Genomic DNA, 44,857 nt, shown 5'->3' on the forward strand with positions numbered 1-44,857 from the left:
CGGCCCACCAGGCCCGCGCGGCGCCGCCCCTCCGTCGCGTCGTCCCGCCCGCCGAGCCAACCGCGCCGTCCAGGGCCGGTCCGGTGGATCAGGGGCGGATGGGCCCTAGCCGAACATCTCCGGTTCGTGCCGCGCGATCTGCTGGTACAGCGGCTGGTAGTTGATCCACGCGACCAGGTCGCTGCCCAGTTGTTCCCGGGTGTGCACCGCGTCCTGATGGGCGATCGGCACCGGCTTGCCGGCCGCCTTCGCCGCCAGTTGCACCTGGCAGCAGCGCTCCATCGTGAGGAACCACCAGGCCGCCGCGTCGACCGAGTCGCCGACCGTCAGCAGCCCGTGGTTGCGCAGGATCACGGCCTTGTGCGGGCCGAGCGCGGCGGCGATCCGGCGCCCCTCCTCCTCGTCCACCACCACGCCCGTATAGGCGTCGTAGAGGGCGTGGTCCTCGTAGAACGCGCAGACGTCCTGGGTGATCGGGTCCAGCAGTTCCCCGAGGGCGGCGAGCGCGCGGCCGTAGGTGGAGTGGCTGTGGGCGGCGGCGACGACGTCCGGGCGGGCCCGGTGGATCTGCGCGTGGATGGTGAACGCGGCCTGGTTGACGTGGTGGTGGCCCTCGACGACCTTCCCCTCGGCGTTGACCAGGATCAGATCGCCGACGGTCATCAGCGCGAACGACACCCCGAAGGGATTGACCCAGAAGCAGTCGGTGAACTCCGGGTCCCGCACGGTGATGTGGCCCGAAACACCCTCTTCGAACCCGTACCGCCCGAAGAGCCGCAACGCCGCCACCAGGCGCTCCTTGCGGTAACGCCGCTCCTCTTCGACACCGGTGTGCATCGGCGGCATCGCGAACTGCAACTGCTCGGTGGGTATCGGCGTCGGCTCGGGCATCGCGGTTCTCCTCCTGGCGCGTACGGCTCACGGCGCTCGGGCGGAAGTTACCCTCCGCTTCCTTCGGAGGCCAGGCCCGCGCCGTCACAAACCGCGCGGCGGCATCGTCCCAGGGGCATGACCGTACAGAACACGAGGGAAATGCCCCACCACGGGCGAACCGCCGCGGCCCGCGCCGTCCCCACCCGCGCGCTCTCCGTCACCCGGGAGTTGGCGGCCTCTCCGCAGCGGATCTTCGCCGTCCTACGGGACCCGGCCCGGCACGCCGCGCTGGACGGCTCGGGCATGCTGCGCGGCCGCCCCGACGGGCCGGTCCTGCTGGGGCCGGGCGACCGGTTCGGCATGGCGATGGCGCAGGCGGGGATCGCCTACCGCTCGGTGAACGTGGTGGTCGAGTACGAGGTGGACCGGCTGATCGCCTGGGAGACCTGGGGCGAGTTCCGCGGCCGCCGGCTGATCGGCGGCCAGCGCTGGCGGTACGAGCTGCACCGGCCGCCCGCCGCGGACGGCTCCGGGCCGGCCCGGACCCGCGTCACGCACACCTACGACTGGTCGCGCGCCCGACTCCCCCGGCTGGTCGTCGAACTCCCCGGCTATCCGCGGCGGATGGGCCCGGCGATGACCACGACGCTGGCGCGACTGGCGGCGGCCGTACGGGACTGACCGGCCGTACGGGACTGACCGGCCGACCGGCCGGTCGCGGCCCCGCCGTACGGTGCGGCGGGGCCGACGGTGCGGGCGGGTCGGGCCTACTGCTCGGGCCCGTAGCCGCTGAGCAGTTCGACACCGCGGAGCAGCGCCGAGTGGTCGAGCGCGCCGTCGCCCCGGGCCACCGCGGACGCGATGAGCTGGGCCGCGGTGGCGCCGACCGGGAGGGGGGCGCCGACGGTGCGGGCGGCGTCGGTGACGATGCCCATGTCCTTGTGGTGGAGTTCGAGCTTGAAGCCCGGGGCGTACGCGCGCTGGAGGAAGTTGTCCTTCTTGCGCGCCAGGACGGTGGAGCCGGCCAGGCCGCCGCCCAGGACGTCGAGGGCCGCGGCGAGGTCGACGCCGGACTTCTCCAGGAAGACCACGGCCTCGGCGATCGCCTGGAGGTTGACCGCGACGATCAGCTGGTTGGCGGCCTTGACGGTCTGACCGGAGCCGTGCGGGCCGCAGTGCACGAGGGTCTTGCCGACGGCCTCCAGGACGGGCCGGGCGGCGTCGAAGTCGGCCCGCTCACCGCCGACCATGATCGACAGCACCCCTTCGATGGCGCCGGCCTCGCCACCGGAGACCGGGGCGTCCAGGACGTGGACGCCCTTCTCGGCGGCGTTCGCCGCCAGGGCGATGGAGGTCTGCGGGGTGATCGAGGACATGTCGATCAGCAGGGTGCCGGGCCTGGCGTGGGCCAGGATCCCGTCGGGACCGTAGGCGAGGGCCTCGACCTGCGGGGACGCCGGGACCATGGTGATGACGACGTCCGCGTCCCGGACCGCGTCGGCGACCGACGTCGCCTCCCGGCCGCCCGCGGCGACCAGTGCGTCCGCCTTGCCGGGGCTGCGGTTCCAACCGAGCACGGCGTGCCCGGCCTTCGCGAGGTTCACCGCCATGGGGCTGCCCATGATGCCGAGGCCGAGGAAACCGATGGTGCTCATAGCGCGCGACCCACTCACTTCCACATCGCGGAGATCCATTACCGTAATACGGAAACCATCTTCCCCTCCCGCCCGCCGGCCGTCAACCACCACCACCGGCGCGCTCCCGCCTGCCGGCCCGCCTGCCCCGCCCTCAGAAAACGGCAACGCCGCCACCCCCGAGCGGGGGCGGCGGCGTTGTCGTCAGGCGCCGGGCGTCAGCGGGAGGTCACTCCCACTCGATCGTGCCCGGCGGCTTGCTGGTGACGTCCAGGACGACGCGGTTGACGTCCGCGACCTCGTTGGTGATCCGGGTGGAGATACGGGCCAGGGCCTCGTACGGCATGCGCGTCCAGTCCGCGGTCATGGCGTCCTCGGAGGAGACCGGACGGAGCACGATCGGGTGGCCGTAGGTGCGGCCGTCGCCCTGGACGCCGACCGAGCGGACGTCGGCGAGCAGGACCACCGGGCACTGCCAGATCTCGCGGTCCAGACCGGCCGCGGTCAGCTCCTCGCGGGCGATGGCGTCGGCCTCGCGCAGCAGGTCCAGGCGCTCCTGGGTGACCTCGCCGACGATGCGGATGCCCAGGCCGGGGCCGGGGAAAGGCTGGCGCTGGACGATCGCGTCCGGCAGGCCCAGCTCGGTGCCGACCATCCGGACCTCGTCCTTGAACAGCTGGCGCAGCGGCTCGACGAGCTCGAACTCGATGTCGTCGGGCAGGCCGCCGACGTTGTGGTGCGACTTGATGTTCGCGGTGCCGGTGCCGCCGCCGGACTCGACGATGTCCGGGTAGAGCGTGCCCTGGACCAGGAAGGCCACTTCCTCGCCCTCGGCGCCGGCCTCGGCGACCAGCTCGGCCTGGGCCTGCTCGAAGACCCGGATGAACTCCCGGCCGATGATCTTCCGCTTCTGCTCGGGGTCGGAGACCCCCTTGAGCGCGTTCAGGAAGCGCTCGGCGGCGTCGACGACCTTGAGCTGCACGCCCGTCGCCGCCACGAAGTCCTTCTCGACCTGCTCGGTCTCGCCCTTGCGCATCAGGCCGTGGTCGACGTAGACGCAGGTCAGCTGGTCGCCGATGGCCTTCTGGACCAGGGCGGCGGCCACCGCGGAGTCCACGCCGCCGGACAGCCCGCAGATCGCCCGCTTGCTGCCGACCTGCTCGCGGATCGCGGCGACCTGCTCCTCGACCACGCTGGTGGTCGTCCAGGTCGGCTCGATGCCCGCGCCGCGGTAGAGGAAGTGCTCCAGGACCTGCTGGCCGTGCGTGGAGTGCAGCACCTCGGGGTGGTACTGGACGCCGTAGAGCTTCTTCTCGTCGTTCTCGAAGGCGGCGACCGGGACGACGTCGGTGGACGCGGTGACCGTGAAGCCCTCGGGGGCGGCGGAGCAGGCGTCGCCGTGCGACATCCACACGGACTGCTCGGCCGGGGTGCCCTCGAAGAGGGTGGAGCCGGGCTTGCTGACGGCCAGGCCGGTGCGGCCGTACTCACGGGCACCGGTGTTGTCGACCGTGCCGCCGAGGGTGGTGGCCATCAGCTGGAAGCCGTAGCACATGCCGAAGACCGGGACACCGGCTTCGAACAGCGCACGGTCAAGGCTGGGGGCGTCTTCGGCGTAGACCGACGACGGACCGCCGGAGAGGATGATCGCCTTGGGGTTCTTGGCGAGCATGTCCGCCACCGGCATGGTGGACGGCACGATCTCGCTGTAAACCCGGGCCTCGCGGACCCGGCGGGCGATGAGCTGGGCGTACTGTGCGCCGAAGTCGACAACGAGGACGACGTCTGGTGCGGCGGCAGGGGGCGCTGATGGCACTTCGGCGGCCTTCCGGCGGTGTGGAGCGGGGTTGGACTTTCGATTCTAACGGGCTCATACTGAAGCCCATGTTCCAGCAGCTGACCTTCGTCTTTACCTATGGCACCGGCCCGTCCGGCTGCCATGGTCGCGCTGCTTGATCGACTGACACGCGACTTCCCAGGCGCCCCGGGCCGACCACGGTCCGGGGCGCCTGTGTCTGTCCGGGACCGTCAGCGGCTTCCAGGGCTCCCGGGGCCCCACCCACCCCCAGGAGAAACGGAAAAGGCCATGACCAACAACACCGCACAGACGACGATGTCGACCGCTCCCGCCACCGCGCCGGACACCGGCGCGCACACCCCGGAGGCGGCCGACACGATCCGGGACGCACGGAGCCGGATCGATGATCTCGACGGCCGGATCATCGGCCTCGTCCAAGAACGGATGGCCGTCTCGGCGGTCATCCAACGCGAGCGGATCGCCTCCGGCGGGCGCCGGGTGAACCTCTCCCGCGAGATGGAGATCCTGGCCCACTACCGCAATCAGCTCGGCCGCCCCGGCACCGCGCTGGCCATGACCTTGCTGGAACTGTCCCGAGGCCGGGTCTGAGGCTGGGCAGACCCCCGCCCGCGGCCGGAATTGATCGGCCGCGCAACCAGATCCGCGCGGGGGCCCGGCTGGAACTGCGTTCGGGTGCCGACTCACCCGTACGGCGCGTGACCGGGCCCGGAGAGGGGTCGTTGTTCCCGGTGCCACGCCAGCCAGGCGCGGCCTGCAGGACTACGCGTAGACGCCGCCCCACGGGCGGAAAGCCGGAGCGATGAGACGCCGGCCGCTGGCAGCGGTCCGCGTCGTGGGACCTCGTTCCGGTCCGTGACCGGTCAGCAGGGGACAGCAGCCCGGTCACACCGATGGGGTGGTCGGTCCTGGGGACGCCCGGGACCGACCGCATCCGTCGAAACGGTTGCGCCACGTGAGGCGCATCCAGGACGATGCTTGACGAACCGCCGACCGCTTTCGGTACGGACCTTTACCGTGCGTGCCATTGGTCCATACCGGCAGTGCGAGCGGCGCACCGCGCACCACCTCGCACCATCTTCCTGATACCGATCCGCACCACCCTGATGAGCCAGCGGCGCTACCCCCCCCCCCAGCGCCGCGCGTCGGTGCCGGCGCTGCCCTGACGTCGGCACCGAAAGCCAAGGGCCCCGTGGCCTCCGCGTTCCCCCCCTCGCGGAGGATTTCCCGGGGCCCTTCGCTGTGCGCCGGCCATGTGGTGCCTGTGAGTCGGCTGTGAAGAGTGTGAGCGGGATCACTGCGAGCCCTTTGGTTGAGTGAACAACTTTTTTCAGCCACTGACGGTCTCGTACCTGACATCACACGGCCCTACCGCGCCCCGCCGCGACGGCCAGCACCACGATGTGCCGCGCTGCGGCACTTTGGACCCCGAGAGGTCTTCTGGATGAAGCTCCGCCGTGCCCTGACAGCCGTTGCCGCGACGGCCGTCATAGCCCCCGCCGCCCTCGTCGCGGCCCCTGCCGCGTACGCGACCGGTCCCGACACCGAGGCCACCGCGAGCGCCACTCCGACACCGGTCGCCCCCGGCTCGGAGCAGAGCGAAAGCGCCACCCCGACCGCCGAGCCCTCCGCCACCGGCGGCGAGCAGACGTCGGGCGGCGAGACCCGGCCCGGTACCGGTACCGGGGGCAGCGCCAGCCCGACGGCTCCGGCCACCCCTGGCGGGACCGTCAAACCCACGACCAGTGCCGAGCCCGCCGCGTCGGCGACCCCGACGACCGCGCCCGGCACCCCGACGCCCGGCCCGTCGGACGACGCCGAGTGCACCCTCGACGACGCGTCGCTCGACGTCGGCGTGGCCAACCTGCCCTCGAAGCTGGTCGCCGGCGCCGACTGGTCGCCCTTCGCCATCAAGCTGACCAACACCACCGGCAAGAAGCTGGACGAGGTCTACCCGTTCATCCTCGCGGTGCCGCTGGAGGGCGACGCCCGCCCCGGCTCCCAGCTGCACCTGGAGTACCAGGACCCCGGCACCGGCAAGTGGACCGCGTTCGGTGAGTGGTCCGACGGCGACTACTTCGGCTGGTTCGAGCTGGACGCGCACCAGACCGCCGAGCTGAAGATGCGGATCCGCGCCGACCGGGGCGCCACGCCCGGTGACGGGTTCGCGCTGGTCGCGGGCGACTACTACAACGAAGACGGGTCCTGCGGCTCGTCCGTGGAGCAGTGGTACGACTTCGCGATCCTGTCCGCCGGCAGCAAGCCGGGCGAGGTCCCGCCGGCCAAGCCCGGTAAGCCAGGCAACAAGCCGGGTCCGCAGGGCACCGCCAAGCCGGTCGCCTCCGGCAGGCCCAAGGGGGGCCTGGACAAGCTGCCGGTGACCGGCAACCTCGCCGCCACCGGTGCCTCGTCCGCCCTGCCGACCATCGGCCTGGTGGGCGGCGTGGCGATGGCCGTCGGCGCCGGGGCGGTCTTCGTCGTCCGGCGGCGCAGGACCACCGGCGGCGCCGCCGCGTGACGCGGACGCACGGGTGACACCGGTGAGACGGTGAGGAGGGCCGCTCCCTCAGGGGGCGGCCCTCCTGCGCATCCGTGGCCTACCGGTTGTTTCCTCGGCCCACCGGCTACTCCTTCGGCGGGACCGGAGGGACGGCCAGGAACGGCAGTGTGAGGGCGCCGAACGCCGAGGCGGGGACGGTCGGGCGGACCGGCTCGACCGGCGCCACCCGCGCGTACGGCCGCCCGGGGGCCGGGCGCGGGTCCGCCTCGCCCTTGTTGGGCCACAGGGACATCGCGCGCTCGGCCTGGGCGGTGATCGTCAGGGACGGGTTGACGCCGAGGTTGGCGGAGACGGCGGCCCCGTCGACGACCGAGATGCCGGGGTGGCCGTAGAGCCGGTGGTAGGGGTCGATGACGCCGTGGTCGGCGTCCGCGCCGATCGGGCAGCCGCCGAGGAAGTGCGCGGTGAGCGGAGTGCCCATCAGCTCACCGACGTTGCTGCCCGCGAAGCCGTTGATCTCCTGGGCGAGCAGGGTCGCCGCCTCGGTGGCCTCGGGTATCTGGGTGGGGTTGGGGGCGCCGTGGCCCTGCCGGGCGGTGAGCAGGCCCTTCCCCAGGCCGCCCGGTTTGCGGTAGGTGGTCAGGGAGTTGTCCAGGGACTGCATCACCAGGCCGATGATGGTGCGCTCGGACCAGCGGCGGTTGGAGAGCGAGCGGAGCGCCAGCACCGGGTGGCGGACCATGTTGCCGGCCCAGCCCAGGACCCGGCCGGCCGGGCGGTACGGGACCTGAAGGAGCGTCAGGCTGCCCATGGAGTTGGAGCCCTTGCCGTAGCGGACCGGCTCGATGTGGGTGTTCTCGTCGGGGTGGATGGACGAGGTGATCGCGACGCCCTTGGTGAAGTCGACCCGGTCGGAGCCGTGCCGTTGGCGGTAGCGCCGGCTGGTGGTCTGGGCGCCCACCAGCGCCTCGGAGTTGGTGCGGGTCAGCGAGCCGAGGCGGGCGGAGAGGTACGGCAGCAGTCCGCTGTCCTTCATACGGTGCAGCAGGGTCTGGGTGCCGTAGGTGCCGGCGGCGAGGACCACCCGGCGGGCGGTGAAGGTCCTGCCCGCGCCCTTCTTCTTGTTGTCGGTGGGCAGCGTCCTGACCGCGAAACCGCCGCGGGAGTCCTCCGTGACGGCGACGACCGAGGTCATCGGGTGGATCACCGCGCCCGCCCGCTCGGCGAGGTGGAGGTAGTTCTCGTTGAGGGTGTTCTTGGCGCCGTGCCGGCAGCCGGTCATGCACTCGCCGCATTCGGTGCACGCCCGGCGGGACGGGCCCGCACCGCCGAAGTACGGGTCGGGGACCTCCCCGCCCGGTGGGGCCTTCGCCGCCCCGTCGGCCCCGTGCGCACCGGCGGCGTCCTCGGCGACCGCGTCCTTGCCGTCCCCGAAGAACACCCCGACCGGCGCCATGTGGAAGGAGTCGCCGACGCCCATGGCCTGTGCGGCCGCCTTCAGGTGGACGTCGGACGGGGTCATCGTCGGGTTGAGCCGGACCCCGAGCATCCGCCGGGCCTGGTCGTAGTACGGCTTCAACTCCTGCTGCCAGTCGGTGATCTCCCGCCACTGGGGGTCGTCGAAGAACGCCTTGGGCGGGACGTAGAGGGTGTTGGCGTAGTTGAGCGAGCCGCCGCCGACGCCGGCGCCGGCCAGCACCATCACGTTGCCCAGCAGGTGGATGCGCTGGATGCCGTAGAGGCCGAGCGCCGGGGCCCACAGGTAGTTCTTGAGGTCCCAGGAGTTCTTCGGCAGGGTCTCTCGGGTGAACCGCCGGCCGGCTTCGAGGACGCCGACGCGGTAGCCCTTCTCGGTCAGGCGGAGGGCGGAGACGGAGCCGCCGAAGCCGGAGCCGATGACGAGGACGTCGTAGTCGTGGGTGGCGTCGTCGCGGCCGGCGTCGTCGAACTCCGCGGCCGGGGCGTGGGTTTGGGCAGGATGCTCCTGTGACACCGGTACCTCCGTATCCGTATTCGGGGCTCCGCCCCGGACCCCGCTCCTCAATCGCCGGAGGGGCTGAAATTCTCCGCCGGAGGGCCGGAGCTTCTCCGGCGGAGGGGCTGGGGCGTTCGGCTCAGCGCAGGCGGAACGCCTTCATCGCGCGCAGACTGCGGGTCATGAAGGCCGCGTACTTCTCGTCGTCCATGCCGAACGACGGCGCCAGCGGCATCACTCGCTGTTGGGCGACGGTCTGCGCCTCGGTGTACTTGAGGATGCCCTCGGAGCCGTGGCGGCGGCCCAGGCCCGAGTCGCCCATGCCGCCCATCGGGGACTGCACGCTGCCGTAGCCGGCCGCGTACGCCTCGTTGACGTTGACCGTGCCGGTTCGCAGGCGGGCGGCGACGGCCCGGCCGCGCCGGCCGTCCTTCGTCCAGACGCTGGAATTCAGGCCGTACGGCGTGGCGTTGGCGCGGGCCACCGCCTCGTCCTCGTCGCGGAAGCGGTAGATCGAGACGACCGGGCCGAAGGTCTCCTCGCCGCAGACCGCCATCGGCGCCTCGACGCCGTCCAGGATGGTCGGCTCGTAGAAGAGCGGGCCGATGTCGGGGCGGGGGCGGCCGCCGGCGACCACCCGGGCACCCTTGGACACCGCCTCCTCGACGTGGCGGGTGACGGTCTCCAACTGACGCGCGCCGACCAGCGAGCCCATGTCGGCGCCGTAGGCGAGGGCGTTGCCCAGGCGCATCGCCTTCGTCCGGGCGGCGAACCGCTCGACGAACGCGTCGGCGATCGACTCGTGGACGTAGAGCCGCTCGATGGAGATGCACAGCTGGCCCGCGGAGGAGAAACAGCCGCGGACGGCGCCGGCGGCGGCCTTCTCCACGTCGGCGTCGTGCAGCACCAACATGGCGTTCTTGCCGCCGAGTTCGAGGGAGACGCCGACGAGCCGGGCCGCGGCGCCCTGGGCGACCTCGCGGCCGGTACGGGTGGAGCCGGTGAACGAGACGTAGTCGGCGTGCCGGACGACCTCCGGGCCGATGATCGGGCCCTCGCCGATCACGATCTGCCAGACGTCCTCCGGGAGCCCGGCCTCGATCAGCTGCTCGCGCGCCCACAGGGCGGTCAGTGCGGTTTCCGTGTCGGGCTTCATGACCACGGCGTTGCCGGCGACGAAGGCCGGCAGGGCATCGCCGACGGTCAGCTCGAAGGGGTAGTTCCAGGGGGCGATCTGCCCCACCACGCCGCGCGGCTGGCGGAGTTCGGTGACCTTGGTCAGGGTCGGCACGACACCGGTGTGGCTCTTGGGGCGGAGGTAGGCGGGGGCCTTGCGGCCGTAGTGGCGGGCGGCGACGGCGACCGCCTGGACTTCCTCGTGGGCGTGCAGCCGGGCCTTGCCGGTCTCCAGCTGGATCAGGTCGAGCACCTCGGCCTGGCGGCGCAGGACCAGGTCGTGGAAGCGGAGCAGGACCGCGGCGCGCTGCCGGACCGGGACCTTGGCCCAGCGCTCCTGCGCGGCCCGGGCCCGCTCGAAGGCGGTGGCGACGTCCTCGGGGGTGGACTCGGGCAGGTCCGCCAGCTTCTCCCCGGTGAGCGGGGTGTGGTTGGCGGTGCTTCCTCCCCCGGCCACCACGCACCGGGTGAGGCGGGCGGCCACCTCCGGGGTGACCACGTCCGCGGCGGTACGGGTGCCGGGCGCGGCGCGCACGACCGGGTTGCCTCCCCCGCCCTCGGAGGTGCCCCCGGTGGGTGCCTCGGGGGCGGCCGGGGACGCCGGGGCGTCCTGGGGGGCCTCGTCGGTGGCGGAGGCGGTGCCGGTGTCCTGCGAGTCCGTCATGCGGGCGAGCGTATTCGCCCGGGACGGCTTTGTGTACCCGGGAGTAACAGGTTTTCGCAGGCCGGACACAATCGCGCCAGTATGTGCTGGCCACAACGGGGCTGGTCTGGGGGATGACCTGGGCGACGGCCTGGGGAGATGGCCTCGGGGATGGTCCGCGCCGGCGGGCCCCGTACACCGCGCCGGGCCCGTCACACCGCCGGGCCCGTCACGTCGGCGTACGGCCCTGCCGCCGCCCGCTCGCCGCCGCTCACCGCCCGGACAGCCGGAAGGACTCGACCGCGGTGTCGAACTGCCGCTCGGCCTCGATCCGGGAGGCGACCGGGGAGGAGATCCAGATGTCCATCATCCGGCCGCCCTCGTTCCAGCTCAGGTCGTAGGTGTAACGCGCGCCGGCGTCCTGGGCGCTGCCGTCCCAGACGAACTCCCAGCGGCCGGCCCGGAAACCGTTGTGGGTGGTCTCGATGACCTGCCCGTCGCGGTAACCGGGGTAGGTGGTGGGCCCCTTGGCGTCCGCCGCGCGCATCGCGCCGATCGGTCCCTCGGGCACCGGCTGCTGGAGCTGCACGCCGATCCGGAAGCGTCGGCCCTCGGAGGAGTAGTAGACCCGTGAGTGCTCGTAGGAGCGGGTGAAGCCGGTCGGGACGGCCATGCCGAAGCCGGCCGGGTCCCGGACGATCTGGTAGCCGGGCGGGGCGGGGCCGTCGCCCGGCCCGGCGGACCTGGTGACCGTGACCGTGGGCCCGGGGCCGTCCGGGGCGCTGCCCTGCGGGTCCGACGGGCCCTGGGGGCCGCGCTGCCCCTTCTTCCCCTTGTGGGCGGTGGCCTGCGCGGAGGTGCCGGGGTGCGGGGCGGCCAGGTCCTCGGTGGCGCCGCCCCCGCCGCCGTTCGCCAGGAAGGCGGCGATGCCCGCCGCGGCGCCACCGAGGACGACCACGGCGGCGGCGATCGTCAGGGCGAGGCGGGTACGGCGGACCTGCGGGCGGGCGGCACCGGGCGCGGCGTCCCGGTGGCCGGCGGCCGCGACCCGCCCCACCGGGGTCGGTGCCGGGTCGGCCGCGCCGGGGCCCGCCGGGTCGCCCGTAGTGGGCAGCACCGGGGTACGCCCGGGCCGGAAGGGGTCGCCGTCCGGGGAGCGGGCCGCCCCCAGGGGTCCGGCCCCGGCCGCCGGAGTGGACCCGCCCACGGGCCGGAACGGGTCCCCGTGCGGCGGCTGCGCACCGGGGTGGACACCGCCGGCCCCCGCGCCGAACGGATCGCGCACCGGCTCCGCCCCGGGCTCCGCACTCCGGCCGGGGCCCGACTCCGCCGGCCGCCGCGGCCCCGCACCGCCGCCCAGCAACCGCTCCGTCGCGTCGATGTCCAGCCGCCGCTCCGGATCGCGTTCCAGCAGCCCCTGGACCACCTCCGCCAACGGGCCGACCGCCGGCGGGAGTTCGACCTCCTCGTAGACCACGGCGTGCAGCACCCCCGCCATCGAGTCCCGGCGGAACGGCGTCACCCCGCTGAGGGCGGCACACAGCAGCACCCCCAGCGACCACAGGTCGGCCTCCGGGCCGGCGCCGCGCCCGACCACCCGCTCCGGCGCGGTGTACTCGGGCGAGCCGACGAAGCCGCCGGCGTCGGTCAGCGTCGTCACACCGGGCACCTGGGCGATCCCGAAGTCGGTCAGCACCACCCGTTCACTGCCCTGCTCCAGCAGTACGTTGGCCGGTTTGATGTCGCGGTGCAGCACGCCCCGGGTGTGCGCGGCCCGCAGCGCGCCCAGCAGCGCCAGGCCGATCCGGGCCGCCCCGTCCGGCGCGAGCGGCCCGCCGGACGCCAGCCGGTCGGCCAGCGACGGACCCTCCACCAGTTCCATCACGATCCACGGCCGCCCGTCCTGCTCGACCACGTCGTGCACCACGATCACGTGCGGATGCTTGACCTGGGCGACCGTCCGCGCCTCCCGCATCGCCCGGTCGCGCTGCACGCGCGCCTCGGGTTCGGCCGCGAGGTCGTCCACATTCAGCTCTTTTACGGCCACTTGGCGGCCCAGCAGTTCGTCCGTGGCCCGCCAGACCGTTCCCATGCCACCGCGGCCCAGCCGGATGTCCAGCCGGTACCGGTCACCGATCAGTCGGCCTTCTCCCCCGAAGATCCCCATGGCGATATCTTGCCGCACGGCCGCCCGGCGAACCGGGGCGGCTCCCACCTCGGCGATACCCCAACACCGCCCCGATCACCGCCAGTTACCGCCAGTAGGGCAAAGGAGCCGGCGCCACCTGCACCAGGGGGAAAACGGCCGGGAACCTCCCGCCCATGTGGTCCACTGCCTGTCATGGAGGCAGTCATAGCGAGCATCGTCGCCGTCTTCGGGACCCTGCTGGGTTCCGCGGTCACCCACCACTTCCAGAGCCGGTCCGCCGACCGCAGCGAACGGTTCGCCCGCGCGCAGCAGCTCCGACAGGAACGGATAGATGCGTACTGCGCCTATGCGGGCGCCCTCCTGGACTACCGCCGGCTCCTCGTCCACCACTGGTTCGTGCGGCACGAGGGGGAACGTTGCGGCGAGGACACCCCGGAGCTGCGCGAGGAGGTCTACCGGGCCCGGGCCGCGGCCCAAGAGGCGATGTTCCGGGCCCAGATGGTGTCCGACGACCCGGACGTCCTCGACCGCAGCGAACAGATCATGGCGGAGGTGACCGCAATCCACGGGGCCCCGGACCTCGCCGCCTTCAGCGACCTGCGGGACACCACCCGCCGGAGCATCCGCGACTTCGTGGCCGTCACCGGCCGCCGCGTACGGTGAACCGGCCGGAACCGGACGCGGCCCGGGCCCGCGCCCGACCCCGGTTCCGGCCGCGTACGGTGAGCTCCGCCGCATCTTGATCAACTCGCGACACACGGAACGGAACCTCCCCCGCCCCTCCACCCGTCCTTGACACAGTGAGGCGGCGGTAGCGGCGACACCGGCGACGACTCCGCCACGGCAACGACCAGCACGGAAACGGGGCTCGGCCATGGTGATGCGGGACGGCGACGCGCTGGACGTCCGTCCGGGCGGCGACCCGCCCCGCGCCGCTCCCGAGCACCACGGCGCGTACCACACCGCCGCGTTCTTCCTCACCCTCTACGCGTCCGCGCTCACCGCCTGGACGGTGTACGGCATCGTGCAAGGGGACGGGTCCCTCTGGGACTTCGTCGAAGGGCTCTTCAACCCCGGCGCCTCCTCCGCCTCCCAACTGGTCGGCCCCTACGAGTGGGCCTTCGCCGCCGCCTTCCTCGCGACCGCCGGGCTCGCCGTCGCCCACCGGCGGCCGGCCCGCAGCGCCGCGCTCTTCTCGGGGTTCTTCCTCCTGGCCGTCTCGCTGCGCGAGGCGGTCGGCCTCTGCGACGCGGCCTACCGCTACCAGTACGCCACCGACCCGCTCGGCGGATGGGCGCTGGCCACCCGGGTGCTGGGCCTGGTGGTGGCGGTGGTCGTGCTGACCACGATGCTCCCGGCGACGGAGCACCGCCGGCGGCGCCGCGCGGACGCCACCCCGCCCGCCCCGCGCCCCGCCCCCCGGGCCCGCGACCGGCGCCTCTCCCGCATCTGCGGCGTCCTCTTCCTCGTCATGGGCCTGAGTCGACTCGCCTGGACCGTCCGCGACCTGACGACCGCCGGGATGGACACCGCCCGGTACCTCCGCGGCGCGGTGGACGGCTCGGTCCTGGGCACCCTCAACCTGGCCGCCTCCGCCGAGTTCACCACCCTCGGCTCGGTGCTGGGCTTCCTGCTGCTGGGCGGGCTGGCCCTCCGGGCCCGCCGCGACCTCCGCGGCGCGCTCCTGGTCTTCGCCTCGGTCCAGCTCTACCTCACCGTCCGCACGGTGGTCTGGCTGACCGTCACCGACTTCTTCAACCAGTCCTTCGAGACGCCGGAGGGCGCGCTCTCCATGGCCACCACCGCGTACGGCCTGGCGGCGATGACGTCGGTGGTGGTGTTGGTGATGGGGGCGGGGGTAGGGCGGGACCGGGAGGCCGGGCCCTCCCCCGACGACTCCGCTCCGTGACGCGACGCCCCGGCGCCCGCAGGCGTAGCGTGGTCGATACGTCCGTCTCGCGGGGGTGGCCATGGAGTTGTTCCACGAGGAACCCGGTATCGGGGAGCGCATCGCCCGGCTGCGCGCACGACGCAAGTTGACGCAGGAAGGGCTCGCCGAACGCGCCGGGTTGTCCGTCGACGTCGTGCGCAAACTCGAACAGGGCGTGCGCCGGACGGCCCGCCTGAGCACGCTCAACGCGCTGGCCGCGGCGCTGGACGTCGAGACGTCGGCGCTGGTCGGCAAGCCCACCACCTTCGAGGTGCGCGGCGACGGCGAACAGCCGTCGGTACTGGCCCTCCGTCGGGCCGTCTCTCCGGTGTCCGAACTCCTCGGGGAGGACCCGGACCCCGAGGACCCACCGGACATTGCGGCGTTGCGGACCGCGCTGCACTCGACGGAACGCATCCGTCGGGAAGGGCGCATGGCCGAAATCGGCGCGCTGCTCCCGCAGTTGATCAGCGACGCCAAGGCGGTGGCGCACGTCTCCACCGGGAGCGCGGCCGCCGCCGCCCAGTCCGTGCTGGCCGAGGCGTATCAGATCGCCGCGACGACGCTGGCTGCGCTGGGTAAGGAGGATGCCGCGTTCACCGCGCTCGAACGGTCGAGGACGGCGGCGGCCAAAGGGGACGACCCCCACTTGGAGGCCGTGGGGTTCTCCAGCCTCGCCTGGGTCCTGACCAAGCAGGGGCGATTGGCGGACGCCGAACACGTCGCGCTCAGCACCGCCGAGCGCATCGAGCCCGGCTTCCGCTCCCCGCCGGTCGAGTTGGCGCTATGGGGAATCCTGCTGCTCCGGGCGGCAACGGCGGCCGTCCGCCGGGAACGCCGGGACACCGTGCGCGAATTGCTCACGCTGACGGGCGCGGCGGCGGCCAGGCTCGGTGCGGACCGGATCGACTACGCGACCCCGTTCGGCCCCACCAACGTGGGTGTGGCGAAGGTCAACTTCCTGGTGGAGATGGAAGACAGCGCGGAAGCCCTGCGCACCGCGCGCACCGTACCGGAACTGCGGGCGCTGCCGCCCACGTGGCGTGCGCGGTTCCACGTCGATCGCGCCCTGGCCCACGCGGAACTGAACCAGGACGACGGGGCGGTGGCGGCCCTGCTCGCCGCCGAGCGCACCGCGCCGGAGTGGATGCGCTACCACTCCACCAGCCTGCGCCTGGTGTCCGAACTCCGCGGTCGGGAAAGGCGTCGGACCTCCCCGCTGATGGAGCTGGCCGACCGGCTCGACCTCGACGCGTAGCCGACACCCGGCCCGGACGGGTGGGGGTGGGACACGGCGTCCCACCCCCGGTGCGAAGTGGCACAGGACGTCCCTGTCCGCGCGGTGCGCAGCCGCCTAGCGTTGCTGCCCCGTCAGGTCGACGGCCCCTTGGCCACCCACCGGCCCAGGCCCCACCCACTCCCCCAGAAGGCAGGCTGACGTGCCGCACCCTTCCGATCGTCCCGTTGCCCGGCTGCTGCCGTGGGACGGGCCCGATGGCCAGAGTTGCTACCTGCTCACCGACCGTGCGGGCGCCGGCCGGGTCTCCCGGTATGCCGACCAGGTGGAGGAGGTACACCTGTCGATGAGCCTCGGGCTGCTGGAGCACGCCGAGCCGCTGATCGACGATCCGGCGGCCGATGCGGGGCAGTTGCGGTTCCTGTCGGCGCAGTTGAGCACGGCGCTGCGGGACGCCGTACGGGTCGCGGAGAGCCGTGGGGACCTGCTGGCGGAGTACCGGCGGCGCGGCGGCACGGAGGGGGCGGAGCACGCCGACGAGCCGGCGGCGTCGGCGGAGAGGCAGTGGGCGGGCGCACCGGACGGCATGGGCGCACCGGACGAGAACGGCGGCGAGGGCGGCAGCGGCAGGGCCTCGTAGGCCCCCGCGACCGGGTGGGAGAGGTCTCCTCCGGGCCGCCCCCGCGCGCCGGGGACGTCCGCCGCGTGTGGGGGCCGCGGCGGCCGTCGATGTGAGCTGCAACGCGTCCTGGGCTTGTGGCCTCTTCAGTGGTGCAGCATGAGAACCACTCTGCCCGCGGGGCCCGCTCCGCACCATCGTCCGCAGGTCGGGCGAGGACCCCCGCCGCTCGGCGGGGGTGCGGGGCCCTCCGAAGGAGGACCCGACGGCAGGGGACGGAGCCGCGCAGTGCCGGGCGGTTCCGGGGCTTGGACAGGTGTGTGGAAGAAAGGGGCGGCCGGTGATCCGTGTCGCTGTGGTGGATGACGAGCGGCTCGTCAGGTCCGGACTGCGGATGATCCTGGGGACCGCCCCGGACATCGAAATGGTGGCGGACTGCGGCGGCGGGGAGGCCGTGGAGACCGTGCTGGGATGCGCGGCCGAGGTCGTCCTCCTCGACATCCGGATGCCGGACGTGGACGGGTTGACCGTGCTGCGCGGGCTGCGCGCCGCCCCGGAGCCGCCGGCCGTGGCGATGCTCACCACCTTCGACGCCCAGGAATACCTGACGGCGGCGCTACGGGAGGGCGCGGCGGGCTTCCTGCTCAAGGACTCCGACCCGGAGCAACTGGTGCGGGCGGTGCGGACGCTGGCGGCGGGCGGCAGCGTGCTGGATCCCGGGGTGACCCGGGCGGTGATCGGGGGCTATCTGACGGCCGAGGACCAGGCCGCCGCGGCCCGGGCGGTGAGCGGGCTGACGCCGCGCGAGTCGCAGGTGCTGGCGCTGCTGGGCGAGGGCCTGGGCAATGCGCCCATAGCGGAGCGGATGGGGCTGGCGCCCAGCACCGTGAAGGACCATGTACGGGCGCTCCTGGCCAAATTGGGCGGAATCAATCGGGTGCAGGCGGCCATCGTCGCCGACCGGGCCGGCCTGGTGGCAGGGGCTCCGCGGGGGGCCTGGTGATATCCGGCGGGCCGGGCGGCACGCGCCGGGAAGCGGGAACACGCGGCGCGGCGCGGGACGTACGGGACCGCGGCCGGGCCACCATCCTCCGGGCGCGCGCCCGCCGGGCCGTCCGCCGGCTCCTGCGCGGGCCGCTGGCGGACCGACTGCACCGGATCGGCCCGGTGCTGGTCCCGGTGCTGCTCTCGATCGCCGACGCCCTCCTGGTCAACGGCCTGGAGATGGCGCTGGAGCTGGGCGTCTCGGTGGTCGCGGCGGCCGCCCTGCTGTTGCGGCGCCGCTGGCCGCTGCTGGTGTTCCTGGTGACCCTCCCGGGGCTCTACATCGGCTACATCTGGTTCGCGCCGATGATCGCCCTGTACACCCTCGCCGCCACCCCCCTCCCCGGTTCCGCTCGAACGGGAGGCACCCCCGCCCGCGTCCACGCCCGGCTCGTCCTCTGTGCGCTGTTGCTGGTCGCCGCGCACTTCCTGCCGTATCCGATCTCCGACTTCGAGCCGACCGCGTACCGCGAGAACACCCTGGTCCTGATCGACGCCTGCGTCACCTCCGCGGCCCCGATAGCGCTCGGCCTGCTGGTCCGGACCCGCCGCGAACTCGCCTCCCGCGTCGAGGACCTGACCCGCAGCCTGCGCCGCGAGGACCGGCTGCTGGCGGAGCGCGTGAAGGCCACCGAACGGGCCCGGCTGGCGCGCGAGATGCACGACGTGGTGGCCCATCAGGTCAGCCTGATCAGCCTCCAGGCCGGCGCCGTACAGGTCAGCACGGCGGACGAGACGGCGCGGAACGGGGCCCGGACCATCCGCGAACTGTCCGTCCGCACGCTGGAGGAGCTGCGGCACATGGTCGGCGTCCTACGGGCGGCCGGCGGCGACGCCCAGGGGGCCGGCGAACTGGCCCCACAGCCGGACCTGGACGAGCTGCCCCGGTTGATCGAGATGAGCGCACTGGACGTGACGTACGAGGGGCTGGACGCGGCACAGGACGGCGGTGCGGGGGCCGGCGCGGAGGCCGGTCCGGGGCGTCCGCGCGGCGCCAGGACGGTGGAGCGGGCCGCCTTCCGCACCGTCCAGGAGGCGCTCACCAACGTCCGCAAGCACGCGCCGGGCGCGCGGGTGCGGGTCCGGGTCGACGCGGTGGAGCTGGGCGCGTCGGCCGGCACGGGCACGGACCCGGCGGAGCGGGTCCGGGAGGGGCTGCGGGTGGAGATCCACAACGGGCCGCCGGACGCGACGGCGTCGGTCCCCGTGCTCCCCGGGGGCGGGCACGGACTGGTGGGGCTGCGCGAACGCGCGCAGAGCCTCGGCGGGACGCTGGAGGCACGCCCTACGTCCGAGGGGGGCTTCGTCGTACGGGCCGAGTTCCCGTACGGGGCGGGCTGAGGGGCGGGTTTCCGCTGCGGGGGGCCGGGTGGGCCCGCGCGCCGCGCGGCCGGCCGCCACGGGCCGCCTCAGGCCGACAGGGGTGCGGCCGCCTCGTCCACCGCGGTGGACAGGTCCGGGTAGACCTCGAAGAGCCGGCGGACGCCGAGAGCCGCGAGGACGCGGTTGACGTGCGAGCCGTCGACGGCACCCTGCGCGGGCAGGATCAACCGCAGCCGCCCCTGACAGGAACGCATCAGGCGGCGGGCGGCGATCAGTACGCCCACGCCACTGGAATCACAGAACCGGACCTCGGAGAGATCGAGGACCAGGGACCGCCGGCCGTCGGCCACCGCGTCGTGCACGTGCTGGCGCACCGCGGGCGATGTGACCAGGTCCATTTCCCCGGAAACCTGGAGTACGGCCCAAGGGCCCTTTTCGTCCTCTGCCACCTTCAACGACACGCGCTCGAAGCCTTTCGCTCGCTTTCGGACCGGATGTGCCCCGGTTGCAATGCGGAACCCACCCTTCCCGGCTCGACTGCCCGGCCTCTCCCCCGTGAAACGCTTTCGATTCCATGGCGCGGCGGGCCAACCCTCCCCAAGGCTATGCCCAGAGCCCGGCGAGTTTTCGCCCGCAACCGGTCACACCCGCGTAACACATGGGTTGATACGGGCACGAACGGTCCGCACCGACCCACTTCGAGCGGGAAGCGCCACCAGATCCGCCACAACGTCATGGGGCCTTTACCATCCGCAACGGGCTTCTGACCGGCTTTGCCGCAAAGGCGCCTGTGGTGTCGTACCCGCCCACTACATTCGAGGACACGGCGACCGTCACGGCGTGCGCACGTCCGGTGCCACGGCGTCCGTAGCGCGGGCCGCCGGATCGGGTGACGGCCCGCCGATCGTGAGCGAAGGGGGCGGCAGGGGTACGAGAGTGGGCGGAAGTGACGGCACGGGGCCCGACGGAACGCGGGCCCTACGAGACCGGGGGTCACCGCACAGCGCGCGGCCGAGGTCTCGGCAGAGCGCCGGCCGAGGTGTGAGCCCGGCCGCGACGGGCAGGGATGGGGGTCCCATGGCACACGACGCACCACCGCGCTGGGACAGGCGGATGCAGCAGCGGCTCGCCCGCGGCGAAGCGGCCGCGCTCGGCGAGCTCTACGACCGTTTCGCCTCGCTGGTGCACAGCCTCGCCTACCGCGTCCTGGACGACGAGCACGCCGCCGACCGCATCACCCGCGAGGTGTTCGGCTACGTCTGGGAGCACCCGGACTCCTACGACCCCAAGCAGGGTTCGCTGCGCTCCTGGGTGGCCGGGATCACCCGCCACCAGGCCGTCCAGCGGCTGCGCCAGACCGAGTCCGACTCGGCGCGCGACCAGCGCGACGAGTGCGACCAGCGCGACGAGAGCGCTGACGGGCCCGCGACCGCCGAGACGGAGCGCGAGCTGGAGCGGAAGATCCACGAGGCGTCCACCGCCGCCCGCGCCGACTACATCGTCACCTCCATGCCCGCCCCACTGCGCGAGGCCCTGGAGCTCGCGTACTTCCAGCGCCGGGACTACCGCCAGACCGCCGCCGACCTCGGCGTCACCGAGGACGAGGCGCGGCGCCGGCTCCGCCTGGGCCTCCAACTCCTGTCCACCGCCCACAACCACCAGGCCCTGCCGGCCGTCCCGATGCGCCGCGCCGCCCGGGCACCGCAGGCCCCGCGCCCGCCGCACTCCACACCGCCCGGCCCGGGCCACGGGCGGTCGCTGTGAAAGGCCCGGACGAGTGGGACGGCCCCGAGCGCCCCGGTGGCCCCGGTGAACGACCGCGGATACCGTCCCCGCGTCCCGCCGCGGAGGACCACGGCCCGCTGCCGGACCTCCCACGCGCCCCCCACGCCCTGCCCGGCCCCGTCCCGGACCCCGCCCCGCCCCACCACGTCCCTGCGGAGTACGAGAGCGATGACGACCCCGTGACCGGCGACGACACCGGCCCGCGCCACCCACCACCGGCCGCCCCGTCCCACAAGGTGCTCAAGTCGCTGCTGGGTGCCTGGGCGCTGTCCGCCTGCTCACCGGAGGAGACGGCCGCCGTCGAGGCGCACCTGACGGACTGTGCCACCTGCGCCGGGGAGGCGCTGCGGCTGCGCGACGCCGTGGGACTGCTGCACCCCGCCGACAGCCTCGATCTCGACCCGCTGCTGCGGTCACGGGTGTTGGAGGGGTGCCTGGGCCGCCGGCCGGCCCGCATCCCGGTGCCGGAGTGGGCGACGCCGTACGACGCGGAGGCCGCCAAGTTGGACGCGCTGCTGCGCGACATGGGCGAGTCGGAGTGGCGGGCCCCGGTGCAGCTGCGCTGGTTCGACGGCCGGGAGCCGGTCGAGCGCGGCACCACGGTCGCCGGGGTGATCGGCCATCTGATGGCCGTGGACGGCATGGTCGCGACGGCCCTCGGGCTGCCCGACCCGCTGGGCACCGCCGCCCCGGAACACCCCGGCCCGCGCCGCCGCACCGAGGCGTACTGGCAGGCCCTGGGCGAGGACGCCGACCCGCGGGCGCCGCACGATCCGTGGCGCGAGCAGAGCCAGACACTGATAAGAACGGCCTCGTTCGCCGGCGGCGGGGTCGCCGAACTCTCCGTCCCCTACGGCAAGTTCAGCCTGGCGCTGCGCGACGCGTTCCTGGACCGCGCCTTCGAGACGTGGGTGCACGCCGGGGACATCGCCGACGCGGTGGACTATCCGTACAAGCCACCGGCCGCCGGCCATCTCCGCCTGCTCGTCGACCTGGCGGCCCGGTTGCTGCCGAGCACGCTCGCCCAGCGGCGGCGGGCCGGGCTGGCCGCGCCACCGCAGCGGCTGGTCGCCGCGGGCGCCCCGGGCCGTTCGCTCCATCTGGAGGTCGAGGGCAGCGGCGGCGGGGACTGGTACATAGCGCTGGACTCCCCGGCGGCGGTCGGCTCGCCGGAGTACACCGTCGCCCACATCGCGTTGGACAGCGACGAGTTCTGCCAGCTGGCCGCCGGGCACATCTCGCCGGAGGAGACCGCGGTGGGGCAGGACGGGGAGCGCGAGGCGATCCGCGAGGTGCTGTTCGCGACGGCGGCGCTGTCCCGCCTGTGAGGCGACGACCCGCCGCCGGTCCGGCCGCGGCACCCCGCGGCACGGCCGTGCGTGACCGCCCGGGTCAGGTGCCGTGGACGACCGCCCGGGTCAAGCGCCGTGCGTGACCGCCCGGGTCAAGCGAAGATCACCGTCCGGGTGCCGTTGAGCAGCACCCGGCGCTCGCTGTGCCACTTCACGGCCCGCGCCAGCGCCTGGCACTCCACGTCGCGGCCGATCGCCACGAGCTGGTCCGGGGTGACCTCGTGGCCCACCCGCTCGACCTCCTGCTCGATGATCGGGCCCTCGTCGAGGTCCGCGGTCACGTAGTGCGCGGTGGCGCCGATGAGCTTGACGCCGCGGGCGTGCGCCTGGTGGTAGGGGCGGGCGCCCTTGAAGCTCGGCAGGAAGGAGTGGTGGATGTTGATGATGCGACCGGCCAGGGCCTTGCAGAGGTCGTCGGAGAGGACCTGCATGTAGCGGGCGAGCACGACCAGCTCGACCCCCTCCTTCTCCACCAGCTCCAGCAGCTGGGCCTCGGCCTGGGCCTTGGTGTCCCGGGTGACCGGGATGTGCTGGAAGGGGATGCCGTACGAGCCGACCAGCTCGGCGAACTCGGTGTGGTTGGAGACCACGGCCGCGATCTCGACCGGCAGCGCGCCGATCCGGGAGCGGAAGAGCAGGTCGTTCAGGCAGTGCCCGAACTTGGACACCATCAGGACGACCCGCATCTTCTCGTCGGCCCGGTGGATCTGCCAGTCCATGGCGAAGGAGTCGCCCACCGCCGCGAAGCTGGCCCGCAGCTTCTCGACGTTGATCGGCGCGTCCGCGCTGAAGTGGACCCGCATGAAGAACAGCCCGGTGCCCCGGTCGCCGTACTGCTGGCTGTCCTCGATGTTGCAGCCGGTGATGAACAGATAGCTGGACACGGCGTGCACGATCCCCTGCTTGTCCGGGCAGGACAGGGTGAGGACGTACTGATCGTTGTGATCGTGCTGACCGGGCTGGGTGGGCTGCGACTCGCTCATGACCTCATAGGGTCGCATATCCGCCGAGCAGGTCGGACCGCGGCGCCCGGGGCACGGTCACGCCGGGGCCTGGAGGGTGCCGGTCAGGACGGCCAGCGCTTCGAGGGAGTGCGGGGCGGTGTCCGGGTCCTCGCCGTCCGCGGTGGCCAGGTGGACGTGCGCCTCGCGGGCGGCCCGTACGGCGTCGGGCCAGCCGGGGTGCTCCATGTAGGCGGCGACCGGGGCGTCCGGCCCTACCTGGTGCATGATGCGCAGCACCCGGAGGACGGCGGCGTCGACCAACTGGGCTTCCTGGACGTCGCGGAAGATCGTGTCGACGTACTTCTCGGCGGACCAGTTGTCCAGCCAGGTGTCCTCGACGAGGCGGTAGACGGCGTCGGTGACGTCTCCGTACCCGGGACGGCCGGCCAGCCAGGTGTGCTGCTGGAAGACGGGGTCGGAGAGCATGTGCAGCGCGGAACGCACGGTGCTGCGCCAGCGCCACCACGGCATGTCAGAGAACGGCATACCGCCCATGGTGGTCGAGCGGCGGCCGCGACGGGAAGACTTCTCCGAACCTTGCACAGCATGCGATCGTACGTTCCTCCCGATTCCTCTCGATCGGCCCCCCGGAGTTCACCGCGACGTCACCGTCCGTTGCCCGGGTGTCACGCGCCCGTTCCGGCCGGAACGGCAGGCTGCGGGGCCATGACCGGACGGCGACGCTCCTCCCCCCGCCCCTTCCCACGCGCTTCCGCGACCGCCGCGGCGGCGTGCACGGCGGTCATCGCGTCGCTGCTGTCCGGCTGCGGCTCCCTCCCCGGAGCGGGTTCCGGGGAGAAGGAGCCGGTCACGGTGATGACCTGGGCGCCCGAGGGCACCCGCACCACCAACATGCCGGGGATGCCGGCCATGGCGCAGGCGTACGCCCGCTGGGTCAACTCCCGCGGCGGTATCGCCGGCCACCCCCTGAAGGTCCTCACCTGCAACGAGCGCAACGACTCGGCGGAGGCCACGCGGTGCGCCCAGCGCGCGGTGGACGCCGGGGCGGTCGCGGTGGTCGGCTCGTACAGCCAGTGGGGCCGCTCGTTCATGTCCCCGCTGGAGGTGGCGGGCATCCCGTTCATCGGCGGCTACGGCGCCTCCGCCGAGGAGTTCGCCAGCCCGCTCTCCTACCCCGTCAACGGCGGCCAGGCCGCCCTCCTGGCCGGGAACGGCCGCCAGTTGGCGGCGGACTGCCGGCGGGTGGCGCTGGTCCGCCCGGACACCATCCAGGGCGACCAGATGCCCGGCCTGCTCGACGCCGGGCTCACCAGCGGGCGCGGCGTCAGCCGCTCCGGTGGAGCCGATGCGCGCACCGGGGGCGGCCGGAGCCCGGCCGCGGACATCAAGGCGCCCGAGGCCGACACCGACTACTCGCCGCAGGTGGCCGCCGCCCTCGATGCGGTGGGCGCGGACCCCACCGTCTACGGGACGGCGAAGGCCGGCGGGGAGGCCACCGGCTCCTGTGTGGCCGCCTCGCTGGGCGACAACACCGACACCTTCTTCGACTCCTTCCGGCGCCTCCAGGAATCCCGGCCCAAGGTGCAGGTCGGATCCGTCCTGGGCAGCGTCGACCAGTCGATGGTCAACCGCAGCGGCGGCGCCTCCGGCCCGTTGGAGGGCGCGGACGTCACCGGTTGGTACCCGGTGCCCAGCGATCCGCGCTGGCTGCCGATGCGCCGGGTGATCACCCAGGAGGCGTTCGACGACAATCGCGTCGACCCGGCCGACCAGGGCGTCCAGACGACCTGGATCGCCTACACCGTGCTGCACGCGTTGATCAAGCAGTTGGCCGACGAGGGCGTGGCGGACATCACCGCGCACGCCCTGCAGACCGCCCTGGACCGCGGCGACCAGGCCATCGACACCGGCGGTCTGACGCCCAAGCTGCGCTGGCGCGACGACGACATGCTGGCCGTCGCGGACTTCCCGCGGATCATCAACTCGGACGTGACGTACCAGGTCGTCCGGAACGGCGAACTGGTCGCCGCCCAGGAGGGGTTCGTCGACGTCACCACGACGCTGGAGCGGCGGCGCACGGACGACGGCTGACGCGCCCGCGGCCGTCCCCCCGGCCGTCCGCGGTCCTTACAGCTGCTCGGGCTGGTGCTCCCGGAGGCCGTACTTCTGCGCTACCGGGTTCCACAGGCCGGCCGCCTGCTGCTTGGCCTGGGTGGCCGCGCCGCTGGCCGCGTTCCCCTGGGCGGGTTCCTTGCCGCCCTTGGGGTGGCCCTTGTCGCAGCCGCCCTTGCCGGCGGACTTGTCGGCCCAGGCCGCGTAGTTGTTGTCGGCGTCGGCCGAGGACTGCCATGCCTTGGTCAGCGCGGCGGTCAGCTGGGCGTTGTTCGGGACCTTGTCCACGGGGAGCTGCTGGAGCCGCTTGACCAGGTCGTTGCGCTGCCCGGCGGCGGACCGCAGGTCGTTGGCGGCGCCGCCGAGGTTGGTGCAGCTCTTGATGTTCTGTACGGCGCTGATGACCGCGGAGCGGCTGTTGTTGCTGTCGGCGAGCAGTGCGTCCAGTGCCTTGGCCTGGCCCGCGGCCGGGTCGTCGGCCGGCTTGGACGAGTCGTCCTTGGCCGACTTGGCCGTACTGGTGCCGGGGTCCGTCTTCTTCTGGCCGGTGTCGTCACCGCTGCCACCGCTGAGCGCCCAGCCGACGCCGAGGCCGACGCCGGCCAGCGCGACCACGATCACACCGACGATCGCGGCCGCGGGAAGCTTGCGGCGACCGCCGCCGCTCTCCTCGTAGGAGGGGTACTGGTCCTGCCCGCCACCGGGGGCGAACGGACCGGCGGGGCCGCCCTGTTGGCCGTACGGCGGGCGGGCCTGCTCGTCGAAGCGCGGCAGTTGCGCGGTGGCGTCGGGGGCGGCGGCCACACCCGGGGCGGCCGGTCCGTCGCGGAACAGACCGTCGAACTCGGCGGGCGTGGGCCGGTCCGCGGGCGCACCGGGCCGGCCGCCGAACGGCGCACCGGGCGGCGGGGTGGGCATCCCGGCACCGGCGGCGCCGCCGATCGGCGGGATCAGCTGGGTGGCCTCGGAGCCTTCGGTACCCATGCCGGGCATCGGCTGGGACTGCGGCATGGGCTGGCCGGGCCGCGGCGGTCCCTGGTGCGCCTTGATCGGCCGCAGCATCTGGGTGGCCGCGTCACCGACCGGTGGGGCGGCGGTCGCCATGGGCGGCAGCGGGGCGGCGCCCGGGGTACCGGCGCCACCGGGGACGGGCGGCAGGAGCGTGGTCGCCTCGGCCTCGCCCGCGATGGGCGGCAGCGGCGCGCCGGCCTGCGGGGTGGCGCGGACCAGTTCACCGGACGGGGCCGGGGGCTGGCCGACGTACGGGGCGTACTGCGGCGGCAGGGTGCCGGGTGCGGGCTGACCGGCCGGAGCCGGCTGGCCCGGCTGGCTGCCGAAGGGGATGACGGTGGTCGCCTCGGAGTCCGTGCTGGACGGCGGCAGCGGCCCGGCGGCCGGCGGGCCCACCTGGGGCGGCGCGGCCGGCATCTGCGGCATCTGCGGCATCTGCGGCTGCCCCTGGGGCGCCGGCGGGAAGCCCTGGTTCTGCGGCGGCAGCGGCTGCTGCTGCGCGGCGGGCTGCGGGAGCGGTGCGGCGCCCAGCGGGGTCGGGGTCTGCGCCTGGGGCGGCGCGGCCGGGTAGCCCGGCGCCGGGACCTGACCGTAGGGCTGCGGCCCGCCCGGCGCGCTTCCGGGCTGGCCGGCCGCCGGCTGCTCGGGCGGCTGCTGACCGGGCCCCCAGGGCTGGCCCCACGGCTGCCCGGCGGGTGGTGCGGCCTGCTGGTCGGGCGCCCATCCGTCCCCGCCGCCGGCGGGCAGCACTATGCCCTCCCTGGCCGGGCCGGCCGCAGAATTCTGCGGGTCGTGACCCTGTCCGCTCTGCGTCACCGGGACTCCTACCATCGTGCAGACCTACGGAATCGTCGGCTGCACGCTACCGGTTCGCAGCAACGTTCGACCATGTGTCCTGGTCACTGCCCCGGTCCCCGGCCCGGAGCGCCACCGGCGCCGCCGACCGCGCAGCGGGCGGGCCGGAAACCCGGCCCGCCCCGGCAGCGCACGGCCGAAAGCACCTCGGCCGCTTCCTCCTCCCGGCCGTCGTCGGTCCCCGTCGTCACGGCTCTTGAGGCGTTGCTCACGCCGCGGCGGCGCGGAGCTCCATCCGTGCGGTGAATTCCCTTACGACGGGTTCGTCCTGATACGGCTCCAGTCGTTGCCGGAAGTCCTCCAGATATTCCGCACCGCGGTCCGACCGCACCCCGCCCAGCAGCTCGATCGCCCGGGTGCCCGTATGGCAGGCCAACTCGACCTCCCGCTGCTGCACCTGCGCGCTGGCCAGCAGCACCAGCCCGATGGCGCGGCGGCGCGCCCGGCCCACCGGATGCCCTTCCAGCGCCTCCTGCGCGCGCTGCGCGGCCGGGACGGGCTGCCCCAAGTCCCGGTGACAGTGGGCCAGTTCATCGGCGAGGTACGCCGGGTCGAAGTGGGCGATCCAGGCCGGGTCGTCGCCCGTGTCGGCGGTCGCGCCCGCGCGCTCCATCGCGGAGAGCGCCCGGCCCGCCACCGACTGGAAGGCCCGGGCGTCGCCCAACAGGGCGTGCCCGCGCGCCTCCGCGGCGAAGAACATCGCCTCCGCCCTGGGCGTGACCTGTCCCCGCGCGCCCTCCTGGGCGGCCCGGGCGAGCTGGGCGATCTCCCGCGGATTGCCCAGGGACGCGGCCAGGTGGCTCATGCTGGCGGCAAGCACGTAGCCGCCGTAGCCACGGTCACCGGCCGCCTGCGCCAGCCGCAGCGCCTGGATGTAGTAGCGCTGCGCCAGGCCCGGCTGCCCGGTGTCGACGGCCATATAGCCGCCCAGTTCGGTCAACCGGGCGACGGCCGCGAAGAGTTCCCGCCCCACCGCCTCGCGGTACGACCCCGCCAGCAGCCCCGAGACGACGCTGTTGAGGTAGTGCACGACGACCGGCCGGACATGCCCGGCGCCGAAGCGGTGGTCCAGTTCACTGAGCGCCGAGGTCATGGCCCGTACGGCCGCGACGTCCGAAACACCCACTCGGGCACCGGCGTTGCGGGACACCTGACTGTCCGCCCCGGTGATCAGCCAGTCCCGGCTGGGCTCGACCAGCGCGGAGGCGGCGACCGTGGAACCGCTGAGGAAGTCCCGCCGCCCGACGTCGCTGCGCCACAGCTCGCAGACCTGCTCGATGGCCCCCAGGACGGTCGGCGAGAACTGCAGCCCCACCCCGGACGCGAGGTTCTTCCCGTCGGCCATCCCGATCTCGTCGATGGTGACCGTGCGGCCCAGTTTGCGGCCCAGCGCCTCGGCGATGACGGCCGGCGCGCGGCCCCGTGGTTGCTGTCCCCGCAGCCAACGGGCCACGGAGGTCTTGTCGTAGCGCAGGTCGAGGCCGTGCTCCGCACCGCACATGTTCACGCGGCGGGCCAGCCCCGCGTTGGAGCAGCCGGCTTCCTGGATGAGCGCTTGCAGCCGTTCATTGGGCTGGCGCGCGACGAGTGGCCTGGCGGCCATGGTGTGTACCCCCTGTACTGCTGCTGCGCGTTCACCGGCGAACGCCGTCCTCGCGATCAATTCCCCGTACATATCCCGGATATCCGAGACATCCGGGATATGCGTGGTACGAACCGAGGAGACGCACTTCGCAGCGGATGCCCGGGATACGTGCGATGTGCCCGATGCCCGTGCATCGTCGTGCGAAGCGCGGCGTCCTGAAGTCCGCACCGGGAAGGGCTGGTCCACAAGGAGGGTGGCGCGCGATGTCCGTGCACCGGTCGCGGCGCCGCGGTGCAGGGCTCCCCTGGTGCTCCGCGGCCGACCGGCGGGCGGCCTCTCCGCCCGTCACGCAGGTGGCTACCCGCTCCCCGGGCCCCATCCGCATACGCGCCCCCACTGGTGCATCCATGCGCCCCACGTGCTGGAACGATGCGCCGGGGCAGTCACCCATTCGGCCGTAACCCTTGGTGACAAGGGGAGTTGTCATCTGCGTGGAAGAGACCATCGAAGTCACAGGAGCCCCGCAGATCCCCAAGCAGCGCGGCGAGCAACTCATGGACACTGCACTGCGTTACACGGAGGAGCGCCATTGGGAGGTGTTCCCCGGCGCATGGCTGGAGCACGAGGGTGACCGGCCGCGCTGCTCGTGCGACACCGTCAACTGCCCCTCGCCCGGCGCCCATCCGACCGCGCCCGGCTGGGCCGGCACGGCCACCGGCAGCGCCACCGCGGTCCGCCGGATGTGGGGCAAGCATCCGCGGGCCTCGATCCTGTTGCCGACGGGCCGGACCTTCGAGGCCCTCGACGTACCCGAGATGGCGGGCTGCCTGGCGCTGGCCCGGATGGAGCGGCTGGGCCTGACGCTCGGCCCGGTGACCCGCACCCCCGACCGCCGGATGCTCTTCCTCGTCCTCCCCGGTGCCTCCGCGAAGATCCCCGACCTGGTGCGGAACCTCGGCTGGGCCCCGGCCGCCCTCGACCTGATCTGCCGCGGCGAGGGCGAGTACATCGCCGCGCCGCCGACCCGGGTGGGGTCGCACGGCGCGGTGCAGTGGGCCCGCCGCCCCACCGCCAGCAACCGCTGGCTGCCGGACGCGGAAGAGCTCATCAGCCCGCTGGCGTACGCCTGCGCGTGCGACGCGGCAGCACTTCGCACCCGCTGACGCGGGGCCGAGCCGGTTTGTCAGCGCCTGCCCGTATCGTGGGACGCCGGACGGGGGCCATGACCCGGCCCCTGCGGGGACGTCGAAGGGCAGGCCGTGGCCAGCGAACCGGAGCAGAAGCAACAGCAGGAGGGGTCGGTCGCGACCCCGGGCGGTGCCGTGGCCGGCCCGCCCGCCGTCCGCATCGAGGGCCTGTGGAAACGGTTCGGTGAGCAGACCGCGGTTCACGGCATCGACCTGACGCTGCCCGCGGGCCACTTCATCGGGCTGGTCGGCCCCAACGGCGCCGGCAAGACCACCACGCTCTCCATGGTCACGGGCCTGCTGCGGCCGGACTCCGGGCTGGTCGAGATCGGCGGACACGACGTCTGGCGGGACCCGGTGGCGGTCAAGTCCCGGATCGGCGTGCTGCCCGAGGGCCTGCGCCTGTTCGAGCGCCTCTCCGGGCGGGAACTCCTCTCCTACATAGGCAGGTTGCGCGGCCTTCCGGGCGTCGAGGTCGACAAGCGGGCCGGCCAGCTGCTGGACGTACTCGACCTCTCCGGCTCGCAGCACAAACTCGTGGTGGACTACTCCACGGGCATGCGCAAGAAGATCGGGCTGGCCGCCGCGCTGCTGCACAACCCGGAAATCCTCTTCCTGGACGAGCCCTTCGAGGGCGTCGACCCGGTGTCCGCGCAGACCATCCGCGGCGTCCTGGAGCGCTACACCTCCTCCGGGGCAACGGTGATCTTCTCCAGCCACGTGATGGAGCTGGTCGAGTCGCTCTGCGACTGGGTCGCGGTGATGGCCGCCGGCCGGATCCGCGCACAGGGCCCGGTCGCCGAGGTGCGCGGCGCCGCGCCCTCGCTCCAGAGCGCGTTCCTCGAACTGGTCGGCGCGAACGGCCGCGCCGCCGGGCAGAACCTCGACTGGCTGGGCGGCGGCGCCCGATGAGCACCGAAGCCACCGCCACCGCTCCCTCCTCACTGGTCTCGGTCTTCGTCCGACTGAAGCTGACGCTGCTGCGCAACGGCCTGCGCCAGTCCACCGGACGCACCCTGGCCTACATCATCTCGGCCGCCGCCGGCCTGCTCTTCGCCGCCGGCATCCTCCTGGGTCTGGTGGCGCTGCGTGGGAATCCGCACGCCGGGTCGCTCGCCGTCGTCCTCACCGGGATCCTCACCCTGGGCTGGGCGGTGATGCCGCTGTTCTTCCCCACCGGTGACGAGACCCTCGACCCGACCCGGCTGGTGATGCTGCCGTTGCGGCCCCGCCCGCTGATCCGGGCGCTGCTGGTGACGTCGCTGGTCGGCCTCGGCCCGATCGTCACGCTCGCCCTGGTGACCGGTTCGGTGATCGCGGTCGCGCACGGGGCGGTCGCCACGCTCGTCGGCGTCCTGGCCGTCGTCCTGGTGGTGCTGGTGTGCGTCGCCCTGGCGCGGGCCGTGGCCACCGCCTCGGTGCGGCTGCTGACCAGTCGCCGGGGCCGCGACCTCGCCGTGCTGGGCGGTCTGTTCATCGCCCTCGGCGCCCAGGGCGTCAACATCGCCGCCCAGCGACTGGGCCGCCCGGACGGTCTGTCCGTATTGGAGCCGCTGGGCGAGGTGCTGCGCTGGGTGCCGCCGGCCTCCGCGCTCAGCGCCGTGGAGGACGCCGGGCACGGCGCCTACGGGCGCGCGGCGGCCGGCCTGGCGCTGACGGTGCTGGCCCTGGTGCTGCTCCTGTGGTGGTGGCAGCGGACCCTCACCGCCCTGATGACCTCGCCGGACTCCTCCACCCTCCAGGCCGTGGAAAAGGACAGCGCGCGTCGGGCCGGCGGCGAGGAGCGCGGGCTCGCGCGACTGCTGCCCGGCGGGCGGACCGGCACGGCCATGCTGCGGACGCTGCGTTACGCCTGGCGCGACCCGAAGTCGAAGATGTCGTGGGCGATGGCGCTCGGCATCGGCCTGCTGGTGCCGATCGTCTACGCCGCCCAGGGCAACGGCAGCATCTACACCTCCTTCTCGGCGCCCGCGCTGCTCGGCATGCAGATGTACAACCAGTTCGGCCAGGACACCTCGGCGTTCTGGATGGTGGCCTCGACGATCGCCACCCCGCGGGACGCCTTCGAGGAGCTGCGGGCCCGGGCGCTGAGCCTGGCGCTGGTGGCCATCCCGTACGTCACGCTGGTCGTCGTCGGCTCCGCCGCGTTCATCGGCCCGTGGTCGGCCTTCTTCCAGGTCTACGGGCTCTCGCTGGGCCTCCTGGGCGGGCTGCTCGCCACGGGGGCGATGGCGTCGGCGCTGTTCCCGTACTCCATCCCGTCGGAGAGCAACAAGAGCGTGGCGCCCGGCCAGGCCGGGATCGCCTGGATCAGCCTGTTCGCCGGCTTCCTGACGGCCGCGGTGCTGACCTCGCCGCTGCTGGGGCTGGCCGTCTGGCTCCATCTGGCGGGCCTGCAGAGCCTGTTGTGGGTGCTGCTGCCGGCAGGTGTGGTGTACGGAGTGGGCATCGCGACGCTGGGGCTGCGAGTGGCGGCTCCCCGGGTGGTGGCGCGGCTGCCGGAGATCCTGGCGGCGGTCAGCAAGGGGTGACGCGACGGCCCCGCGGGGCCGATCTCGACCGCTTGGCATCAAGTTCGGTTGCGTTGTGAGGGTGTGGGGTGCCGTCCCGGCGAACGGGTCGGCACCCCGACTCGTTTCCCCACCCCGGAGGTTCCGTGCCGGCGGCCTCCGCTCCGGTTCTGTGCCCAGCCACCGTCGCCGCCGTCGCCGCCCCGGCGCCCACCGCAAACAGCGACGGAAAGGGCGTCCCCGCCCAACAAAACCCCAGGCCACACCCCCGGCCGCCGGCTTTGCCGGGACGTTATCCACAGGGTTCCCCGGCCGGCGCGCAGGCGCTGTAGCGTCATGGCAACAATGTGAACGAGGGGTGGTGGGGGCGGTGCGGCGCGCTGGAATGGTGCTGGTGCTGGGGTGGTTGGCGGTGCTGTTCACCGCCGGTGCGGTGCAGGCCGCGCCAGCGGGAGCGGACGCCCCGAGCCAGTCCGCCTATCTCGCCGAGCAACTTCGGCACAACCCGGTCTACCTCAGCGATCAGATGCCGCACGTGGTGCCGCGCTCGACGGCCCCCACCTTCGCCGCCGAGGCGAAACGGCTGCATGTACCGACGTATGTCCTCGTCCTGCCGTCCGCCTCCTCCGGCGGCATGGATTCCGGTCTGCTCGCCGGGATCCACGACCACCTGGGGCGCAAGGGGCTGTACGTCACGGTGTCCGAGGCGGGCCTGTCCGATGTGCAGAGCTACGGCGTGAGCGTGCCGGGCGCCGCGGACGCCAAGACCGCCACCTTGTACGAACTGCCCTACGACGCCACGCCCCGTGAGGTGTTCCGGCACTTCGTCGATCTGCTCACCTCGGGGCAGGCCCACCAGCGCGCCGAGGCCGCCCGCACCACGTACGGCGGCGCGTACAACACCCACGAACCGCCCGCGCTGCACACCACGCAGACGGACCGGGAGAACCAGAGCTTCGTGACCGGAACCGTGGTCGCCGGGGTGCCGCTGAGCGCGTTGCTGATCACGAACCACGCGCTGCGCCGGCGCCGGATCCGACGCGGGCTCGACGCCGCCGGCCCGGCGGGCGGAGCGAAGAACCGCGCGCAGAAGAACGGCAAGGCGAAGAACGCCAACGCGAAGAACGGTCGCGCCCGGAAGGGCAGTCACGCCCCGAAGGACGGTCCGGCCACGGCGGGCGGCAGGCCCCGGTCCGCGCCGCATCGCGGATGGCTGCTGCCGCTCGGTGCGCTGGTGCTCGCCGGGCTGCTGGCCTTCACCGCGTCGCAGGTCTTCTCCGACACCAGCACGGGGGACGGCTCGGTGCCGACCGCCGCCGACCTGCGGGCCCGTATCGACCGGGTCAGCGAGGGGCTGCGGCACGACCCGCTCTACATCGACCCCGAGAGCCAGTCCCCTCTGGACTCCGCCCAGCGCACCCGGTTGCACGAGCGGCTCGGGGCTCTGCCGGTCCCCGTCCTGGTCGCCGCGCTGCCCAGTTCGATGGACGACGAGTCCGGCGGCGACCCGGAGCTGTTGGCCAAGTCGCTGCACGACCGGTTGCACCGCGACGCCCTGTTCGTGATCGCCGGGTTGCCGAGCGGCTCCCTCTCGGTCATCAACTACGGCACCCGTGTGGACACCGGCACGCTCTACGACGAGTCCCGCGATCCCGCGGCCGGCAACCGCGACGCCACCACGCTCGGCCCGCGCCTGGACAAGCTGCTCGCCTCCGTCGCCAAGGCCCGGATGTCCAAGACGGCCGGCGAGCCGTTGCCACCGTCGCGCGCGAAGGACCTCGTCGCGCAGCAGAGGCTGCCCGGCCTGTTCACCGGGGACTTCCACCCCGGGCTGTTCATCGGCGCACTCGCCGCGCTGCTGCTCTTCGGACTGGTGGTGGCGGTGTGGGCGATCGTTCGGCGGCTGGGCCGCCGGGGCGCCCGGGCGATGGCCGACGCGGCGGCGCCGGTCGAGCCCCGGCAGTCGTGGCTGCGGCGCACCGCACGACAGGAACTCGCCGCGCTTACCGCCGAGTTGGAGGCGACGGCAAGTCTGCCGGCGGAGGCCCGGCGGCGGGCCTGGGAGTGCCTGGACGCCGCCGCGCTGCTGATCGACGGCGACAGCGACGGCCGCATCGACGACGACGCCACCCCCGCCGGCCTCGCCTGTGCGATCACCCTCGCGCGGGTCGGCCGGACCGCGGCCCGGGAGCCGTCCGCCGCGACGCACGTCTGCCACCGCAATCCGCTGCACGGCGCGGCCACCGAGCAGACGGCGAAGCGCCCTGCAGGCAGCCGCAGGCAGCTTCCGCGACCGGTGTGCGCGGCGTGCCAGGAGACGCCCGGCGAGATGCTGCGGCTCTACGGTTCGGACGGTTTCGGACGTCTGGGCTACAGCGCCTATCCGGTCCATCCCGGCCCGCTGGCGGCGCTCGCCAAGGGCGCCGGTATAGATCAACTCACCCGCGAGGTACGGGAGTCCTTCGGTGTCAACTGACCTTCGTCACCGCCGTTCGCTGCGGTCCGTCCTTGCCGTCGGAGCGGCCTCCGCCGCGCTGCTCTGCGCCACCTCGGGGCCCGCCGCGGCCGCGCAGAGCCCGGGGCAGAAGATCGCCGACGCGCTGCGCACCTCACCGGTGTACGTCGACCCGTCCCTCTCCACGGCGGTCAACGCGGACGACCAGCGGGCGCTGGTGCAGCAGATCCAGCAGACCCACCTGCCGATCCGGATCGTGCTGGTCCCGTTGGCCGAGGGGGACGACTGGGGCGGCAAACCGCAGCAGTTGACCGAGGTGGTGCACGACCGGATGGGTGGCGGCCCGGCCATCCTCATCACCCCCGGGGACTTCACCGACGACATCGAGGCCCGCGCCTGGCCCACCCGCTCCCACCAGGCGGAGAACGCCGCCGCCTCGGTCTACTTCGACGACTCGATGAAGGGCGCCGGGCTGGCCAAGCGGATCTCCCGGGCCATCGACATCATCAAGGCCGGTAACGGCGACCAGGTCTACCAGCGGCTCACCGCCCACCTCGGCACGCCGAGCAGCAAACCGTCGAGCAGCAGCAAGCCGAAGTCGCCCACGGGGCAGGCGTCTTCCCCGTTCGTGCGGATCGTGGCGCTGGCCGTCGGTCCGGTGCTGGTGCTCGCCGCGGGCTGGCTGCTGCGGCGCCGCTCGCGGCTGCGGGACTTCGGGACGCCGTTCGCGCTGCCCCGGTCCGTCTTCGCCGCCGCGCACAAGGCCGATGAGGACGGGCTGCGCGAGCGGGCCGGCGAGGAGGTGGTGCGGCTCGGCGAGGAGGCCCGCGGCGCGACCGGCGACCCGGCGGCCATCGAGCGCGCCCTCGACGCCTATGCCGCGGCCGGCACGGTGCTGGACCGCGCACGCGGCATCCCGGACCTGGCGGGCGTGTTCGCGCTGGTGGCCGAGGGGCGGGCGGCGCTCTCCCCCGCTCCGGCCACGCTGCCGCTGTGTTTCTTCCACCCGCTGCACGGCCCCGCCGGCCGCCGCATACCCTGGCGGCCGCTGGGCCGCCGGGAACAACTCCGCGTCGCCGCCTGCGACACCTGCATCCGTGCGGTCCGCGCCCGCCGCGCACCGGAGGTCCTCACGGACCGTCTGGACGGCCACCCGGTCCCGTACTTCGAAGTGCCATCGGAGCAGAGCCTCTGGGCCGCCACCGGCTACGGCTCCCTGCTGGCCGGCGACTCGCTCACCCTCCGGGTGCAACGCGGCGACTTCACCCGCACGTTGTCCTGACCGGCGTGCCTCCGCGGGGGCGGAGCACCTCCGTCGGAGGCGCCCTCGCCCGAGCCGGCCCTGTTGCGAAAGCCCACCGCGAAAGTCCGGCACAAATTTTATCCGGGCATTACCATTCGAGGCCGAAGAGGCGGCAATGCCACTGAATTCGACCTCAATTGGGCAGGGCTGACGACGGAATCCACTGGCCGGTTTGCAGGAATTGCGGTAGATCGACCGGGACGCTCCCACACCAGCTGAACGGAAAGCAGCGGACGCGTGCATTCCATGTTTCGACACGGGAGAAAGCTCGCTCTTATGCTCCGCTCTCACAGCCGTTCGCGAGCACTGGGCAACGGTGCTGTGCAACGGGGGAGAGCAAGAAACGGGAGAACGTTTTGCTGCACACGAGGACCTCATGGCTGCGCGTCGCCGCGCCGGTTGCCGTACTGGCACTGGCGCTGACCGCCTGTGGTGGGAAGAAGGACGCGTCGGGTTCCGCCTCCGGTTCCGGAGCGGACACCGGGAAGAACTCCGCGGATACCGCGGCGAAAACCGACAAGAAGCCGACCGAGCCGGCCGGCGGTGCACTGAAGTCCGGCCAGAGCGGCACCGGACAGTACAAGGAAGAGTCCGGGAAAGTCACCTACGAGGTCGCCGCGCAGAAGGTTCACGTCGGCACCGAGGCCGAGGCGAAGAAAATGGTCCAGGACCCCAAGGACGCCAATGGCCTGGTCGCCGCGACCGCATATGTGAAGTACACGAACAAGGGCCCGGGCGTCGTCAAGGGCTTGGCAAAGGTGGACAACGGCACCGAGATTTACGCGGACGGCCGGCGCGGCGGCATGCTCATTGGCGCCCCGGAGAATCTCCCCGGCTGCGAGAACCCGGTCGACATCGACAACTGGAAGGTCGGCGAAAGCCACGTCATCTGCCAGACGTACATGATCCCCAAGGGCGCCAAGTCCCTGGAGGTCCACTGGGGCGACGAGGGTGCCACCAACCCGCTCATCTGGAAGTTCGACAACGCCGGCTGAGAGCGGCCTGCGCGAGCGGCGCGGGCAGTGGTCGACGAAGCGTCAACTCCTGTCGCCTGCTGAGTGATTGCGTCGGCCCGGGTGGTGCGGTCTCCTGCGGGAGCGCCGTGCCGTACGGGCCGGCGGTGGTCAGGGGTGAGCCGTCAGCGCGCCGAGGAACGGCTCGATGGCCCGGCACCAGGCGTCGGGCTGCTCCCAGGGCAGCAGATGGCCGGCGTCGGGGATCTCGGCGTACTCGCCGTGGGGCAGCACCCGGACCATCTCCTGGGCCTCGGCGCGGCCCAGTTCGGCGTCGAGGCCGCGGACGACGAGAGTGGGGCAGGCGACCTGGGCGAGCTCCTCCCAGTGGGCGTCGTGCACCCAGGTCTCGCGGGCGCTGAGCATCTGACGACGGGAGAAGACCGGGCGCCAGCCGTCGGCGCGCTCGGCCATCACCTCGGCGAAGAACTCCCCGCGGGCCGGCCGGGGGCGCTCCAGGGTCGGATCGTCCTCCCCGAACCACTTGCGGACGTCCGCGAGGGTGGCGAACGGCACCGGCCAGGAGCGGAACCACTCCGCCCACTCGCGCTGCGAGGCCGCCCCGAGCGCCGAGGCCCGCATATCGCAGATCACCAGCGCCGTGACCAGGTCCGGGCGCCGGGCCGCCACCTGCCAGGCCGTCAGGGCGCCCATGGCGTGGCCGACCAAGGCGGCCGGGCCGAGGTCCAACTGCTCGATGGCGGCGATGGCGTCCTCGACGTACGCGGCGCGGTCCAGCGGTCCCTCGACGGGCTTCTCACTGCGGCCGTGGCCGCGCTGGTCGAGGGCGACCGCGCGGTGCACCGCGCTCAGCCGGCGGGCGGTGTCCGCCCAGTGCGCGGCACGCCCCATCAGGCCGTGGAGCAACAGCACACCGGGGCGCCGCCCGCTCTCCTCCAACCAGCCGCCGCTCTTGGGCGGGTCGGTGAATTCCCAGGCCGCGAGCCGCACGCCGCCGGATCCCGTCACATCAATACGCCGCACCATGTGCCCTGGCACCCCCAATCTCCCCTTGGCCAGCCCCGCACGCCCCACAGTATCGAACCTATATTCGAACGGATCGCTGCCGCGCCCAACACCCCACTTTCGAGTGACCTTGCTGCGGGATTGGCCACGCCCACCACGGGGAGACATCTGCCGGGAGGCGGGCCCTACCGGGAAGGGGGCCCGTGGGGAACGACCCTGAGAGCTCGGGGCTCCGGGTCGCGGTGGGGGGACATGGGGAGGCAGGGCCCCGGCTGCTCGCAGCGCCGGGGCCCTGACCGTCCTCGACCGGAACCAGTGGACGCATCCCAGCCCCCTCGGCCGTCAGCGCATCACGCGGGAGTGACGACGCATGGCCATGCGTCAGCGCCAGAGTGACATGAGACCGGCCGATCCGCACGGATTCGCACAAGACCGTTCATCGCACCGAAAGTTGACGAGCCCGCCGGCATGCGCATCGGCGCAGCTCAGCGGGCTCGTTGGGATGTCGACGGCGAGCAGGAATGTGCCGGCGGCCGATGCCGGCGGGTGGTGCCCCGCTCAGCGCACGGTGGCGCGGGGCTCAGCGCTTGGCGACGAAGACATGGCTGGCGATCTCGGCGTCCAGCTCGGCGGCCTCGCCGCTGCTGCCGACCAGCACCCCGGCCGGGGACTCGGTCACGCTGACCACCGCGCCCGGCTGCACCCCGGCCCGCCGCAGCGTGTACATCAGCTGGGCGTCGGCCTGGATGGGCTCGCCGATCCGGCGCACCACGGCCGTCTTGCCGTCGGAGCCGGCGTCCAGATCCATCAGGCTCACCATGCCCGCGTCGAGGAACGGATCGGCCTCGGCCTTCTCGCCCAGCTCCTCCAGCCCCGGGATGGGGTTGCCGTACGGGGACTCCGTGGGGTGGCGCAGCAGCTCCACGACGCGGCGCTCCACCGCCTCGCTCATCACGTGCTCCCAGCGGCACGCCTCGGCGTGCACGTGCTCCCACTCCAGCCCGATGACGTCGACGAGCAGGCATTCGGCGAGGCGGTGCTTGCGCATCACCCGCGTCGCCAGCCGGCGGCCCTCCTCCGTCAGCTCCAGGTGCCGGTCGCCCGCCACCGTCAGCAGGCCGTCTCGCTCCATACGCGCCACGGTCTGGCTGACCGTCGGGCCGCTCTGCTCCAGCCGCTCCGCGATGCGGGCGCGCATGGGGACCACACCCTCCTCTTCCAGTTCGAGGATGGTGCGGAGATACATCTCCGTGGTGTCGATCAGTCCGGACATGCGTGCCCCTCGATATGTCGTGCGGTGGCCCTGGATTCAATTCTGACGCATCCCGCTGACAACGGTGCGTCCTCGTCCGCGCAGCGGACGTTCCGCGGTCGGTTCAACGGGTGCATTGCCCGGCGTATTGACAGCGCACTGGTCCAGACCGCAACGTGATCCGGGCCACTGATCCACGAGGCGACGGCCGGGCGCCGACGACCGGTGCCGGCCCGCCACAGATCCCGCCCAGACGCGATGAGAGGGGCCCGCGGCCATGGTTGAGAGCGACCGGAACGAGGGGCTGGCCGGGCGGTACTTCGACGCCGCGATCGACCTGTTGCGGCAGGTCCGCGACGCGGAGGGGGACCGGATCAGCGCGGCCGGGCAGCTGATCGCGGACACCGTCACGGCGGGCGGCCGGGTCTTCTCCTTCGGGGCCGGGCACTCCTCGTTGCCGGCACAGGACACCGTGTACCGCGCCGGCGGACTGGCGATCATGAACCTGCTGTCCGTGCCCGGGGTCGTCGGGGTGGACGTCCGGCCGGCGACGCTGGGCAGCGCGCTGGAGCGGGTCGACGGGCTGGCCGGGGCGGTGCTGGACACCAGTCCGTTGGAACGCGGCGACGTGCTGGTGATCATCTCGCTCTCCGGGCGGAACGCGCTGCCCGTCGAGATGGCGATCAACGCGCGGGCGCTCGGCATCAAGGTCATCGGCCTGACGTCGGTGGCCTACGCGGACTCGACCAAGTCCCGGCACGCCTCGGGGACGTACCTCAAGGACCACTGCGACATCGTGCTGGACAGCCGGATCCCGGTGGGTGACGCGGAGCTGACGCTGCCCGGCATCGAGGCGCCGTTCGCCCCCGCCTCGACGGTCGTCACCAGCGCGATCATGCAGGCCGTGGTGGCGACGGCGGCCGGTGCGCTCGCCGAGCGCGGGGAGCAGCCGCCGCTGCTGCGCTCGGGGAACGTGGACGGCGGGCACGAGTGGAACGGCCGGGTGATGCGGGAGTACGCGGACCGGATCTTCTACCGGCACTGAGGCGGAGCGGCCGGCGGCGCCGCGGGGCCGGCCGCCCGACCGCCCGCGTGCGCCGGCCGGGCTCACGCCCCCGCCGCCCCCGCGAGGTCCAGGGCGGCGGCGATCCGGGCGGCGACCTCCTCGGCGTAGTCGGCGTCCGCGCGGTCGAAGGGGCGGCGGGCGGGCGTCCGCAGGAAGGTGGCGACCCCGAGGGTGCGGCCCCGGCTGCGGAGCACCACGCACAGCCCGTGCACCGTGCCGTCCGGCCAGTTGCGGACGGCCGCCCAGCCCTCGGCGGGGCCCTGGCCGGCGCTGGCCCGCACCGAGCCGCGCCGCGCGTACGCCTGGAGCGCCGGATGCCCCGGTACGTAGGCCACCGGGATGCCGGTCGCCGGCACGGCCTCCGAGGGGCCGGGCACGCCCGCCGGGGAGGCCAGCGCCCGCACCAGCCGCGGCGCCCGGACCGCACCGCCCGGACCGCCGTCCACGGCGGCGCTCCCCGCGCCGGGGCCGTCCCCGGTGGGCGCCGGGTCCGCGTCCCACTCGGCGTCCGCGTCCACCGCGCCGTACGGGGCCGGGGCCGGGGTGCCGGCGAGATCGACCAGGGCGTGGTCGGCGAAGCCCGCCAGGGCGAAGTCGAGGTGGACCGCGGCGGCCTCGGCCGGGTCCGGGCACTCGGCGGCGGCCCGGCCCGCGCGGTGCAACTGGTGGGCGCGGAAGCGCAGCAGGGAGCCGTCCTGTTCGGTCCGCTTGGCGTCGGTGATGTCCTGGAAGAGCCAGGCGACGCCGAGCGGGACGGGTTCCTCCGCCAGCGGTGAGGCCAGCCGGATGAAGCCGCTGCGCCAGCAGCGGCGCGGGAGTTCGGACTCCCCGTCCCGCGGCGTGACCCACAGTTCGCTGATCGCCGGCGGCGGGCCCTCGGACAGGACGTGCTGGAGGGAGCTCTCCAGTTCCTCGACGCCTTGGGCCAGGACGTCGCCCAGCGGGCGGCCCAGCAGCGCGGTACGGCTCATCCCGAAGGTGCGGGCGGCGTGCGCGTTGACGACCGCGGGCCGCAGGTCGGCGTCGATCAGCACCACGCCCCAGGTGGCGTCCTCGAAGAGCGCCTCGCTGAGCGCCACCGCCCGTTCCAGGTCGAGCTGGGTGTGCGACTCGCCGAAGGCGCAGTAGGCCCCGGCGACCTGCCCGTCGGGAGCGCGCACCGCGGAGGACTGGGTGCGGACCAGGACGCGGTGGCCGTCCTTGGCCAAGAGGGCGAAGTCGTGCACCTGGCGGCCCGGGGCGCGCATCGCGGTGTCCAGCGCGGACCGCACGCCCTCCGCGTCCTCCGCGCGGACCGCCCAGCCCGTCAGGCCGCAGCGCCCGACCGCCTCCTCGGCGGTCCAGCCCAGGATGCGTTCGGCCTCGTGGTTCCAGTGGGTGACCGTCCCGTCGGCGGCGAAGGCCATCAGGGCGGCGTCCATGCCGTCCAGGAGGGCGGCGAGCAGCCCGGAGTCGTCGGCGTCCGGAGGTCGGTCGGGTTCGGTGTCCGCGGCGGTCCGCGGGGGCCCGGAGCCCGCCTGCCCGGGCCCGCCCACCGAGCCGGGCGGGCCGGCGGACGCAGGCTGCTGCGACGACGAGGCCGACGAAGCCGACGAGGCAGAAGAAGCTGACGAGGCAGTCACTGGCACCCCTTACGAACGCGGCCGCGCGTGCTCCACGTGGGGTCATTCAACTGGAACGTGACGTGCAACACACCCGATTCGCGGAAATCCCCGCCGGGTGAGTTCCGGCTCCGGAAAAAACCGGTTGTGCGGCGCCGGCCGGGTTCCTAACGTGTGGGGTACACGAGAAGGGAGGTGGTTCGGCAGATGATTTCGCACCGGACATGTGAGGTGGCTGCGGGCTAGCAGCCCGTCGCTTCACCGAAGTGCGGCGCCGGAACCGCGCATACTGCAGATGCGCCGCCGGCCCAATCCCAAGCAGTCACCCGACCCGCGGGCTGCCGGTTCGTCCGACCGGCCCTTCGCGCCACCGAGCGCGGAGGACAGCGCCCGCGGGTCGTCTGCGTGCGCGGCCCCGATCGCCGCCGCGCACGCCATCCGCCCCGTCCCGTCAGGGCGCGAGGCGTTCCACCCGCCACTGGCCGGCCCCGGGCGCACCCTCGTGGACGTACCGCAGCCGGTCGTGGAGGCGGTTGAGCCGGCCCTGCCAGAACTCGATCATCTCGGGGGTGACGCGGTAGCCGCCCCAGTGCGGGGGCACCGGCACCTGCTCGCTCTCCGGGTAGCGGGCCGCCAACTCCGCGTAGGCGCGCTCCAGTTCTTCGCGGGAGGCGACCGGCGCGGACTGGTCGCTGGCCCAGGCACCCAGCTGGGAACCGTGCGGGCGGGTGCGGAAGTACGCGGCGGTCTCGTCCCGGCCGATGCGTTCGGCGGTGCCGGTCACGATGACCTGGCGGGCCAGCGAGTGCCAGGGGAACAACAGTGAAATATGCGGGTTCTCGGCCAGGTCACGGCCTTTGCGGCTGGTGTAGTTGGTGAAGAAGACGAAGCCGCGCTCGTCGAATGCCTTCAGGAGCACGGTCCTTGAGCTGGGCCGCCCGGCGGCGTCCGCCGTCGAGACGACCACGGCGTTCGGCTCGTGCAGACCGGCTACGGCCGCGTCCTTGAACCAGCGCCCGAACTGGTCGTAGGGGCTCGCGGCGAGGTCGGACTCGGCGATTCCCTCGGCGCGGTAGTGCGCGCGCATGGACGAGGGATCGGGGGTATCGGCGGAGGGCATGTCGGCGGGATGCACGGCCTCATCTTGCAGCATCGGCCCCGCACCGGGCAGCCGGGTGGGCCGGAAGTCTGCCCCCCGTCGCCGAGGCGTAACCCTCCCGTCGGCAAATCGCCCAGTGTGCCGGACGTCACGCTTCCCCGCTGCTGATGAACCCGCCAAAATCATGGCCCGGCCCACTGTGGCCCCCGGACACCGGAAGCTATCGTGTCCGTCTTCAGGCCGCCGCGGCGCACCATACGCGGCGGCCCGCGCCCGCGGGCCGACCAACCGGCGGGCGGAACCGTCGCGTGGCCCCTGCCCCGGCGGGGCATCACCGGGGTGACCGGTACGGACCGCGAGCTGCCCGGCGCAGCCGCGTAACCGCACCGGCGCCGAAACTGACTCGACCGCACGGCAGCCGGTCACCGGCCGGCTGCCGTCCCCATCTTGAGGAGCCGCCTGATGTCCGACTTCGTTCCCGGACTTGAGGGAGTCGTCGCGTTCGAGACGGAGATCGCCGAACCCGATAAGGAGGGCGGCGCGCTCCGCTACCGCGGGGTGGACATCGAGGACCTCGTCGGGCACGTGTCCTTCGAGAACGTCTGGGGGCTGCTGGTCGACGGGGCGTTCAAGCCGGGGCTGCCGCCCGCCGAACCCTTCCCGATCCCGGTGCACTCGGGTGACATCCGGGTCGACGTCCAGTCCGCGCTCGCCATGTTGGCGCCCGTATGGGGCCTGAAACCCCTGCTCGACATCGACGAGCGGACCGCCCGCGACAACCTCGCCCGGGCCGCCGTGATGGCACTGTCCTACGTCGCCCAGTCGGCGCGCGGACAGGGCCTGCCGATGGTGCCGCAGAAGGAGATCGACAAGGCCGAGACGGTCGTGGAGCGCTTCATGAAGCGCTGGCGCGGGGAGCCCGACCCCAAGCACGTCAAGGCCGTCGACGCCTACTGGACCTCGGCCGCCGAGCACGGCATGAACGCCTCCACCTTCACCGCCCGGGTCATCGCCTCCACCGGCGCGGACGTCGCGGCGGCCCTCTCCGGCGCGGTCGGCGCGATGTCCGGCCCGCTGCACGGCGGGGCGCCCTCCCGTGTCCTCGGCATGATCGAGGAGATCGAACGGACCGGTGACGCCGGTGCCTACGTCCGGCAGGCGCTGGACAACGGCGAGCGGCTGATGGGCTTCGGCCACCGGGTCTACCGCGCCGAGGACCCGCGGGCGCGAGTCCTGCGACGCACCGCCAAGGAACTGGCCGCGCCCCGCTTCGAGGTCGCCGAGGCCCTGGAGAAGGCCGCCCTGGAAGAGCTGCACAACCGCCGCCCGGACCGGGTGCTGGCCACCAACGTGGAGTTCTGGGCGGCGATCGTGCTGGACTTCGCGGAGGTCCCGGCGCACATGTTCACGTCCATGTTCACCTGCGCCCGCACCGCGGGCTGGAGCGCACACATCCTGGAACAGAAGCGGACCGGACGCCTGGTCCGCCCCTCGGCCCGCTACGTCGGCCCCGCGGCGCGCACCCCGCAGTCGATCGAGGGCTACAAGGACATCGGGGGGCGCTAACCGGTCCGCGGCGGTTGGCTGGGCTTCCCACGTTTTTGGCTTTCCCGCCGTGGGGGGTGCTGTTTGCGCCTGCGGCGCGGGGCCGCTGCGCGGGGCCGGCTCGTACGTTGCCGTTGCGCCTAACGGCGCGGGCTAGCTCGTACGTTGCCGGGTGCGGCGCCGTTTCGCCTGGCGGCGGGCGGGTCCGCTGCGCGGGGCTGTTGGGTGCGGTGCCGGGGCTGTGGGGTTGGGGTGTGCCGGACTGCTGCGCTTTAC

At 73.3% G+C, this 44,857-nt stretch carries 35 protein-coding genes; 20 read left to right on the forward strand and 15 right to left on the reverse strand.

Going from position 1 to position 44,857, the window contains the following annotated elements; translation table 11 throughout:
* Window positions 1-105 precede the first annotated feature (105 nt).
* Window positions 106-891, reverse strand: a complete 786-nt coding sequence (locus tag ACFVT2_RS37360; protein ID WP_390025488.1) for a class II aldolase/adducin family protein — start codon at window positions 889-891, stop codon at window positions 106-108.
* A gap of 117 nt (window positions 892-1,008) precedes the next feature.
* Here ACFVT2_RS37360 and ACFVT2_RS37365 point away from each other — a divergent pair, with 117 nt between their 5' ends.
* A complete protein-coding gene (locus tag ACFVT2_RS37365; RefSeq protein ID WP_390025490.1) occupies window positions 1,009-1,554 on the forward strand; it encodes an SRPBCC family protein in 546 nt (181 codons plus the stop codon).
* Between the two features lie 86 nt (window positions 1,555-1,640).
* On the opposite strand, the gene ACFVT2_RS37370 is transcribed toward ACFVT2_RS37365, so the two are convergent.
* On the reverse strand, window positions 1,641-2,528 hold the full coding sequence (locus tag ACFVT2_RS37370) for a 2-hydroxy-3-oxopropionate reductase (RefSeq protein ID WP_390025492.1): 888 nt from the start codon (window positions 2,526-2,528) through the stop codon (window positions 1,641-1,643).
* A 208-nt stretch (window positions 2,529-2,736) separates the two neighbouring features.
* Complete coding sequence (guaA, locus tag ACFVT2_RS37375; protein WP_390025494.1) at window positions 2,737-4,323, reverse strand: glutamine-hydrolyzing GMP synthase; 1,587 nt, start codon at window positions 4,321-4,323, stop codon at window positions 2,737-2,739.
* A 270-nt stretch (window positions 4,324-4,593) separates the two neighbouring features.
* Between guaA and ACFVT2_RS37380 the strand changes: the two genes are divergently transcribed.
* Window positions 4,594-4,914: a chorismate mutase gene (locus tag ACFVT2_RS37380; protein WP_390025496.1), complete on the forward strand. Its 321-nt coding sequence runs from the start codon at window positions 4,594-4,596 to the stop codon at window positions 4,912-4,914.
* Window positions 4,915-5,767: 853 nt separating this feature from the next.
* The gene (locus ACFVT2_RS37385; RefSeq protein ID WP_390025498.1) at window positions 5,768-6,841 is read left to right on the forward strand and encodes a cell wall protein; all 1,074 of its coding nucleotides are present in this window, start codon (window positions 5,768-5,770) and stop codon (window positions 6,839-6,841) included.
* A gap of 106 nt (window positions 6,842-6,947) precedes the next feature.
* Here ACFVT2_RS37385 and ACFVT2_RS37390 read toward each other — a convergent pair whose 3' ends face one another.
* The 3 genes from ACFVT2_RS37390 to ACFVT2_RS37400 form a co-directional block, all read right to left on the reverse strand.
* Complete coding sequence (locus ACFVT2_RS37390; RefSeq protein ID WP_390025500.1) at window positions 6,948-8,816, reverse strand: GMC oxidoreductase; 1,869 nt, start codon at window positions 8,814-8,816, stop codon at window positions 6,948-6,950.
* A 121-nt stretch (window positions 8,817-8,937) separates the two neighbouring features.
* Window positions 8,938-10,638 carry a succinic semialdehyde dehydrogenase gene (locus ACFVT2_RS37395; RefSeq protein WP_390025502.1) on the reverse strand — a complete coding sequence of 567 codons (1,701 nt, stop codon included), beginning with the start codon at window positions 10,636-10,638 and terminating at the stop codon, window positions 8,938-8,940.
* Window positions 10,639-10,888: 250 nt separating this feature from the next.
* On the reverse strand, window positions 10,889-12,784 hold the full coding sequence (locus ACFVT2_RS37400; protein WP_390025504.1) for a protein kinase: 1,896 nt from the start codon (window positions 12,782-12,784) through the stop codon (window positions 10,889-10,891).
* A 174-nt stretch (window positions 12,785-12,958) separates the two neighbouring features.
* On the opposite strand from ACFVT2_RS37400, the gene ACFVT2_RS37405 reads away from it, so the two are divergent.
* The 6 genes from ACFVT2_RS37405 to ACFVT2_RS37430 all read left to right on the forward strand — a co-directional run bounded on the left by ACFVT2_RS37405 (window position 12,959) and on the right by ACFVT2_RS37430 (window position 18,937).
* On the forward strand, window positions 12,959-13,429 hold the full coding sequence (locus ACFVT2_RS37405) for a hypothetical protein (protein WP_390025506.1): 471 nt from the start codon (window positions 12,959-12,961) through the stop codon (window positions 13,427-13,429).
* A gap of 211 nt (window positions 13,430-13,640) precedes the next feature.
* A complete protein-coding gene (locus ACFVT2_RS37410) occupies window positions 13,641-14,675 on the forward strand; it encodes a hypothetical protein (protein WP_390025508.1) in 1,035 nt (344 codons plus the stop codon).
* Window positions 14,676-14,736: 61 nt separating this feature from the next.
* Window positions 14,737-15,954 (forward strand): helix-turn-helix domain-containing protein, encoded by a 1,218-nt coding sequence (locus ACFVT2_RS37415; protein ID WP_390025510.1) that lies wholly within the window; start codon window positions 14,737-14,739, stop codon window positions 15,952-15,954.
* A 181-nt stretch (window positions 15,955-16,135) separates the two neighbouring features.
* Window positions 16,136-16,573: a hypothetical protein gene (locus ACFVT2_RS37420; RefSeq protein ID WP_390025512.1), complete on the forward strand. Its 438-nt coding sequence runs from the start codon at window positions 16,136-16,138 to the stop codon at window positions 16,571-16,573.
* A gap of 319 nt (window positions 16,574-16,892) precedes the next feature.
* Complete coding sequence (locus tag ACFVT2_RS37425) at window positions 16,893-17,555, forward strand: response regulator (RefSeq protein WP_390025514.1); 663 nt, start codon at window positions 16,893-16,895, stop codon at window positions 17,553-17,555.
* A gap of 122 nt (window positions 17,556-17,677) precedes the next feature.
* On the forward strand, window positions 17,678-18,937 hold the full coding sequence (locus ACFVT2_RS37430) for a sensor histidine kinase (RefSeq protein ID WP_390025551.1): 1,260 nt from the start codon (window positions 17,678-17,680) through the stop codon (window positions 18,935-18,937).
* A 68-nt stretch (window positions 18,938-19,005) separates the two neighbouring features.
* Here the strand turns inward: ACFVT2_RS37430 and ACFVT2_RS37435 are convergent, their stop codons facing one another.
* Window positions 19,006-19,380 (reverse strand): STAS domain-containing protein, encoded by a 375-nt coding sequence (locus ACFVT2_RS37435; RefSeq protein ID WP_037634995.1) that lies wholly within the window; start codon window positions 19,378-19,380, stop codon window positions 19,006-19,008.
* A gap of 616 nt (window positions 19,381-19,996) precedes the next feature.
* Between ACFVT2_RS37435 and ACFVT2_RS37440 the strand changes: the two genes are divergently transcribed.
* Both ACFVT2_RS37440 and ACFVT2_RS37445 read left to right on the forward strand, forming a co-directional pair.
* Window positions 19,997-20,683, forward strand: a complete 687-nt coding sequence (locus tag ACFVT2_RS37440; RefSeq protein ID WP_390025516.1) for an RNA polymerase sigma factor — start codon at window positions 19,997-19,999, stop codon at window positions 20,681-20,683.
* Window positions 20,680-22,032 carry a zf-HC2 domain-containing protein gene (locus ACFVT2_RS37445; RefSeq protein ID WP_390025518.1) on the forward strand — a complete coding sequence of 451 codons (1,353 nt, stop codon included), beginning with the start codon at window positions 20,680-20,682 and terminating at the stop codon, window positions 22,030-22,032. The genes ACFVT2_RS37440 and ACFVT2_RS37445 overlap by 4 nt, the downstream gene beginning before the upstream one ends.
* 116 nt (window positions 22,033-22,148) lie before the next feature.
* On the opposite strand, the gene purU is transcribed toward ACFVT2_RS37445, so the two are convergent.
* Window positions 22,149-23,039: a formyltetrahydrofolate deformylase gene (gene purU, locus ACFVT2_RS37450; protein ID WP_390025520.1), complete on the reverse strand. Its 891-nt coding sequence runs from the start codon at window positions 23,037-23,039 to the stop codon at window positions 22,149-22,151.
* A gap of 57 nt (window positions 23,040-23,096) precedes the next feature.
* Window positions 23,097-23,555, reverse strand: a complete 459-nt coding sequence (locus ACFVT2_RS37455; RefSeq protein ID WP_390025552.1) for a hypothetical protein — start codon at window positions 23,553-23,555, stop codon at window positions 23,097-23,099.
* 171 nt (window positions 23,556-23,726) lie between these two features.
* Between ACFVT2_RS37455 and ACFVT2_RS37460 the strand changes: the two genes are divergently transcribed.
* Window positions 23,727-25,112: an ABC transporter substrate-binding protein gene (locus ACFVT2_RS37460; RefSeq protein ID WP_390025522.1), complete on the forward strand. Its 1,386-nt coding sequence runs from the start codon at window positions 23,727-23,729 to the stop codon at window positions 25,110-25,112.
* Window positions 25,113-25,148: 36 nt separating this feature from the next.
* Here ACFVT2_RS37460 and ACFVT2_RS37465 read toward each other — a convergent pair whose 3' ends face one another.
* Window positions 25,149-26,960: a hypothetical protein gene (locus tag ACFVT2_RS37465; protein ID WP_390025524.1), complete on the reverse strand. Its 1,812-nt coding sequence runs from the start codon at window positions 26,958-26,960 to the stop codon at window positions 25,149-25,151.
* Between the two features lie 247 nt (window positions 26,961-27,207).
* Complete coding sequence (locus ACFVT2_RS37470) at window positions 27,208-28,602, reverse strand: transcriptional regulator (RefSeq protein WP_390025526.1); 1,395 nt, start codon at window positions 28,600-28,602, stop codon at window positions 27,208-27,210.
* A 473-nt stretch (window positions 28,603-29,075) separates the two neighbouring features.
* On the opposite strand from ACFVT2_RS37470, the gene ACFVT2_RS37475 reads away from it, so the two are divergent.
* The 6 genes from ACFVT2_RS37475 to ACFVT2_RS37500 all read left to right on the forward strand — a co-directional run bounded on the left by ACFVT2_RS37475 (window position 29,076) and on the right by ACFVT2_RS37500 (window position 37,034).
* A complete protein-coding gene (locus ACFVT2_RS37475) occupies window positions 29,076-29,747 on the forward strand; it encodes a bifunctional DNA primase/polymerase (protein WP_390025528.1) in 672 nt (223 codons plus the stop codon).
* A gap of 96 nt (window positions 29,748-29,843) precedes the next feature.
* Window positions 29,844-30,683, forward strand: a complete 840-nt coding sequence (locus ACFVT2_RS37480) for an ABC transporter ATP-binding protein (RefSeq protein ID WP_390025530.1) — start codon at window positions 29,844-29,846, stop codon at window positions 30,681-30,683.
* On the forward strand, window positions 30,680-32,302 hold the full coding sequence (locus tag ACFVT2_RS37485; protein WP_390025532.1) for a transporter: 1,623 nt from the start codon (window positions 30,680-30,682) through the stop codon (window positions 32,300-32,302). Before ACFVT2_RS37480 ends, ACFVT2_RS37485 begins: the two co-directional genes overlap by 4 nt.
* Before the next feature lie 349 nt (window positions 32,303-32,651).
* On the forward strand, window positions 32,652-34,757 hold the full coding sequence (locus tag ACFVT2_RS37490; protein ID WP_390025534.1) for a hypothetical protein: 2,106 nt from the start codon (window positions 32,652-32,654) through the stop codon (window positions 34,755-34,757).
* Window positions 34,747-36,018, forward strand: coding sequence for a hypothetical protein (locus ACFVT2_RS37495; protein WP_390025536.1), 1,272 nt, complete (start codon window positions 34,747-34,749; stop codon window positions 36,016-36,018). Before ACFVT2_RS37490 ends, ACFVT2_RS37495 begins: the two co-directional genes overlap by 11 nt.
* A 377-nt stretch (window positions 36,019-36,395) precedes the next feature.
* Window positions 36,396-37,034: a hypothetical protein gene (locus ACFVT2_RS37500; RefSeq protein ID WP_390025538.1), complete on the forward strand. Its 639-nt coding sequence runs from the start codon at window positions 36,396-36,398 to the stop codon at window positions 37,032-37,034.
* 129 nt (window positions 37,035-37,163) lie between these two features.
* Here the strand turns inward: ACFVT2_RS37500 and ACFVT2_RS37505 are convergent, their stop codons facing one another.
* Window positions 37,164-38,039, reverse strand: coding sequence for an alpha/beta fold hydrolase (locus ACFVT2_RS37505; protein ID WP_390025540.1), 876 nt, complete (start codon window positions 38,037-38,039; stop codon window positions 37,164-37,166).
* 559 nt (window positions 38,040-38,598) lie between these two features.
* A complete protein-coding gene (locus ACFVT2_RS37510) occupies window positions 38,599-39,291 on the reverse strand; it encodes a metal-dependent transcriptional regulator (protein WP_390025542.1) in 693 nt (230 codons plus the stop codon).
* Between the two features lie 256 nt (window positions 39,292-39,547).
* On the opposite strand from ACFVT2_RS37510, the gene ACFVT2_RS37515 reads away from it, so the two are divergent.
* Window positions 39,548-40,315: an SIS domain-containing protein gene (locus ACFVT2_RS37515; protein ID WP_390025544.1), complete on the forward strand. Its 768-nt coding sequence runs from the start codon at window positions 39,548-39,550 to the stop codon at window positions 40,313-40,315.
* Between the two features lie 62 nt (window positions 40,316-40,377).
* On the opposite strand, the gene ACFVT2_RS37520 is transcribed toward ACFVT2_RS37515, so the two are convergent.
* Both ACFVT2_RS37520 and pdxH read right to left on the reverse strand, forming a co-directional pair.
* Window positions 40,378-41,958: a PAS domain-containing protein gene (locus ACFVT2_RS37520; protein ID WP_390025546.1), complete on the reverse strand. Its 1,581-nt coding sequence runs from the start codon at window positions 41,956-41,958 to the stop codon at window positions 40,378-40,380.
* Window positions 41,959-42,388: 430 nt separating this feature from the next.
* A complete protein-coding gene (gene pdxH, locus ACFVT2_RS37525; protein WP_390025548.1) occupies window positions 42,389-43,090 on the reverse strand; it encodes a pyridoxamine 5'-phosphate oxidase in 702 nt (233 codons plus the stop codon).
* Window positions 43,091-43,498: 408 nt separating this feature from the next.
* Here pdxH and ACFVT2_RS37530 point away from each other — a divergent pair, with 408 nt between their 5' ends.
* Window positions 43,499-44,602 (forward strand): citrate synthase 2, encoded by a 1,104-nt coding sequence (locus ACFVT2_RS37530; protein ID WP_390025550.1) that lies wholly within the window; start codon window positions 43,499-43,501, stop codon window positions 44,600-44,602.
* Window positions 44,603-44,857 lie beyond the last annotated feature (255 nt).

The organism is Streptomyces sp. NPDC058000 (genome assembly GCF_042886435.1).
In the GTDB taxonomy this organism is placed as follows: domain Bacteria; phylum Actinomycetota; class Actinomycetes; order Streptomycetales; family Streptomycetaceae; genus Streptomyces.

Bases quoted from the DNA above. Each gene is read 5' to 3' on its own strand.
- ACFVT2_RS37485 (WP_390025532.1), top strand. From the start codon at position 30,680: ATGAGCACCGAAGCCACCGCCACCGCTCCCTCCTCACTGGTCTCGGTC.
- ACFVT2_RS37405 (WP_390025506.1), top strand. From the start codon at position 12,959: ATGGAGGCAGTCATAGCGAGCATCGTCGCCGTCTTCGGGACCCTGCTG.
- ACFVT2_RS37510 (WP_390025542.1), bottom strand. From the start codon at position 39,291: ATGTCCGGACTGATCGACACCACGGAGATGTATCTCCGCACCATCCTC.
- ACFVT2_RS37385 (WP_390025498.1), top strand. From the start codon at position 5,768: ATGAAGCTCCGCCGTGCCCTGACAGCCGTTGCCGCGACGGCCGTCATA.
- ACFVT2_RS37410 (WP_390025508.1), top strand. From the start codon at position 13,641: ATGGTGATGCGGGACGGCGACGCGCTGGACGTCCGTCCGGGCGGCGAC.
- purU (WP_390025520.1), bottom strand. From the start codon at position 23,039: ATGAGCGAGTCGCAGCCCACCCAGCCCGGTCAGCACGATCACAACGAT.
- ACFVT2_RS37380 (WP_390025496.1), top strand. From the start codon at position 4,594: ATGACCAACAACACCGCACAGACGACGATGTCGACCGCTCCCGCCACC.
- ACFVT2_RS37360 (WP_390025488.1), bottom strand. From the start codon at position 891: ATGCCCGAGCCGACGCCGATACCCACCGAGCAGTTGCAGTTCGCGATG.
- ACFVT2_RS37370 (WP_390025492.1), bottom strand. From the start codon at position 2,528: ATGAGCACCATCGGTTTCCTCGGCCTCGGCATCATGGGCAGCCCCATG.
- ACFVT2_RS37505 (WP_390025540.1), bottom strand. From the start codon at position 38,039: ATGGTGCGGCGTATTGATGTGACGGGATCCGGCGGCGTGCGGCTCGCG.
- ACFVT2_RS37400 (WP_390025504.1), bottom strand. From the start codon at position 12,784: ATGGGGATCTTCGGGGGAGAAGGCCGACTGATCGGTGACCGGTACCGG.
- ACFVT2_RS37460 (WP_390025522.1), top strand. From the start codon at position 23,727: ATGACCGGACGGCGACGCTCCTCCCCCCGCCCCTTCCCACGCGCTTCC.
- ACFVT2_RS37365 (WP_390025490.1), top strand. From the start codon at position 1,009: ATGACCGTACAGAACACGAGGGAAATGCCCCACCACGGGCGAACCGCC.
- ACFVT2_RS37395 (WP_390025502.1), bottom strand. From the start codon at position 10,638: ATGACGGACTCGCAGGACACCGGCACCGCCTCCGCCACCGACGAGGCC.
- ACFVT2_RS37470 (WP_390025526.1), bottom strand. From the start codon at position 28,602: ATGGCCGCCAGGCCACTCGTCGCGCGCCAGCCCAATGAACGGCTGCAA.
- ACFVT2_RS37415 (WP_390025510.1), top strand. From the start codon at position 14,737: ATGGAGTTGTTCCACGAGGAACCCGGTATCGGGGAGCGCATCGCCCGG.
- pdxH (WP_390025548.1), bottom strand. From the start codon at position 43,090: ATGCTGCAAGATGAGGCCGTGCATCCCGCCGACATGCCCTCCGCCGAT.
- ACFVT2_RS37440 (WP_390025516.1), top strand. From the start codon at position 19,997: ATGGCACACGACGCACCACCGCGCTGGGACAGGCGGATGCAGCAGCGG.
- ACFVT2_RS37530 (WP_390025550.1), top strand. From the start codon at position 43,499: ATGTCCGACTTCGTTCCCGGACTTGAGGGAGTCGTCGCGTTCGAGACG.
- ACFVT2_RS37515 (WP_390025544.1), top strand. From the start codon at position 39,548: ATGGTTGAGAGCGACCGGAACGAGGGGCTGGCCGGGCGGTACTTCGAC.
- ACFVT2_RS37455 (WP_390025552.1), bottom strand. From the start codon at position 23,555: ATGGGCGGTATGCCGTTCTCTGACATGCCGTGGTGGCGCTGGCGCAGC.